The sequence below is a fragment of the Amycolatopsis bullii genome (genome assembly GCF_014654205.1).
GTDB lineage: Bacteria > Actinomycetota > Actinomycetes > Mycobacteriales > Pseudonocardiaceae > Amycolatopsis > Amycolatopsis plumensis.
Genome location: NZ_BNAW01000003.1, coordinates 1 through 55,168 on the forward strand (window position 1 = coordinate 1; position 55,168 = coordinate 55,168).

The following is a 55,168-nucleotide window of genomic DNA, read 5'->3' on the forward strand; positions in this document are numbered from 1 at the left end:
CCGCCGTTGGTGGATCAGCGGGTCGATCGGGTGCAGGTCAGTGCGGACTCCCGGACACTGCTCGACCTGTCGCGGCGGCGCGCTCTGGCGCTGGACGCGGGTGGGCGGCGGCGGGCTGCCGTGCTCGGCGCGCGGCGCGGCGGCGTCCCGCCAGGACCTGGCCTGGGCCGCGCCCGGCTCCGGCGTCCAGCGCCGCTTGGACTTCCGGCCGCGCTGCTGCGAGCCGGAGCCGTCGGAGCGGGAGCCGAAGAGTGCCACGTGTCAATCCTGCCTTACCGGGGGCCGGTTCCGCCTGCTCATCCGTGCTTTCACGCCGGAGCCGGGACGAACCTCACGCGGAACGTGACCGGCCACTGCTTCCCGGTGAGCAGGAAGTCGCCGGTGCCCGGGACGGCGGCGATACCGTTGAGCACGTCCTCGGTGCCGGTCGCGTTCACCTTCGCACGCAGCTGACCTGCGTCGATCGTCCCGGTGATGCGTCCGGTCGCGGCCTCGACGCGCAGGATCGTGTCGGTGTGCCAAACGTTTGCGTAGACGTCCCCGCCGACGCATTCGAGCTCGTTGAGCTGGTCGCGGCCGACGTCGACGCCCCCGGTGACGGCGAAGGTCGCCGGATCCCGGAACGTCAGCCGCGCGGAGCCGTTGCTCATCACCAGGCGGCCGCCGTCCTGGTGGCACAGGCCCCAGCCTTCGCCCTGGAACGGGACGCGCCGCAGCTCGGCGAGGGTGGCGGCGTCGCGTTCGATGGCGAAGCCGTCCTGCCAGGTGAGCTGCCACAGCTTCGGCCCGAGGACGGTGACGCCCTCGCCGAACAGCGGCGACGGCAGCGTGGCCGTGACCCGGGGCGGGCCGCCCGCCGGGCCGGCGGTGAGCATCGACCGGCCGGCGAGCCCGGTGCTCTCGTAGAGCGTGTCACCGGCGAATTCGAGGCCTTCGGTGAAGGCGGCGGGGTCGTGCGGCAGGGTCGCCACGACCTGGACGGTGAGCCGTTCCGGGCCGGCGGGGTGTTCCGGTTGTTCCGGGGCGCCGGCGCAGCCGCCGAGCGCGGCGGCCATCAGCAGGGCGGTGACGATCGGCGTGCGCACGTTGAACAGCCTGGCACGGGCGCCGCGGATGCGTGCGGCACAATTGGCCGCATGACTCTGCTGCTGACCCTGGACGACGGTTCCGTGCAGCGCAAACTCGCCGATGCGGTGGAGTTCGCGCGAGCTGCGGTGCTGGAGGACGCACCCGAGGAGCAGCTCGGCGCGCACGTGGGGGTCACCCGCGAGGACGCGGTCACGGCGAGTCACCTGTTCGAGGCCCAGGTCCCGGGCTACGGAGGCTGGCGCTGGTCGGTCACGGTCGCGGCGGCGGGCGAAGACGAGCCGGTGACGGTCAGTGAGGTCGTGCTGGTGCCGGGCCCCTCGGCCCTGGTCGCGCCGGCGTGGGTGCCCTGGGAGCGCCGCGTCCGCGCGGGCGACCTCGGAGTCGGCGACATCTTCCCCACGGCGGACGACGACCCCCGCCTGGCCCCGGCGTACCTCCAGTCGGACGACCCGGCGGTGGAGGAGGTCGCCCGCGAGGTCGGCCTGGGCCGGGTCCACACGCTGTCCCGTTTCGGCCGCACGGAGGCGGCGGCCCGCTGGCACGCGGGCGAGTTCGGGCCCCGCTCGGACATGGCCCGCAGCGCGCCGGACGTGTGCGGGACGTGCGGGTTCTTCGTGCCGCTGGCGGGCTCGTTGCGCGGCGTGTTCGGCGTGTGCAGCAACGACATCGCCCCGGCGGACGGCCACGTGGTGGACGTGGAGTACGGGTGCGGAGCGCACTCGGAGGTGGAGGTCGAGCTGACCTCATCGGTCCCGGTGGCCGAGCTGGTGTACGACGACTCGTTGCTGGACTTCACGCCGGCGCCGGAGATCGTGGAGACGGCGGCGGCCGAGCCGGAGACGGGGATCGCGGAGTCGGACGTATCGCCGGCGGAGGTGGAGCCGGAAGCGGCTGCGGAGTCGGTGGGTTCGGAGACTGCGGAGGTTTCGGAGGTTTCGGCCGCCGAGCCGGAAGCTGCCGTGGAGCCCGAGCAGGCGGGGGAGCCGGTCGCGGAGGCGGTTGCGGCGGAGCCAGCATCGGCGGTGGCGCCGGACCTGGAGCAGGCGGGGCAGCCGGTTGCGGCGGAGGCCGAGCCGGTTGCGGCGGAAGCCGAGCCGGTGGCGGAGGCCGCGCCGGAAGCAGCATCGGCGGCCGAGCCGGAGGCATCGGTGGAGGCTCGCGAGGTCACTGAGCCGGGTGAAGCAGCGGAAGCCCTTGAGGCGGTGGCTCCCGAAGCCGCTGCTTCGGAGGCCGAGCCGGTCGCGACGGAGGCGGTTGCTTCGGTGTCGGCTGAGCCGGTTGCGGCGGAGGCCGGGCCGGAAGCAGCATCGGCGGCGGCCGCGGAGCCGGAGCAGGCGGTGCCGGTGGCTTCGGAGGCGGCCGATCCGGCGGGATCGGCTGGCGAGCCGGTCGTGGCGGAGGTGCCTGAGCCGGCGGAAGCCGAGCCGACGCAGGCCGAGGTGACCGATGCGGCCGAGGTGCGGACTGACCCGGACTCGCCCGAAGTGACGGCCGAGCCCGAGGCGGGCGAGATCCCGGTGGCTGCGGAGTCCGATGCTGCGGAGGTGGACCCCGTCCCGGCGGAGGTGGCCGATCTCGCTGCCGAGCCGGCGCCCGCCGAGGCGATCGAAGCGATGAGCGGGCCGCAGGAAGTGGTGGAGTCGGGCCCGGCCGAGGCGCAGGATGCCGTGGTGCCGGAGCCTGCCGAGGCTGAGCCAACTCAGGCCGAGGTGACGGATGCTGTTGCCACGCCGGAGGCTGCTGAGGGGGAGCCGACTCAGGCTGAGGTGACCGATGCCGCCGCGCCCGAGGCTGAACCGGCTCCGACTGATACCGGTGATGCTCAGGAAGGTGAGCTGCCCCGAGCCGCCCTCACCGGTGAGGTTGTGAGCGAGGCTCTCCCCGCCGATGAAGCGCAAGCCCAGGTCGACGACGCCTCCGAACGGTGATCGGCGACACCCCTGAGCCGGGCGATCCGTTCGGGACCGCGCGGCTCCGCGAGGCCACCCTGCGCTCCTGGCGGGACTCGCCCACCCGGCTCACCGAAGACACCAACGTCGAACGCGACCTCCGGGTCGGCGCCTACCGGGATCGGCTCTTCGTCGAACTCGCGCAGAACGCCGCCGATGCCGCCATGGCCGGGGGCTCGCCGGGGCGGGTGAAAGTGTCTCTAGTGGACTCCGAACTTCGGTTCGCCAACACCGGCGCGCCGCTCGATGCGCGGGGTGTTGCCTCGCTCGCGTCGCTGCGGGCTTCCGGCAAGACCGGTGGAACCGTCGGGCGCTTCGGGGTCGGGTTCGCCGCCGTGCGGACCGTTTCCGACGAACCTCGCGTTGTCTCGAGCACCGGCGGGGTCGCCTTCTCCGCCGAGCGCACCCGGGAAGCCGCCGGGATCGCGGGAGACGTTCCCGTCCTGCGGCTTCCCTGGCCCGTCCCGGCCGATGTGCCGCCCGGCTTCGACACCGAAGTCCGCCTTCCCCTCCGGGACGGCGTCGATGGGCGTGCTCTCCTCGACGACCTCGCCCAGGACGTGGCCGATCTGCTGCTTGCCCTGCCCTGGCTGCGCGAATTCGATGTGGACGGTCGTGTTTGGACACGGCAGGACGACGGCGACTTCGTCGAAATTCGGGGCCCGCAAAGAGAAACGCGCTGGCTGACCCACCGCGATGACGTCGTGTGGGCCGTCCCCGTCGATGCCGATGGCGCACCTCTCCCGCTCGACGAGGACGTTCTGCACGCTCCCACCCCCACCGACGACGCGCTGTCGCTGCCCGCCCGGCTGCTCGCCTCCGTTCCGGTCGAACCGTCGCGGCGCCGTGCGCTGCCTGGCCCCGAGCTGGCGCAGGCGCTCGAGGCGGCGGCGAAGGAGTACGTCGGACTCGTAAGGCTGCTTCCGGCCGAACAACGGTTCGCGCTCGTTCCGGCACCCGGGTTTCCCAAGTCTACTGTGGACAACAAGCTTCGCGACGAAGTCCTGGCGTCCCTCAGTGTGGAACCTTGGCTGTCCACGAAGGACGGCAACGAGGTTTCCGGTCGGCAGGCGCGGGTGCTCGACGTCGACGCTCCCGGGCTGGCCGTGCTCCTGAAAGACCTCGTGCCGGGGCTGATCGAAGGGCCCGCGCAACTCCTCAAAGTCGTTGCCGTGCAAGTGATCGGCATCGAAGAGGTGCTGGAGACGCTGACCGGCGTCACTCGGGACCCCGGCTGGTGGCGAGACCTCTACGCGGCCCTGGCGATCGCCGTCGAGTCGCACGTGCTCGCCGCGGAACGGCTCGACGGCCTGCCCGTTCCCCTGTCCGATGGCCGGACGTTGCCGGGAGCTCGAGGCTGTCTGCTCGTCGAAGGCTCGGCCGAGCTGCTCGATCTCTTGTCCGATGTGGACATCCCGGGACTGCGGCTGGTGCACCCCGCCGCGTCGCACCCGCTCCTGGAACGCTTGGGCGCCAAGCACGCCGACGCCCGCGAGCTGCTCAACGCCGACCAGCTGCGGGACGCCGTCGAGCGCAGTGTCGAGGACGTCCGGTCCGGTTTGGACGGTACGACGCTCGCCGGGGCCGTGCTGCGGCTGATCGCCGACTGCGGCGACGACGCCCCGCGCTGGGCCGGTGCGCTCGCCCTGCCCGGCACCGATACCTGGCGCCGGGCCGACGAACTCGTCCTGCCGACGTCGCCGCTGCTCGACATCTTCGACGAAGAGGTCTTCGAGGAAGACGGCGCGATGGATGTCCTGGACGAGGACTTCGCCGGGGACTGGCCACAAAGCACACTCGAAGCCGCCGGCGTGCTCGACTCCTTCGCCGTGGTCGTCGACGACGAACCGCACGAGCCCGACCACGACCTGCCCGGCGAAGAAGCCTGGTGGGACTCGCTGCCGGAGCCGCCGTCGACGCTCGTTGCGATCCGGGACCTCGACCTCGTCGGCGATGACGCCTGGCCCGCGGCCATCAGGCTGCTCGCCGCGCGGCCCGAGACGTGGCACGCCCTGCGCGCGCCGAACGGCCACGCCGCCTGGTGGATCGCGCAGTACGCCGTGCTGGAAGGCGCCGCGCCGAACGAGTGGCGGCTCCCGGCCGCCGATCTGGCCGGGCTCTTCGACGAGGTCCCCGAGGTCGGCCTGAGCGAAGACCTGCTCGAAATCGCCGGGGTGCGGAAGAACCTCGCCTTGTCCAGCGTGGACGAAGCCGGCGACCTCCTCGACCGGCTCGCCGACCCGGACCGCGTGGTCTCGCCCGGGCTGACCACGCGCGCCTACGACGCCGTCGTCGAGTCGGGACTGGAACCGGCAGCGCCGCGCGCCGTGCGAGCCGCCGACGGGTCCGTTGTGGACGACGCGCTGGTCCTGGACGTGCCGTGGGTCGCCGGAGCGCTCGAGCCCGACCGGTACGTGGTCGCCCCCGAGGATCCGGAGCGGCTCGCGGACCTGCTCGACCTGCCGCTCGCGAGCACCGAGGAAGCCCGGGTCGTCAGCGAAGGCGAGTACGCGCCCTGGGCCGAGCTTCCCGCGCTGAAACTCGTCGCGGACCAGCTCGGCACCCGGCTCCCGGACGGGGGTGTCCTGGTGCACGACCCGCTCACCGTGCGCATCCAGGAGGCCGAGCACGACGTCCAGTGGTGGTCCGATGACCGGCTGCACGCGGCCGACACCTCGGAAGGGCTGGCCCGGGCGTTCGCCTGGGCGGCCGGGCGCTGGCCCGACCGGCACCTGATCACGGCGCTGCTCGACGACCCGTCGCCGCGGACGCTGCTGGCGTAACGCTCAAAGCCGCTGGGCCGACTTCGAACCGCGGCGGGCAGCCGCGCGCTGCCAGGCGATGATCGCCAGGCCGACGAAGCCGAGCGCGAACCCGGACAGCGCCGTCTGCACCCACAGCGCCGAAGTCGTGAAGAAGAGCACCACCAGCGCGACAGCCCAGATCGAGGTGCCTACGATCACCACCGGCGTCAGGTCGGTCAGCTTCTTGGGCAGCTCCGGCGTGTGCCGCAACGAGCCCGTAACCTCCGGTGGATTGATCGGTTCACTCACGAGGTGCAGGGTACTCCGCAGCAGCGAGAGAATGGGCAGGCGAATGGCGGAGCAGGAGACGACCCGCACCGGGACGTCCACACTGGACCGGTTCTTCAAGATCACCGAGCGGGGGTCGACCGTGCCGCGCGAGCTGCGCGGCGGCCTGGTCACCTTCGTGACGATGGCCTACATCGTGGTGCTGAACCCGCTCATCATCGGCAGTTTCTCGGCCGACGACGCCGGCGCGCACAAGGACGTCCTCGGCGGCATCCTCCCGGTGCCGCAGGTCGCGGCGGTGACCGCGCTGGTCGCCGGCGTCATGACCATCCTCATGGGCCTGATCGCGAACTACCCGTTCGCCATCGCGACCGGCCTGGGCATCAACAGCCTGGTCGCGGTCACCATCGCCCCGCAGATGACCTGGCCCGAGGCGATGGGCCTGGTGGTCATCGAGGGCGTGATCATCGTGCTGCTCGTGCTCACCGGCTTCCGCACCGCGGTGTTCCGGGCCGTGCCGGCCGCGCTGAAGTCCGCGATCGCCGTCGGCATCGGCGTGTTCATCTGCCTGATCGGCCTGGTCGACGCCGGGTTCGTGCGACGGCTGCCGGACGCCGCGCACACCACCGTCCCGGTGGGCCTGGGCATCAACGGCTCGATCGCCTCCTGGCCGACCGCGGTGTTCGTCGTCGGCCTGCTGGTCACCGGCATCCTGGTCGTCCGCAAGGTCAAGGGCGCGATCCTGATCGGCGTGCTGACCTCGACCGTGCTGGCCATCGTCGTCGAGGCGATCGTCAAAGCCGGGCCGTCGCAGGGCACCAACCCGAAGGGCTGGAACCTCGGCTACCCGGCGCTGCCGGACCAGGTGCTCGGCCTGCCGAACCTCTCGCTCGTCGGCGACGTCTCGTTCGGCGCCTGGACGCGGCTGCCGATCATCACCGTCTGCCTGCTGGTGTTCACCCTGGTCCTCGCCGACTTCTTCGACGCGATGGGCACCATGACCGGCCTCGCGAAGGAGGCTGACCTGCTCCCGGAGGACGGCCAGCTGCCCAACGTCGGCAAGGCGCTGTTCGTCGAAGGCCTCGCGGGCGCGGCCGGCGGGTTCGGCTCGGCCAGCTCGAACACGGTGTTCGTCGAGTCGGCTTCGGGCATCGCCGAAGGCGCGCGGACGGGCCTGGCGAACGTCGTCACCGGCGTACTGTTCATCGCCGCGATGTTCCTGACGCCGCTGTACCAGGTGGTGCCGGTCGAGGCGGCCGCCCCGGCGCTGGTCGTGGTCGGCGCGATGCTCATGTCGCAGGTCCGCGACATCGACTTCACCGACTACTCGATCGCGCTGCCGGCGTTCCTGACCATCGTCGTCATGCCGTTCACGTACTCGATCGCGAACGGCATCGGCGCCGGGTTCGTCAGCTACGTCGTCATCCGCGCGGCCACCGGCAAGGCCCGCCAGGTGCACCCGCTGATGTGGGTGATCGCGCTGGCCTTCGTGGCGTACTTCGCGGTCGGGCCGATCCAGGCGGCCTTCCGGTGATCAACCGGCGCCGGTGACCCGCAGCGCCGCGTCGAGGACGCCCCGGTTGCGCTCGAATTCGGCGGGCGGCGCCTCGAACCGGATCGTGATGAGGCGGTCGCCGACGCCGAGGCCGACCACGGTGATCCGGCGCGGGCTCCCGTCGCGGGTGTCGGTGTAGTCCCACTCCGCGGCGTCGTAGTCGGCGACCGGGGCGTGTTCGACCACCGAGCCGCCGTGGCCGGCGGCCTTGGCCACGGCGCGCAGGCCGCTCACCGGATCCTCCTGCTCGAGCGCCACCCGGTCGGTCTCGAGCAGGAGGTCGCCGTGGCGGTAGCTCGCGCGGTCCTTGTCTTCGGTGACGGCCCAGCCGGTCGGGACGGGGATCTCGACGTCGAAGCCACCGGTCCCGCGGCCGGCCTCGGCCGGGAAGTCGTAGATCTGCTTGGTCTCCCGGTACGGCAGCGTGGTGGCCGTGGGCATCGTCGTCGGCGGCGGTGCGGCCGCCGGGGCGTCGTCACCGCCGCCCGCGAACTGCGCCACCACGACGGTCAGGGCCGCCGCGCCGACCACGGCCGAGCCCACCAGCTTCTTGTTCATCCCGCTCCCCAGTTCTCTCTGCGGGGAGGACGCGTGAACCGCGGCCAGGTTGCCGAAGTCCGCGGTGGGCGCGATTCGATCTTGCTACGCTGCCGATCATGGAGGCCACGGGGGTGGCCTCGCTGGATGTCCAAGGGGGAACTGATGCGCAGTCGCGCTGTCTTCTCGGTCCGGAACCGCTCGGTTCAGCGGGTGCTCACCGCGGCGGTCGCGGCGACCGGGATCGCCTTCACGGTGCCCGCGGTGGCCGAAGCCGCCCCGGCCGGCGCGTGCTGGGCGGCCGGGTTCTACAAGACGGACCCGGCCGGGCGGCCGCACGAGGCGTTCTACTGCGAGAACGAGTCGCCGACGAAGGTCTACAGCAGTGCCGGCTACAGCGGCAGCTACGGCACCATGTACGGCACGCCGAGCTGGTACGCCTGCAAGACCGACAACCAGTTCAACGGCGGCGGGCCGCACCCGTACCGCTGGCTCTACACCCAGGCCGACTCGCCGTCCGGCTGGTGGGGATTCGTGCCGGACAACCACATCATCAGCGAAACCGACACGGTGCCCAACTGCATCTGGTGATCGCGCAGCGACGGCCCCGGCCCCTGGTGGACCGGGGCCGTCGTGCTGTCCGGGGTGCCGATGACCAACATCACCCGGTCGGCCGGATATTCGTAAGGTATGCTAACTATATGTCCGGCGACACGCACGAACGCTCGTTGGCGAGCCGTCTGCGTCTCGCGGTGGTCCGGCTCAACCGTCGGCTGCGGGCACAGCGCGTCGGGGACGACCTCACGCTGACACAGGTCGCCGCGCTGTCCACCCTGCACAAGTGCGGTGCGCTGACCCCGGGGCAGCTCGCCGCGAAGGAAGGCGTCCAGCCACCTTCGATGACGAGGGTGATCGCCGCGCTCGAGGAGCTGGGGTTCGTCGAGCGGCGCCCGCACCCGACCGATGGCAGGCAAGCGATCGTCGAGTTGTCCGAGAGCGGGCTGGCCTACGTTCGCAAGGCCATCTCCGTGCGGGAGGCGTGGCTGGACCGGCAATTGGCGGAACTCGGCGACGAAGAGCGTGAAGTGCTCTCCAAAGCCGCCGAAATCATAGACAGGATGGCGGGGAACTAACCACGGTGACGGCCACGGGTAGCGAAACCAAACGTTCGATCCAGACCACTGCTACCCGGGAATCGGCCGCACCGCCGTCCGCGTCACCACCTTCCGCCCCGAAGCGCGGCAGCATGTTCGCCTCGCTGCGCGTCCGCAACTACCGGCTGTTCTTCACCGGCCAGGTCATCTCGAACATCGGCACCTGGATGCAGCGCATCGCCCAGGACTGGCTGGTGTTCACCCTCAGCGGCAACAACCCGATCGCGCTCGGTGTCGCCGTCGCGCTGCAGTTCACGCCGACGCTGTTCCTCTCACTCTGGGCCGGCGTCCTCGCCGACCGCGTCGACAAGCGGCGCCTGCTCACCTGGATCCAGGGGGCGGCGTGCACGCAGGCCGCGATCCTCGGCGTGCTCGACCTGAGCGGGATCGCCGCGCTGTGGCACGTCTACGTCCTGTGCTTCACCCTCGGCGTGACGGCGGCGCTGGAAGTGCCGACGCGGCAGTCGTTCGTGGCCGAGATGGTGGGCCGCGACCAGGTCGCCAACGCCGTCGCGCTGAACTCGTCGATCTTCAACATGGCCCGGATCGTGGGCCCGGCGATCGCCGGGTTCGCGATCACCTGGATCGGCACCGGCTGGCTGTTCATCGCGAACGCGCTGAGCACGGTCGCGGTGATCACCGGGCTGGTCCTGATGAACCCGGACAAGCTGTTCCGCGTCGCGGCGGTGCCGCGCGAGAAGGGGCAGCTCGCCGAGGGCCTGCGGTACGTCCGGCGGCGGTCGGACCTGATGACGGTGATGGTCCTGGTGCTGTTCGTCAGCACGTTCGGCATCACGTACTTCAGCTCGCTCCCGATCGTCGCGGCGAACGTGTTCCACACCGCCGCCGACGGCTACGGCCTCCTCTCGACACTGGTCGCGGTCGGCACCTTCACCGGCGCGCTGATGTCCGCCCGCCGCGGCACCAAGGGGCGCCCGCGGGTCCGGCTGATGCTGGTTTCGGCCTTCTTCCTGGGCGTGTTCGAGCTGCTCACGGCGTTCATGCCGACGTACCTGACGTTCGGCCTCGGCCTGATCCCGCTCGGCTTCGCCACCATGACGTTCCTCAACACGGCGAACGCGCTGGTGCAGACGTCGGTCAGCCCGGAGATGCGCGGCCGGGTGATGGGCCTGTACGTGCTCGTGCTGATCGGGGGGAACCCGATCGGCGGGCCGATGGTCGGGTGGATGGCCCAGGAGTTCGGCGGGCGGTCTCCGTTCTACATCGGCGGGGCGGTCTCGGCCGTGGCCGCGGTGGTGTGCGCGGTGGTGCTGATCCGGCGGGGCGGGATTTCGTGGCCGGTGCGGCGGGGGCTGGGGTTGCGGGTGCTCAAGCGAGCCAAGGTCTGACGGGGAAGCGGTGATCTTGGCTGCTCGGGGAGAGGGCGGTATAGTGAGTCGGCACCCGCCAGTAGGCGGGCGAAGTGGACCCGGCAGCCTTCCGGACGGTGGGCGGGCCGGGTTTCGCGTTTTCGGCTCAAGCGAGGTTGACGGCCACGACGAAGTCCTTGGCGCGTGCCTTCCATGGCCCACCCCTTTGCCAGCACCAGGCGAAGGCATCCGGAATGGCCAGCAATGGCTCTTCGTTGCGCGCGCGATGGTGGCGGTAGCCCAGAGCCGTGGAACCGTGCGGGCGGGTCGCCCGATGAGGAGTCCGGCGGTCGAGTTCCGGTTCTGATTCGTCGGTTGTCGCCTCGTGTGTGCACTGCAACCAACCCTGGCCGGCGCGGCGGGGGCTGGGGTTGCGGGTGCTCAAGCGGGCCAAGGTCTGACGAGACGTATCGGTTCGTATCCATGGCGTGACCGTATCGGCGACCACCGACAAAAACCGGGGCCTGCGGCCCTGAGTGTCACCCGGAAGAGTGGGATCGGAGTCTCCGCAGCCGAAGTCTTGCCCGCAGAGATGAGGTTAGGCTAACCTCATACACGTCCGCTTCGTGGTGGGAGCGGCAGTCAGTTCGGGAACGGACGGAGCCCCGGCCCTGGGAAAACCCCAGGCCGGGGCTTCGTTCACGTCAAGGCAGTGTCGGGCTGGCTCGCGCCGGCCGTCAAGGGGCTCTCACCCGGCGATACCGGCAGGCGCGTCAACGTCATCCCGAAGTACACGCGGTACGCGAGGCGGATCGCTTCGGGTGAAGGCAGCAGGACCTCGTTGCGGACGCCGTCGACCGTCTCGATCAGCTTGGCGCCCGACAGCGTGACCCGGCCCTGGGCCGTCGGGCGGGAGCAGGTCAGCGACTGCGTGAAGTGCGACTCCGGCGACGTCGTCTGCCACCAGGCCATCGGGATGAAGTCGGCCAGCGGGCGCGGGCGGCGCTCGAGGCGGTACTGCGGCTTGCCGTCCAGCAGGACGTCGACGTCGCCGTGCGGGGCGTCCAGGATCAGGAACTCGCCGTCCGGGTCGCGCTGGGCGTCCACGGCGGACAGCTGGAGCGGGTGACGGGAGAACCGGCCGAAACCGACGTCCACCAGCCAATCCCCGGAGTCCGAGGAGACGACGATCGCCGCGTGGTCCAGGGGTGGGCCGAGGGTGCCGTCCGGGCGGAACACCTGGGCCGCGTGCAGCGAAGCTTCGTACCCCAGTGACCGCAACAGCGCCGCGAACAAGCCGTTCAGCTCGTAGCAGAACCCACCGCGGCGGCGGCCCACGATCTTGGCGAACAGCGCGTCCTCCTCGAGCACGACCGGCTCGCCGAGGTGGCTGCTCAGGTTCTCGAACGGCACCGCGGCCAGGTGGCGTTCCTGCAGGTGGCGCAGCGTCGCGAGGTCGGGCGCCGCCGGGCGGGCGACGCCGAGGCGGTCCAGGTACGCGTCGATGTCCATGCCGACCACTCAAACACCTCGACCGCGGTCGAGGTCAAGGCATTTTCACCCGGTGACGAAAACGGGGCCCTCCCGGAAGGGAGAGCCCCGTTCGACGGGAACAGGCTCAGCCGAGCAGCAGGCCGTTGCCGCCCGCGACGGCGTTGTCGAAGCGCTTGCTGATCTCGGCCCAGTTGAAGATGTTCCACAGGGCCTTGACGTAGTCCGGCTTCACGTTCTTGTAGTCCAGGTAGAACGCGTGCTCCCAGACGTCGACCAGCAGGATCGGCACGGTCGGCAGGATCAGGTTGTTGTGGTGGTCGCGCAGCTGCTGGGTGATCAGCGTCTTGCCGATCGGGTCCCAGGACAGCGCGCCCCAGCCGTTGCCCTGGATCGTGGTCGAGACGGCGGTGAACTGCGCCTTGAACTTGTCGAAGGAGCCGAACGCCTCGTCGATCGCCGCGGCCAGCTCGCCGGTCGGCTTGTCGCCGCCTTCCGGCGACAGGATCTTCCACCACACGACGTGGTTGGCGTGGCCGGCCAGGTTGAAGGCCAGGGTGGTCTCCAGGCCGACGATCGAGCCGAAGTCGTTCGCTTCGCGGGCGGCTTCGAGCTTCTCGAGCGTGTCGTTCGCGCCCTTGACGTAGGTCGCGTGGTGCTTGCTGTGGTGCAGCTCGTTGATCTCGCCGGAGATGTGCGGCGCGAGGGCGCCGTAGTCGTAGTCGAGATCGGGCAGCTCGTAGCGGGCCATTGGCCCTCCTTCTGTCTTCGACACAAGTTTCCGGTACCGAACCTAGTAGCACACGCCCCTCCGCGGCGAGCGGGGGCATGTCGTGATCACCGCCTGGGATGACCGGCTCGTGGGTGGCGTACCCGAGGGTCCGCCGCCCGAAACCGAGCCTGCAACCTGGACTTAACTGGAGGTCAACGGCCTGTGAGATCAGGCACGGAACTCGTCCAGTCGCGACGCCAGCTCGTCGAAGACGGCGACGTTGCACTCGAACGCCACCACCGTCTCGTCGATCACGCGGGCCCGCTCGGCCTCGTCCCACGGGGCGTTGTCCAGCTTCGCCCGGTAAGCATCCCGGAAGCGGGGCGCGCTGCCGATGCCGTCGAAGTGGTAGAAGAGCGTGCCCGCCTCGGCGACGTCGTACGTCTTCTCCAGCAGCCGCCGGATCGCCTGGCCGCCGGCGATGTCGCCCAGGTAGCGCGTGTAGTGGTGGGCGACGTACCCGCCGGCCCACGCGGACGCTTCCTCGATCCGCGCGGCGTAAGCCCGGGTGGAGGCCAGCGGCGTGATCGTCGAACGCCAGTCCGGCCCGACCAGGTGGGCCAGGTCGCGCTCCAGGTTCGGCAGCCGCCGCAGCTCGTCGAAGACGAACTCGCCGCCGACGCGGTCGCCCGCCATCCGGTCGCTCGCCGCCTCGATGGCGCCGTAGATGAAGTAGTACTGGATCGCGAGCCGGGTGTAGCCCTCCTGCGTCAGCTCGCCGCCGAGCAGGGCGCGCATGTACGTCGAGTAGTTCGCCTTTTCGTGGACTTCGAGGGTCGACGCGCGCAAGGTCGCCGAGAACGGGCGGGCGTCCGTGGTCACCGACATGGGCAGGCCTCCCGGCGATCGATCTGACACGCTGTCAGAAAGATCGTAGGGCATGCATCGGGCTTAGGCCACCCTAAACCGCGGCTCCGACCGCGCGCAGGACGAACCGCACCGCCGCCTCGACGACGTCTTCCAGCTGGTCGGCGGGCCCTTCGACCAGCGTCCGGTTGCCCAGCGCCGCGGTGATCATCGGGATCAGGACGTCCGGGTCCTCGGCCGGCCAGCGGCCCAGGTCCACCCCACCGCCGAGGATGGCGCGGAGGCGGTCGGTGATCGGGTCGGCGTGCGCGCTGATCCGCCGGTACGCCGCCGGGGCCAGTGCCGACGCCAGCGCCGTGCCCGGCGGTATGTGGTACTCGCTCAGCACGCGCAGCTGCAACCGGACGAACGTGGCCAGCTGGTCGACCGGGTCGGACTGGGCCTCGACGGCTTCGGTGAGCTGCGTGACGTACCGGGCCGCTTCGTCCTCGACGAACGCGACGAGCAGGCTCTCCTTGTCCGGGAAGTGGTTGTACAGCGCGGTCCGGCCCACGCCGGCCGCCGACGCCACGCCGGCGAGCGTGATCGCGTCGAAGCCGCGTTCGTAGAGCTGCGCGCGCAGGACGTCGAAGACCCGGGCCCGCACCTCGCGCCGGTGTGCCTCCAGCGACTCACCGAGAATCTTCGGCATCCGACCAGGCTAGCGTCAATCGGCCACCGGCCACGTGTGCACCGGTTCGCCCGCCTCGGACAGCTCCAGGTAGCGCCCCAGCATCAGGCTCAACGCCGCCTCGCGGTCCAGCCCGCGTTCCTGCGCGCGCAGGACGTAGTCGCGCTGCCAGGTCGCGCCCGTCCGCCGCGCCAGGCAGCGGCGCTCGATGATCCCGAGGTAGCGCTCGCGGGCCTCGTCGGAGACGTCCGAGGCGCGCAGACCCTCGTGGGCCAGCGGCAGCAGCACGCGCAGCGCCAGCTCGTCCGGCGGGATCCAGCCGATGCCCGGCCAGTACAGCTGCCCGTCGAAGCCCCGCCGCGCGCCCGCGTAAAGGTTTTCCTCGGCCGCCTGGAACGACATCTGGCTCCACACGGGGCGTTCGGCCTCGGCCAGCGCGCGCTGGGCGCCGTAGAAGAAGGCCGCGTTCGCCACCGTGTCGACCACCGTCGGCCCGGCCGGCAGCACACGGTTCTCCACGCGCAGGTGCGGCAGGCCGTCGACGACGTCGTACACCGGGCGGTTCCAGCGCCAGATCGTCCCGTTGTGCATGCGCAGCTCGGTGAGCTTCGGCGCCTGCCCCGCGTCGAGCGCCTCGATCGGGTCTTCGGCGTCGGTTTCCGGGAGCAGGCCGGGGAAGTAGCGGACGTTCTCCTCGAACAGGTCGAAGATCGACGTGATCCAGCGCTCACCGAACCACACCCGCGGCCGCACGCCCTGGTTCTTCAATTCCTCCGGCCGGGTGTCGGTCGCCTGCAGGAACAGCGGGATGCGCGTCTCGTGCCAGAGCGCCTTGCCGAGCAGGAACGGCGAATTCGACGCGAGCGCGATCTGCAGCCCGGCCAGGCACTGCGCGGCGTTCCAGTGCGCGGCGAACTCTTCGGGCGCGACCTGCAGGTGCAGCTGCACGCTGGTGCACGCGGCTTCGGGCAGGATCGACTCCGCGTAGCTGCGCAGGCGCTCGGGCTGCTGGCCCGGGAGCGCCGAGCCTTCCATCGCGAGCACCGTGCGCTCGCCTCGCGCGGCGAAGATCTGGTCGTTCAGCGTGGAGTACCGGGTCTTGTTGGTGAGCCACTTCTGGTCGAAGTGCTCGTGCTTCAGCGTCGGCAGGATGCCGATCATCGCCAGCGACGAGCCGGTGTCGCGCGCCTTCGTCGACGCGGTGTCGAGGTACGCGCGGAGGTCGTCTTCGAGCTGGAGCGCGGAATCGCCGGCCAGTGGCCGCGGCGGGACGTTCAGCTCGATGTTGTGCTGGCCCAGCTCGGTGGTGAACGAGGGGTCGTCGAGCGCCTCCAGCACCGCGGTGTTCGTCATCGACGGGCGCAGCTCGCGGTCGACGAGGTTCAGTTCCACTTCGAGGCCGATGTTCTTGCGGGGGAACGAAAAACTGCCGTCGGTGAGCATCCGGGCCAGCGTGTCCAGACAACGCTGCACCTTGCGGCGGTACCTCCCTCGGTCCAGCGTGTTGAACGACTGAGCCTCGAGGTCCATCCCCATGACCATCCCTGTTTCTGTCGGCGTGGACTAGGACGTGTTTCAGGCCCCGGCGGACAACCGTTACACAGGCGATGCAGCCGGGCTAGCGGCCAAACTGGTGCTCTCCGTCACGGGCGGTTAACCGAAAGCAAAATGGCCCCGTTCGTACCACCGGGCGGTGGACGTTCGGACCAGTCGGACGCCCGGCAAGCGGATGACAGACTGGGCGGATGGGCGTGATCCACATCGACCACTCCGGCGATCCCCGCGTCGACGATTTCCGCGACCTGTCCACTGCGGACCGTCGGCCCGACCGGCCCGGCGGGCGCGGGTTCGTCATCGCCGAAGGCACCGTCGTGGTGTCCCGGCTGCTCGCGTCCCGCTACCCGGTACGGGCGCTGCTGGGAGTGCAGCGGCGGTTCGGCGAGCTGGCCGGGGACCTGGCCGGGCTCGAGGTACCGCAGTACGTCACGTCCGCGGAGATCATGGCCGAAGTCGTCGGGTTCCACCTCAACCGCGGGATCCTCGCCGTCGCGGACCGGCCGGTGCCGCTGACGGTTCCCGAGGTCGTCGGCGGCACCGGTCCGATCGCCGTGCTGGAAGGCGTCGGCGACCACGAAAACCTCGGCGCGCTCTTCCGCAACGCCGCCGCGCTCGGCGTCGGCGGCGTGCTGCTCGGCCCGGGTTGCTCCGACCCGCTGTACCGGCGCAGCGTGCGCGTGTCGATGGGGCACGTGCTGCGCGTGCCCTTCGGACACCTGACGGACTGGCCGGGCGGGCTCGACGACCTGCGGGCGCGCGGGTTCGCCGTCGCGGCGTTCACCCCGCGACCGGGGTCGATCCCGCTGTCCGCGCTGCGCGAGCACGCGCCCGGGCGGGTGGCGTTGCTCTTCGGAGCCGAAGGTCCCGGGCTGACCGAGACGGCGCTCGCGGCGGCTGATCATGCCGTCCGGATACCCATGCCGGCCGGAGTCGATTCACTGAACATCGCCACGGCCGCCGCCGTTGCCTTCTACGAACTGGCCCGGGGCGGCTAAAGTTCTGTTCTCCGAGGCGGGAAGGGGCACCATGGAGCTGCGGATCCGCGGCGAGCGCGCCGTGCTGGCCGGCCCGGGCGGGGAGCACGCGCGCGAGGTGGACCCGCACAAGCTCGCGATCGGGGCCGACCTGGCCCAGGCCTTGCACGAGTGGGCGCGCGTGGCGTCCGCGGTCACCGCCGATCCGGGGGCGGAGGCGGGCGCGGTGGTCTCGCAGCGCGGCCGTCAGCTGGCCGGCCGGCTGGCCTCGGTGATGGGCACGGCCGTGCGGTTCGTGGATCCGGTGACCGGGGCGGACACGGTCGTCGAGCCGCCGCCACCGTCCACCGAACCCGGCCACCGGTTCGTCCGCGCGGTGCTCGGCCCGCCCGGCCCGCCGGGCGAGCCGACGCCGTGGCTGACCGGGCTGACCGTCTCGGCGTTCATCGCGGCCGTGGTCGTGGTGGCCATGCTGGCGCTGGCTTCGACGCTGGCCCGCGAAACCAGCGGCTGGCTCGCGCTGGTGGCCTCGGTGATCGTGACGGCCGGGATCACGCCGTCGCTGTGGCTGATCCGCCGCACCCCGATCCTGCGCTGGGCCGCCTACGGCGCGGCCGGCGGGGTCGTGATCGCGTGGATCGGCGTGCTGGTCATCGCGTTCTGAGGCAGCCGGGCGTACGTGACGAGCGCGCCCTGCGCCTGAGTTGCCGTCTGGCTGCGGAAGAAGTAGCCGTGGAAGGCGGCGATCTGGCGGACCAGTTCGGGGGAGACGTCGAACTGGCCGGAGAAGAACGTCACGCTGGCGCTTCCGTCGAACTCGCCGGCCAGCCAGCCGACGCGTGCCGAGCGGGGAAAGATCCGGAGCACCCACAACAGCGGCGGCACGCCGAGGGCGGTGAGGCCGAAGCCGATCGCGAAGATCCGCTGCTCGCCGGTGAACAACGCCGTGACGGCGCCGCCGCCGAAGCAGAGCACGGCCCACACCGCGGGGACGAGGAAGCCGGCGAACGACATCCGGAACTTCCGCGCCGGCACCGGCGAACGGCCGCGCAGCAGCAGGATCCGGTCGGTGCTGTCGGCGAACTCCGCGACGGGGTGCAGCCCCTCGCCGCCGGCGATCTCGGCGATCCGGGCCGGCGTCAGCTTCGCGTGGCGGACGCTCACCCACAGCTCGGCACGGCCGTCGAGGTGGTTGCGCAGCCACTGCTCCCGGTCCGGTGATCCCGGCTGGACCTCGAAGGGCGGCGGGACCTCGAAGGACGGCGGAACCCGGGGCGCCGGCGTGCCGAAAACCAGGCCGGGGCGGGTCTTCCGGAACAGCAGGTCGAGGTGGTTGCGGGTCGCGTCGCACGGACCGGCGGAGAAATAGCCGTACAGCGAAGCGACTTCGCCGAGCAGTTCGGGGGACACCGACGGCGGCGGCAGCACGATCACCTGGGGACTGCCGTCGAACGGCTCGTCGAGCCACGGCATCCGCGGTGACCGGCCGGCGATCGCGCGGACGAGGAACGGTGCCGCCACCGCGGTGATCAGGAAGACCGGGATCAGCAGGACCGGCCACTTCTGCTCGGCGGTGGCCGCGAACCAGGTGCCCACGGCGATCCCGGCGATGCCGAGAACCGCGGCCAGGCTCTGGACCGTGCTCAGGCCGAGCCGGCGTCCGGCCGTGCGGGGCCGCAGTTCCTCGTCGGGCAGCCCGGTGCGCCGCAGCAGCAGGAGCCGGTCGGTCGCGTCGGCGGCTTCGGCGACCACGGTCATCCCGGCCGCCGCCGCGGCGTTGCCGATGTCGTCGCGGCCGAGCCGCAGCCGCCGCGAACTCGCCCAGAACTGCTCCTGGCCGTGGAGCAGCTTCGCGAGCCGGCGGCGGTCCGCCTCCGTGCCCGGCCCGCGGTCGAACGGCGGCGGGAAGAGCCCGGGTGCGAACTCGAACCGCAGGGACCCCGCCCGGTCCGGCGCGGTTTCGCGGTAGCGGCGGGAGTGCGCGGCCTGCCGGACGGTCGTCGGATCGAGGCCCCACTGCGCGGGCACCACCTCGACCACCGGGGCGCCGCCGAACGGGCGGTACCTCAGCTCGGCGAAGCGGACGAGCCACGCCTGCTGGTCACCCTGCATGATCGATCCCTCCCTCAGCGTGACATCGTAGCCTGAGGGGATGCAGCAGCTGGACGCTTTGCGAAAAGTGTGCCTGGCCCTGCCGGAGGCGACGGAACGGCTGAGCCACGGGTCGCCGGCGTGGTTCGTGCGCGGCAAGAAGACCTTCGCGATGTTCGCCGACGACCACCACGGCGACGGCAGGCTCGCCTTCTGGTGCCCGGCGCCGCCGGGTGCGCAGGAGGAACTGGTGCGCACCGAGCCGGAGCGGTTCTTCCGGCCGGCGTACGTCGGGCACCGCGGGTGGCTGGGGGTGCGCCTGGACGTCGACGTCGACTGGGGCGAGGTCGACCGGATCGTGCGCGAGGCCTACCGGCTGGTGGCGCCGAAGACGCTCGCCGCGCTGGTGGATTAGCCGCGCTGCGAGCGGACCCCGAGCAGCACGTCCTCCCAGGACGGCACGATCGGGTGGTTCTTCTTGGCCTTCGGCCGCGGCTCCGGCACCGCCGCGTCCTCGTCCGGATCCGTCGGCACGCGGGGGATCTCGCGGGTGTCGTCGTCCGGGTCCGGCTCGGCCGACGGCAGCTGGGCGCGCTCCGGCTCCACCGAATCCAGCGTCGGCTGGAACTCCGTTTCGCGGGCCGGTGCGAGGGCGCGGACCGTGCGCGGGGCGCGGTAGGCGTTCGGGTCCAGCAGGACCTCGGCGTTCTCGTCCAGCGCCGTCACCGTGCCGCCGTGCGCGCCCGGCGAGAACGCCCAGTGCGCGCGGTTGTCCGACCGGCCGGCCTTCCAGCGGAGCACGACGACCCAGCGGCCGTCGTCGCCCTTCCAGGAGTCCCAGGTGGCCTGCGAGTAGTCGTGGCCGCGGACGCCGAAGCTGTGCGCGACGACCTCGCCGAGCGTCTGCACGTCGGGGCCGTCCTCGCGGACCGGGTGGGCGCTCTGCGCCAGCTCGGCGGTCCGGGACCGCTCGAGCAGCACCGGGTAGGCGTAGCGCTCGACGCGCTGCGTCGAGACACCGGCGCTCGCGGCGACCTGCTCGACGGACTCGCCGGCCCGGATGCGCTGCTGGATCTCGCGTGGCCGCATCTGGCTCTCCAACTCGATTTCGATCTGGCCGAGGCGGGTGATGTCACCCCGCGCCGCCGCGCGCAGTCGCTCATCAGCCGGGAGCAGGAAACGAGTACGGCTCGCCGGGTCTTCGAGCACGATGGACTTCCCGTCCTCGTGCAGTCCGACCACTCGCAGCGCCCGCATTGTTCTCGCCTCCCCGATCTTCTTCACCGTTGTGGGTGCCCACGTTAGAACGGCGCGTCGGCTTGACGTGCGAGGCGCGCCGAGTCCGCACGGAACTGCCCCACTGTTCATTTTGTGTTACAGGCATCGTCGCTCACGCTGGTCAGCGGCAAAGGGGTGACACGCCGGACACGCAAAGTCACGATCGAGTGGATCAAGCGGGCGGTCCGGTGCGGGTGGTGGGGTGGGGTGGTGGGCGCTCCGGGGGCGGCGGTGGCGGGCTGGAGCGGCTCGGCGACCGGGCTTGGCCGGGGCCGATCGCGACGGCCGTCCGGCTGAGCCTCCGATCAACGGCGGTGGCGCGCGCAGTCATGCGGCGGCCGGAACGCCAGCCGCGGATGAGCCCGGACTCACGCGGGCGGCAGGCGGACCATCACCGTGAGGCCGCGCCGGCCGGGCCGGTCGGCGGCGAGGCACGGCGGGAGTGGTCCGGGCGGGGTGGTGGGGCCCCGCAGGTGGTGGGTGGGAGCGCTGGGCGGACGGGGGCCGGTCGGGCCGCAGTGAATGACTCATTCCTGACGCCAGACGCCAGGAATGAGTCATTCACTGCGTCGAGGCGGGGGTGCGGATCAAGCGGGCGCCAGCCGGACCGTCACGGCCAGGCCGCCGCGCCGCCCCGGCTGGGCCTCGGCGCGGCCGCCGTGGGCCTGGGCCACCGAGCGGACGATCGACAACCCCAGCCCCGCGTTGCGCGTGTCGCCGGTCCGCTCCGCCCCGCCCAGCCGCCGGAACGGCTCGAACAGCGTCGGCACCGCCTCCGGCGGTACCACCGGCCCCGAGTTCCGCACCTCCAGCGCCGGGTCGCCGCGGACCTCGACGTACACCCAGCCGCCCGCGGTGTTGTACGTGATCGCGTTGACCACCAGGTTCGTCACCAGCCGCTCCAGCAGCACCGGGTCGCCCGCCACCGTCCGCGGCCGCAGCCGGGTCTCCACCGCCACCCCGGCCGCCTCGGCCTGGGCGGCGGTGGCCCGGACGACCGCCGCGGCGACCTCGTCGAGGCGCACCGGCGTGCGCGCGTGCAGCCCGCGGTCGCTGCGGGCCAGCACCAGCAGGCCCTCGATCATCCGCTCGCTGCGTTCGTTGGTGTGGAGCAGGTGCGTGCCGAGCTTCTTGAGCTCCGTCGGGACGTCGGGGTCGGCCATCGCCACCTCGATCAGCGTCCGCTGCACCGCCAGCGGGGTCCGGAGCTCGTGGGAGGCGTTCGCGACGAACCGCTTCTGGCTGTCGAACGACTCCGCGAGCCGGTCGAGCATGCCGTCGAAGGTGTCCGCCAGCTCCTTCAGCTCGTCCGGCGGCCCTTCGAGGTTGATCCGCCGGTCGAGCTTGCCCGCCTCCAGCCGTCGTGCGGCCGAGGTGATGTCGTGCAGCGGCCGCAGCGCGCGGCCCGCCATCAGCCAGCCGAACAGCACCGCCAGCGCCGCCGTGACGACCAGCGCGATCGCCGAGCCGACCACCAAGGTGGACAGCGTCGAGGAGCGGTACTCGTCGAGCGAGCCGCTGAGCAGCTGCACCGCGACGCCCGGGGACGGGAGAGCCGTGCGGGCCGCGACGCCGAAGGTGACGTCGGCGGAGCCGACCGTCGTCAGCGCGGCCCGGGTGGGGTCCGGCAGCGTGCTCTGCACGAGCAGGTAGTTGATGACGACCAGGACCAGCCCGGCGAGCAGGAAGAGCGCGCCGTACCAGGCCGTCAGCTTGGTCCGGACGGAAAACCCGGTCACGGCGTGCCGAACCGGTAGCCGGCGCCCGGCACGGTCTCGATCACCGGCGGGTCACCCAGCTTGCGCCGCAACGTCATCACCGCGACGCGCACGGCGTTGGTGAACGGGTCCGCGTGCTCGTCCCACGCCTTTTCCAGCAGGTCTTCGGCACTGACCACGGTGCCCTCCGCCCGCATGAGCACCTCCAGCACGGCGAACTCCTTCGGCGAGAGCAGCAGGAACCGGCCGTCGCGGGCGGCCTGGTGGCGCGGCAGGTCGAGCACGACTCCGTCGCGTTCCAGCACCGGCGGCAACGCCGGCCGCGCGCGCCGCGACAGCGCCTGAACACGGGCCACGAGCTCGGCGAACGCGAACGGCTTCGTCAGGTAGTCGTCGGCGCCGAGGCCGAGGCCGGCGACCCGGTCGGTGACGTCGGCGGCCGCGGTCAGCATCAGCACCCGCGCCTCGCCGCCCGCACGGACCACGGCCGCGCAGACGTCGTCGCCGTGCACCTTCGGCAGGTCGCGGTCGAGCACCACGACGTCGTAGCCGTGCACGCCGACGCGTTCCATGGCCTGCTCGCCGTCGTAGCAGACGTCGACGGCCATCGAGAAGCGCCGCAGCCCTTCCGCGACCGAGTCGGCCAGCAACCGCTCGTCCTCCACCACCAGCACCCGCACCGGCCCAGTCTGCGCAGGGAGGCCATAAGGACCGCATAAGCGACGTCGCTTAGCGCGCCCGAACCACCCGATCCGTAGACCTGGTTCCCCACCGGACGAAAGGAAGCGAGCCATGCGGACACGGATCGCCGTCGCGGCGCTGGGGACGGCCCTGCTGCTCGGCGGCTGCGGGGCGAAGCCCGACGACGGGTCGAAGGTCGCCTCGATCTCGACGCCGCCGAAGACGGGCGGCCCGGCAGCGGCCGACAACAGCGGCAAGAGCGACGAAGACAAGATGCGCGACTTCGCCAAGTGCATGCGCGAGCACGGCGTCGACATGCCCGATCCGAAGCCCGCCGGTGACGGCAAGGGGATGTCGATCGCGATCCAGGGCGAGGGTGCCGACAAGGGGAAGATCGACGCCGCGCAGAACGCGTGCAAGCACCTGATGCCCAACGGCGGCGAGATGAAGCAGCCGAGTCCCGAGGAACTGGACAAGATGCGGCAGCAGGCGAAGTGCATGCGGGAGCACGGCGTCGACATGCCCGACCCCGACCCGAGCGGCAAGAACACCATGCGGATCGGCGGGCCGGGCGACGACCCGAAGAAGTTCGAGGACGCCGCGAAGGCCTGCGGGCTCGGCATGAGCGTCCACTCCGAGGCGGGCAAGTGAACGACGTGACGCACCTGAAACCGCGCCGCCGGGGCCGGACGCGCTGGTTCATCGCCGGTGCCGTCCTGGTCGTGGTGCTGGGCACCAGCTCCGTCGTGATCCTGACGCGGGTGTCGAGCGCGACGCCGGTCAAGGAGGCCGCGCCGCCCGCGGTCGAGACCGCCGAAGTGGCCAAAACCGACCTGAGCGAAGAAGAAGAGGCCGACGGCACGCTCGGCTACGGCGACGAATCGGTCGTCCAGGGCCGCAAGCCCGGCACGATCACGTCGCTGCCGGCCGCCGGCGCCACCCTCACCCGCTGCCAGGCGGTGTACGGAGTGGACGCGAAACTGGTGCCGCTGTTCTACGGCACGCTGCCGTTCTACCGCGACCTCGCGCTCGGCGCGGACGACGGCGCCGACGTCAAGCAGCTGGAGGAGAACCTCAAGGCGTGCGGGTTCGGCGGGTTCGGCACGCCGGACAAGAAGTTCACCGCGGCGACGGCGGCCGCGCTGAAGAAGTGGCAGAAGTCGCTCGGCCTGGAGCAGACCGGTGCGTTCGGCCAAGGCGACGTCGTGCTGGCCGCGGGCGAGCTGCGGGTGTCGGCGCTGGCCGCCAAGCCGGGAGCGCCCGCCCAGGGCGAAATCCTCAAGACGACCGGCACCGTCCGGTCGGTGCAGGTGAAGCTCGACGCGGCCAAGCAGAGCCTCGCCCAGCAGGACGCGAAGGCGTCCGTGACGATCAACGGGAAGACGACGCAAGGCACGATCACCGACGTCGGGCGGACCGCGGTCGAGGGCAAGGACGCGGCCGGCCAGGACGACGGCAAGCCCAAGATCACCGTGACCGTCCGGCTCGACGACCCGGCCGTGGCCGGCAGCCTCGACTCGGCCCCGGCGACCGTCCGCTTCACCAAGGACGTCCGCCAAGGCGTACTCGCGGTCCCGGTCGGCGCGCTGCTCGCGCTCGCCGAAGGCGGGTACGCGGTCGAGGTCGACGACAACGGGCAACGACGGCTGATCGCCGTCCAGACCGGACTGTTCAGCGGCGGGAAGGTCGAGGTTTCCGGCACCGGCCTGGCCGCGGGCATGCGGGTGGTGACGACGTCGTGACACCCGTGCTGCGCGTGCACGAGGTCACGCGCACCTACCCCGGCGGGGTCGCCGCGCTCGACGGCGTCTCGCTCTCGCTGGACGACGGTGAGATGGTGGCGATCGTCGGGCCGTCCGGGTCCGGCAAGTCCACCCTGCTGCACCTGATGGGCACGCTCGACCGGCCGTCCTCCGGGCGGGTGGAGCTGCGCGGCCACGACGTCGCCGCGCTGCCCGACCGCAAGGTCTCGGCCCTGCGGTCGCGCTGGATCGGGTTCGTGTTCCAGCAGTTCTTCCTCGACGAAGGGATGAGTGCGGTGGACAACGTGTGCACCGGCCTGCTCTACGCCGGGGTGGCGCGGCGACGGCGGCGCGCGCGGGCGCTGGCCGCGCTCGACCGCGTCAGGCTCGGGCACCGGGCGTGGCACCGGCCCGGCGAGCTGTCGGGCGGCGAACGCCAGCGCGTCGCGATCGCCAGGGCCGTCGTCAACGACCCGGCGATCCTGCTGGCCGACGAGCCGACCGGCAACCTCGACACCGGCACCGGCGCGTCCGTGCTCGCGCTGCTCGGCGAGCTGTCGGCGGAGGGCACCACGATCGTCGTGATCACCCACGACCGCGAGATCGCCGCGGGCATGCCCCGCCGGATCGAGCTGCTCGACGGGCACCTGCGGCTCGACACCGGCCTGGTGGGGGCGCGATGACCCTGGTGACACTGCCGGAGCCGGCCCGTCTGAAGCCCCCGGACGTCGTCGCGCTGGGCGCCCACGGCATGCGCACGCGGCCGGTGCGGGCGGTGCTGTCCGCGCTGGGCATCGCGATCGGCGTCGCCGCGATGGTGGCGGTGCTGGCGATCCCGGCCTCCGGCGCGCAGGCCCTGCACGACCGGCTGGCCGCGCTCGGCCCCAACCTGCTCACCGCCGGGCCGGGCCAGACGCTGTTCGGGGACAACGCGACCCTGCCCGACGACGCCGTCCCGATGGCCAAGCGGATCGGGCCGGTGCAGGCGGCCGCGGGCACCGGGACGACGTCGGCGAGCGTGCGCCGCAGCGACAAGATCGCGCCGGACGACACGTCCGGGCTGGCCGTGTACGCCGCACGGCCGGATCTGCTCGCCGTGCTGGGCGGCAAGGTGCGGACCGGAGCCTTTCTGGCCACCGGGAACCAGAACTACCCGGTGACCGTGCTCGGCTCCCAGGCCGCGGCCCGGCTCGGCATCGACCACATCGACCCGGCCCGGCCGCCGCAGGTGCTGATCGGGACGCAGTGGTTCACCGTGGTGGGCATCCTCGCGCCGATGCCGCTGGCGCCGGAGGTCGAGCGGTCGGCGCTGGTCGGCTGGGACGTCGCCAAGCGGCTGCTCGGGTTCGACGGCCACCCGTCCACCGTGTACGTCCGGGCGGAGGAGTCCCAAGTGGACGGGGTGCGGTCGGTGCTGGCGGCGACGCTGAACCCGCAGGCGCCGAACGAGGTCCAGGTCCGGCGCCCGTCGGACGCCTTGGCGGCGCAGAAGCTGACGGACACGACCTACAGCGCGTTGTTCCTCGGGCTCGGCGGGGTGGCGCTGCTGGTCGGCGGGGTCGGCGTGGCGAACACGATGGTGATCTCGGTGCTGGAACGGCGGCGCGAGATCGGCCTGCGCCGGGCGCTGGGGGCGACGAAACGGCAGATCCGGGGGCAGTTCCTGGCGGAGTCGGTGCTGTTGTCCGGGCTCGGCGGGCTCGCGGGCGTGCTGGTCGGCGTCATGGTGACGGCGGGGTACGCGCTGAGCCAGGGCTGGCCCGCGGTGCTGCCGGCCGGGGCGCTGGTGGGCGGGGTCGGCGTGGCGGCGCTGGTCGGCGCGGTCGCCGGGGCCTACCCGGCGGTGCGGGCGGCCCGCCTGGCCCCCACCCGGGCGCTCGCCTGAGCCGGTTCGGGTGCAGTGAATGACTCATTCCTGGCGTCCGACGCCAGGAATGGGTCATTCAAGGCGCTTGAACGCCAGGTCAGCGGCGGGTGCTGGGGCCGCGCCGGGTAATCTCGGCCGGTCGAAGACCTGGTTGAGGGGGACGCGTGGCGCTGGCGGGGTGGTCCGGGCGGAAGCTCGCGGGAGCGCTGGTCGTCCTCGAGGTCGCCGCCGTCGTCCTGGTGCTCGTGCTGAAACGCTTCGACGGCCTCGACCTCGAGGTCTACCTGGGCGGCGCGAAAGCCCTGGCCGAACAGGGCTCGCCGTACGACGCCTGGGTGCCGACCACGCACCGGATCCTGTTGCCGTTCACCTACACGCCGTTCGCCGCGGCCGTGTTCCTGCCCGGCACGCTGCTGCCGTTCGCGGTGACGATGAAGCTGGTCAGCATCGCGTCGATCCTCGCCACCGGCGTCGTCGCGTACCTCTACGTCGCGACGCTCAACGGCTCGCTGACCGACGCCTCGAAGGTCCGCGGCCGGACGGTGGCCGCGCTGGTCGCCATCGGCGCGCAGCTCGCGGGCGCCCTGCTCGAGCCGGTGCGCTCGACACTGGGCTTCGGCCAGATCAACGCGCTGCTGATGGTGCTGGTGGTGCTCGACGTCCTGCTGCCCGGCGAGCGGAAGCGGACGAAGGGCCTGCTGATCGGCGTGGCCGCGGCGATCAAGCTGACCCCGGCCGTCTTCGTCGTCTACTTCCTGGTCCGCCGCGATTTCCGGTCCGCCGCGCGGGTGGCCGGCGGCTTCGTGGTGGCCGGCGCGCTGCTCTGGCTGATCCGGCCGTCGGCGTCCTTCACGTACTGGACGAAGCTGGTCTTCGACGCGGGCCGCATCGGCGGCGTCGACTACGTCGGCAACCAGTCGCTGCACGGCCTGACCGTGCGCGCCGGCCTGCCGGAGTTCGTCTGGGTGCTGGCCGCGCTGGCCGTGATGGCCGTGGTCGCGGTGATCATCGTGCGCGCCGCCGAGCCGGTGCTCGGGCTCACCGCCTGTGCGCTCGGCGGGCTGCTCGTGTCGCCGATCTCGTGGACCCACCACTGGACGTGGTGCGTGCCGGTCCTCGTCCTCGCCGGGTGGTACGCGTGGCGCTTCGACCGGGCGATCCGGTGGGTGGCGGCCGCGGTCGTGGTGGCCGGCCTGACGCTGTTCATCGTCAGCCCGATGTGGTTCGCCCCGCGCCCGGCGCCCTCGGCGGGCTGGTGGCTGGCGACGGAGTCCTACGAGCTGTTCGGCCTCGCGCTGCTGGTCCTCGCCGCGTTCGGCGCCCGCCGCCTGATCACGAAGAAGGGGACCCCCACCGCGGAAGCGGTGGCGGTCCCCTCCAAGGAGCCTCAGGTCAGCTGAGCCGCTCGACCACGTACTCGATGGCCTGCGTCAGCTTGGTGACGTCGTCCGGGTCGATCGCCGGGAACAGGCCGACGCGCAGCTGGTTGCGGCCCAGCTTGCGGTACGGCTCGGTGTCGACGATCCCGTTGGCGCGCAGCACCTTCGCGACCGCGGCGGCGTCGACGTCGTCGCTGAAGTCGACCGTGCCGACGACCTGCGAGCGCAGGTCCGGGTCCTTCACGAACGGCGTCGTGTAGCTGGTCTTCTCGGCCCACTCGTACAGCCGCGACGACGAGTCCTTCGTGCGCGAAGTCGTCCAGGCGAGGCCGCCCTGGCCGTTCATCCACTCGATCTGCTCGGCGAGCAGGAACAGCGTGGCCACGGCCGGGGTGTTGTACGTCTGGTCCTTGCGGGAGTTGTCCAGCGCGGTGGTCAGCGACAGGAACTCGGGGATCCAGCGGTCGCTCCCGCCGATCTCGCCGATCCGCTCGACCGCGGCCGGGGAGGCCAGCGCGATCCAGAGCCCGCCGTCGGCGGCGAACGACTTCTGCGGCGCGAAGTAGTAGACGTCGAAGTCCTCGGCCTTGACCGGCAGGCCGCCGGCGCCGGAGGTGGCGTCGATCGCGACCAGGGCGCCTTCGCTGCCCTCCGGGCGGCGGACCGGCACAGCCACGCCGGTGGACGTCTCGTTGTGCGCCCAGCCGACCAGGTCGGCGCCGGCTTCGTAGGCGATGTCCGGCGCGCTGCCCGGCTCGGCCTTGACGACGATCGGGTCGGCCAGGAACGGCGCACCCTTCGTCACGGTGGCGAACTTCGAGGAGAACTCGCCGTAGGTGAAGTGCTGCGCGCGCTCGCGGACCAGGCCGAAGGCGGCCGCGTCCCAGAACGCCGTGGTGCCGCCGTTGCCGAGGATCACCTCGTAGCCCTCGGGCAGGGAGAACAGCTCGGACAGGCCCGCCCGCACGCGCCCGACGAGGGACTTGACCGGCTTCTGCCGGTGCGACGTGCCGAGGTAGGTGGAGCCGGACTCCGCCAGCGCACTCAGCTGCTCGGCGCGGACCTTCGACGGGCCGCAGCCGAAGCGGCCGTCGGCCGGCTTGAGGTCGGCGGGGATGGTCAACTCAGCGTCGGTCATGTGGCCAGTCTCTCAGGTCGGGATGCGGCAGGTAACAGAGGTGGGGCGGTGTCCGACATGTGGAATCGATGAAGCCTCGTTGGTACTTTTTCGCCTGGTTCGCCGTGCTGGCCGCGGCGCACCTCGCGGTCGAAGGCTGGACGGACACCGCCGCGATCGGCCTGCCGGTCGGGTTCGCGGCGACGCTGGTGCTCGTCTTCGTCCCGCGGCTGCCCCGGTGGGCGACCGGCGAGGCGCGCCCCGGCTCGACGGCCCCTCGCGCGACCGAGCCGCCGCCGGAGTGGCCGTCGGAGCCGCTGCCGAAGCGGCCGTCGGGGCGGCGAGCGGTCCTGCTGCGCAAGTTCGCGTTCGCCACCGCGGCACTGTGGGCGGCCGTGGTCGTCCTCTTCGCGGCCGAGCTCGCGGCCGTCGTCGTGACCGGGGGCTGGCTGCCCTGGGTCCTGCCGGTGCCGAGCCTGGTCGTGGTGGTGGTGCTCGCTCTGTGGCGGTACGAACTGGCCGGCCCGGCGCGGTGCCTGGCGAGCGGCCGCTGGACGCCGGTCGCGGCCGCGGCGTTCGACGTGCGGGCGGGCGAGCCGGTCGACGGCTGGGCGGTGCTGCCCGGGGACGTGCGCATCCGCTTCCACCTGCCCGCGGCGCCGGCCGACGTCGCCGCCGAGCTGCGCGACCGGCGCCGGCTCTGGCTCGCCGGGTGGCCGTCGGAGGAACTGGTCGTGGGCCTTCCGGACGGCGACAGCTACGCCGTCGGACTCATCGGAGCCCGCCGCGGTGGGGGTAAAAACACGGTTACCCGCCCGCCCCGGCCGCCGGTAGCGTCCTCGCCGTGACAACTGTGCAGCAGAGTTTCCCGGTGCCGCCCGAAGTGCTGTGGAACGCGCTTCCGGCCGGCGTCGCGGCGATCGGCGGGCAGCAGCCGGTCTACGACGGGCCGCGGGGCTTCGCGACCTGCCGCACCGGGATGTCGATCCTGAGCTGGGGCCAGCACGTCAACGTGACGGTGTCGCCGTCCGAGGGCGGCTCGACGCTCACGATCATGACCGTGCTCAAGCTCGGCGTCTGGGACTGGGGCGAGGGCAAGCGCATCGCCAACCGGTTCGCCGCCGCCGTCGCGTACTCGGCGGGCACCGCCGCACTGAACTGAGGGTCCCGCTCGCCACCCTGGGGGTGCGAGCGGGGCCCGTTCTCCCCTCAGCGCCAGTCTTCGACGCCGCCGGGCACCGGCGCGGCCGGGTCGTACGGCGTGCGGGTGAAGACGAACGTCGCCAGGTCGAGGTGGGTGGCGACGCCGTCGGCGTTCCGGCCCACTTCGAGCGTCTCGCCGGCGTAGTAGGCGTCGAGACCGACGTAGGTGTCCTTGCCGGTGGCGCGGAAGCGCGAGCTGCGCCCGGCGCCCTCCACCGGCGCGAGCAGCAGCAGCCCGTCGCCCTGGATGCGCAGGTGGTACGGCGTCGGGCCCCAGTGCCAGAGCCCGGTCAGCGCGAGCAGCTCGGGGTCGGCCGGGGACGGCAGCCACTCTTCCGGCAGCCGCGGCTCCAGCTCGTCGGTCATGGTGATGAGGTCGAGGCAGAGCTGGGTGATGCCGACGCCGGACGTCGAGTTCGCGAGCACCAGCGCGCCGGTCTGCGCGGCCGGGTCGACCAGCGTCACGGCGAGGAAGCCGGGCATCGAGCCGGTGTGGCCGGCGAACCGGCGGCCCTGGTGGCGCACGAGCATCAGGCCGAGCCCGAACCCGGTCGTCCAGACGTCGGTGTCGTCGACGGTGATCATGGTCCGCATCTCGGCGACGGTCTCCGGCGCGAGCACGCCGCCGGTCTCGCCGCCGAGGAACGCCGTCCAGCGGCCGAGGTCCTGCGCCGTCGACCACAGCTGCCCGGCGGGGGCCATCGCGCCGGCGTCCGGGCTCGGTTCCGGCAGCAGGACGTCGGCGAAGGGGTGCACGGCGAAGCCCTCGGCGTGCGCGCCGACCGGGTGCGGGGTCGTGCGCGTCATCCCGAGCGGGCCGAGGACCTCCTCGTCGAGGACCGAGAGCCAGCCCTTGCCGCGGTGGCGGGCGAGGAGTTCGCCGAGGACGCCGTAGCCGACGTTGGAGTAGTGGAACCGCGCGCCCGGCCGGTGCTTGGTCGCTCCCTCGGCGAGGCTGCCGACCAGCGCGTCCCAGTCGGCGCCCGGCGTCCGCTCCCACCACAGGCCGGGCGACTCGGACGTCAAGCCGGAGGTGTGGGACAGCAGCTGGGCGACGGTGGCGGCGCCGAACGGCGTGCCCGGGACGTGCTTTTCGAGCGGGTCGTTGAGGTCGAGCAGGCCTTCGTCGCGCAGCCGCATGACGGCGGTGGCGACGAGGGTCTTGGTGATCGAGCCCAGCCGGTACTGCGTGTCGGTGGTCGGGGTTTCGCCGCCGACGCGTCCCCGGCCACCGGACCAGACGATCTCCCCGTCCCGCACCACGGCGGCGACCAGCGACGGAGCTCGGCAGGCCGCCTGCTCGTGGGCGATCCGGCGGAGCAGGGCGAGTTCGGTCGAGGCAAGCATGGGGGCATTCTGCCGCGCGCGGTCTCCCGAAGCAGGTCCCGGCCCGTGCGAAACGAGGCATCACGCGTGTCTGGAGGGGCATCACCCGTGATTGGCTGGGCATCATGCGTGACTGGCGGGGCATCACCGCGATGCCCGTGGAATCACGCGTGATGCCCCTGGGGACACGCGTGATGCCTGGTTCAGCTCAGGAGGTTCCTGGCCATCGCCGTCGTGACCGCGGCCGTGCGGTCCGAGACGCCGAGCTTGCCGAACACCCGCAGCAGGTGGGTCTTCACCGTGGCTTCGCTGATGTGGAGGGCGCGGCCGATGTCCGCGTTGGTCCCGCCCTTCGCGACCAGCCGGAGGACCTCCACCTCGCGGGCCGACAGCGGCTGCGGTTCCGGGTTGCGGACGCGGTTGACCAGCTTCCCGGCCACCGACGGCGCCAGCACCGTCTCCCCGCGGGCCGCCGCGCGGATCGCGTTCGCCAGCTCCGTGCGTGAGGCGTCCTTCAGCAGATAACCCGACGCGCCCGCCTCCACCGCGCGCAGGATGTCCGCGTCCGTCTCGTACGTCGTCAGCACGACGATCCGGCGCCCGGGCTGTTCGCGCAGGATGCGCCGGGTCGCGCCGACGCCGTCGAGGCCGGGCATCCGCAGGTCCATCAGCACGACGTCGGGCGCGGCGACCCGGTCGAGCGCGACGGCTTCGTCGCCGGAACCCGCTTCGCCGACGACCGTCAGGTCCGGTTCCGCTTCGAGCATGCCGCGGAGGCCTTCGCGGACGACCGGGTGGTCGTCGACGAGCATGACGCGGATCAAGCCGGCACCTCCAGGGTGAGTTCGGTGCCGCGAGGGCCACTCCGGACGCTCAGTCTGCCACCGACCTGCTCGGCCCGGGACCGCATCCCGCGCAACCCGAACCCCGTGGCGTGGTCGGGGTCGAAGCCGGCACCGTTGTCACGCACCGACAGCCGGACTGCACCGTCCACAGCGGACAACCGCACCGACACCGCCGACGCGGCCGCGTGCCGCCGGACGTTGTTCAGCGCTTCCTGCGCGCCCCGCAGCAGGACCACTTCGCTCGCCGTGCCGAGGGCGGGCAAGGGACCGTCCACTTCGTACTCGACCGGTACGCCCGTCTCGTCGGCCAGCCGGTCGGCCTGCCGCCGGACGGCGTCCACGAGCGAACCGGCGGCGAGGTCGGCCGGGGCCAGCGCGGCGACCATCGCGCGGGCCTCCGTCAGGTTCTCGCGCGCGGTGCGGGCGGCCAGCTCCGCGTGCCGCCGCGCCGCCGCCGGGTCGGTGTCCAATTCGGACTCGATGGCCTGTGCGAGGGTGACGATGCTGGTGAAGCCCTGCGCGAGCGTGTCGTGGATTTCCCGCGCCAGCCGCTCGCGCTCGGCCGCGGTGCCCGCCTCCCGGGAGAGCCGGGCGACTTCCGCCTGGCTCGCCTCGAGTTTCGCGATCAGGTCCGCGCGCCCCCGGCTCTCCTCGATGACGTGCCCGATGAACTTGCCGCACAGCACGCCGAAGACGACCAGGATCGCCGTCATCGGCAGCATGATGTGCAGTGTCGGCCCGGTGAACCCGTCGTTCACGACGGCCGCCGCGGGGTTGAGCAGGATGGCCACCGTGGTGAGGACCGCCGCCGGCCGGAATTCGAGCGTCGAGAACAGCAGCGGGCACGCCATGAAGAGGATGAAGCCGGACGTGCCCTCGGCCCACATGGCGATCCCGACCAGCGCCAGCACCAAAAGGGCGAACACCCACCGCTGCCGGATCGACGAGTCGTCGTCCCGGACCAGCCGTCGGCCCCACAGCAGGTAGCTCAGCGCCAACGCGGTGAGCGCCCCGGCCGCGACGGCCGTCCACACCGGGTCGGCGCCGTCGAGGAGCACCAGCGTGGTGGTGGCCAGGTACGCCACCGCGAAGAGGATTTCCCAGAGCCAGTTGAACCGGTCCCAGGCGTCCTTCACCTCGTGTCGGCCCACCGGAAGGTCAGCCGCGCCAGCACCGCCCCCGCCACGCACCAGATCCCCAGCACCAGCGCCACCCGCGGCAGTTCCCATGTCCCGGCCATCTCCATCCTCACGGCGCCGTCCGGCAGGAAGACCGACCGGAACCCCTGGCAGATCCACTTCAGCGGGAAGAACGACGCGATGTCCACCATAACTTTCGGCAAGTTCGTGATCGGCGAGACGAACACGCCGGAGATGAACTGCAGCACCAGGTACAGCATCTGCACGATGGCGACCGCGCCGTTGGTGGACTTCGCGAGCGAGCTGATCGCGATCCCGAGCAGCGTGCACGAGACGATGCCGAGCGCGAACACCCACAGCAGCGTCAGCCACTTCGCCGGATCGGACGGCATTCGCAGCCCGAACAGCAGCACGGCGACCGCGGCCATCAGCACCGTCTGGGCCAGGCTCGACACCGCGACCAGCACCATCTTGCCGATGAAGTACGACGCCGGCGGCATCGGCGTGCCGCGCAGGCGCTTGAGGGCCCCGGTTTCCCGGTCGGCCGAGACGCCGGTCGCGATGCTGTTGAACGACGTCGAGACGATGCCGGAACCGATCATCCCGGCCGCCAGCAGCTGCCCGGAGGTGACGCCGCCGAGCGCCGTGGGACCGTCCAGGATGGACCCGAGCAGGACCATCAGCACGGCGGGCAGGGAGAAGGTGAAGACCACCTGTTCCTTGTGCCGGAAGAACTGCCGGAGTTCCGTGCCGCCGCGGGCCAAGCCGAGCGACAATGGGCCGGGCAAAGTCAGGGTGGTCATGCCTTGCCTCCGATCAGATCCAGGTAGATGTCCTCCAGGCTCGGCCGGGTCACCGTCAGCCCGGCGAGCTCCCGACCCCCAGCCGAGAGCTCGGTGACGAGCTTGGTCGGGTACGCGGTGCGCTCGACGTGCTCGCCGCGTTCGTCGACCCACCGCACGGTGGCCTCGGCCGCGGCCCGCCCGCCCAGGTTCTGCGGTGTGTCCTGGGCGACGATCTCCCCGCGCGCGATGACCGCAACCCGGTCGGCGAGCGCTTCGGCTTCGTCGAGGTAGTGCGTGGTCAGCAGGATGGTGGTGCCCTCGGCGGCCAGGTCGCTGATCAGCGTCCAGAACTGCCGCCGCGCCTCGGGGTCGAAGCCGGTGGTCGGCTCGTCGAGGAAGAGCAGCTGGGGCCGGCCGATGATGCCGAGGGCGACGTCGACGCGCCGCCGCTGCCCGCCGGAGAGCGCCTTGACCCGCGCCCCGGCCTTCTCGGTGAGCCCGACCTTGTCGATCACCTCGTCGGGGTCGCGCGGGGCCGGGTAGTACTTCGCGAAGTGCCGGACGGTTTCGGCGACACTCAGCTCGGCGGCGTCGGTCGCCGTCTGCAGGACAATGCCGAGCCGGGCCCGCCAGGCGCGTCCGGCCGTGCCGGGGTCCTCGCCGAGCACGGTGACCTCGCCGGCCGTCCGCCGCCGGTGCCCTTCGAGGATCTCGACCGTCGTGGTCTTCCCGGCGCCGTTGGGGCCGAGCAGGGCGAAGACCTCGCCCTGGGCGATCTCCAGATCGAGCCCGGCCACCGCGAGGTGACCGGGGTACTGCTTGCGCAGGCCGCGCACGCTGACTGCTGTGGTCATGCCTCGAGCCTGGCCGGTCACGGCGGCGAATCCGACCAACGGCCAGTGGAATCCGGCTGTCCACCGATCGGTGGACAGCGGGGCTTGGTTTCCCGTGGAACCACGAAAACGCTGTCATACAAGCAAAATCCGAAGATCCGGGCCCGCGGAACCGCCGCGCGGGTGAACGCACTGTTGACATCTTGTCTAACATGACAGAATGTCTCACAAGTGGGTGACCGCCAGCGACGGTGTCCGCCTCTCCGTGACCATCGACGGCCGGAGCGACGGGCCCACGGTCGTGCTCGTGCACGGCTACCCGGACAACAGCTCGATGTGGGCGGGGGTAGCCGCCGGGCTGACCGCGAAACACCGCGTCGTCACCTACGACGTCCGCGGGGCGGGACGGTCGGACAAGCCGTCGGGACGCGCGTCCTACCGGCTGGACCAGCTGGCCGACGACCTGCGGGCCGTCGTCGAGGCGGTGCAGCCGGCCGGCAAGGTGCACCTGGTCGCCCACGACTGGGGCTCGATCCAGACCTGGCACGCCATCACCGGCGAGGGCCTGCGCGGGCGGGTCGCCTCCTACACGTCGCTGTCCGGCCCGAGCCTCGACCACGCCGGCGCGTGGTTCCGCGCCCAGCTGCGCCGCCCGACGCCGAAGCGGCTCAAGAACGCGCTGAACCAGTTCCTGCACTCGTGGTACATCCTGGCGTTCCAGGTCCCGGTCATCCCGGATCTGTTGTGGCGCACGGGTTTGCTGGGCAAGCAGATCCAGCGCATGGAACCCGACGCGGCGCCGCCGGAGAAGTCCGACGGCCTGCACGGCCTCCAGCTCTACCGCGCCAACATGTTCACCCGCCTTTCGCGGCCCGCCCCGCGCCCCGCCGACGTCCCGGTGCAGGTGCTGGCCCCGACCGGCGACGCCTACGTCACGACGCCGCTGCAGACCGAGGTCACCCGCTGGGTCTCCGACCTGCGGATCCGCCGGATCGTCGGGACGCACTGGGTGACGCGGGCGAAGCCGCAGGTGGTGGCGGCCGCGGCCGCCGAGCTGATCGAGTACGCCGAAACCGGGGTGGAAAGCCGCGCGCTGCGCCGCGCCCGGGTCGACGCCGGGCCGTTCGAGCACCGGCTCGTCGTGGTCACCGGGGCGAGCAGCGGGATCGGCCGGGCGACCGCGCTCGCCTTCGCCGAGCAGGGCGCCGACGTCATCGTCGCCGACACCTCCGGCGCCGCGGAGACGCTGAAGCTGCTGGAAGACCACGGCGTCGCCGAGTACACAGTGGACTCTTCGGACGGCGAGGCCGTGCGCCGCTTCGCCGAACGGGTGCGCGCCGAACACGGCGTCCCGGACATCGTCGTCGACGACGCGGGCCGCCACGGCGAGGGCGCGTTCGCGCCGATGCTCGCCGAGCGCGCCGAAGGCGGCCAGGTCGTCAACGTCGCGTCGGCGGCCGTGCTGCGGGAAATCCTGCGTGCCGCGGAAAAGGGCCTCACGCCGTGAGCCGGCCGCGGCGGATGTCACCGCAGGCCCGCCGCGACGACCTGATCCGCGCCGCGCTCGACCTGTTCGGCTCGCGGGCGCCCGAGCTGGTCACCGTGGACGACATCGTCGCGCGCGCCGAGGTGTCGCGGCCGCTGTTCTACCGGTACTTCTCCAGCCTGCGTGAACTGCAGGTCGAGGCGCTGCGGACGGTCACCGACGGGCTGATCGACGGCCTGGCCGGGCTCGAGGAGGGGCCGCCGGAAGTGCGGCTGCGCGCCGCCGTCCGCGGCCTGATCGACGTCGCCGACCACTACCGGGCGGGGTACATCGCCCTGCTGCGCAGCGGCTCGGTGATCGCGACGTCCGAGACCGACGCGGCGATCGACGAGGTCCGCAACCGCGCGGTGGCCCTGATCCTGGACGCCCTCGGCGTGTCAGAGCCGTCACCGCTGGTCTCGCTTACGCTGCGTTGCTGGACGGCCGTCGTCGAAGGCGCGTTGCTGAGCTGGCTGCAGGAGCGCACGGTGCCGCGGGAGGCCCTGGACACCTGGCTGGTCGACCAGCTCACGGCCATGCTCGGCACCACCGCCGCCCACGACAAGGCGGGCACTTTCCCGTGAAAGTGCCCGCCTGGTCGTGACCCCCGGGGGCACTTTCACGTGAAAGTGCCCCTTCGGGCGTAGCGTCAGTGCTTGGTGACGAGCTCCCAGCCCTCGACGTCCTCGGGGCTGCGCGGCGCCGGGCCGACGTACTTGGCCGACGGCCGCACCAGGCGTCCGGTGCGCTTCTGCTCGAGGATGTGCGCGGCCCAGCCGGCGGTGCGGGCCGAGCTGAACATCGCGGGCATCATGTGCGGCGGGACCTGCGCGAAGTCCAGGATGACCGCGGCCCAGAACTCGACGTTGGTCTCGATCGGGTGATCCGGGCGCCGCTCGCGCAGCTCCTTCAGCGCGGCCTGCTCCAGCGCGGCGGCCGCCTCGTAGCGGGTCGCGCCGAGCTCCTGGCAGGTCCGCCGCAGCACCCGCGCCCGCGGGTCCTCGGCCCGGTAGACGCGGTGGCCGAAGCCCATCAGGCGTTCCTTGCGGTCGAGGATGCCCTTGACCAGGCCCTCGGGGTCACCGGTGCGCTCGACCTCTTCGATCATCGGCAGCACGCGCGCCGGGGCGCCACCGTGCAGCGGGCCCGACATCGCGCCGATGGCGCCGGACATGGCCGCCGCCACGTCGGCGCCGGTGGAGGCGATGACGCGGGCGGTGAAGGTCGAGGCGTTGAGGCCGTGCTCGGCGGCCGACACCCAGTAGGCGTCCAGGGCCTTGACGTGCGCCGGGTCCGGCTCGCCGCGCCAGCGGATCAGGAACCGCTCGGTGATCGAGTGGGCCTCGTCGACGCGGGCCTGCGGGACGGCGGGCTGGCCGATGCCGCGCGCCGACTGGGCGACGTAGGACAGCGCCATCACCGAGGCGCGGGCCAGCTGCTCGCGGGCCTCTTCGTCGGTGATGTCGAGCAGCGGGCGGTACCCCCAGATCGGGGCGAGCATGGCCAGCGCGGCCTGGACGTCCACCCGGACGTCACCGGTGTGCACCGGCAGCGGGAACGGCTCGGCGGGCGGGAGGCCGTGACCGAACCGGCCGTCCACGAGGAGGCCCCAGACGTCGCCGAAGGTCACCTTGCCGGCGAGGTCCTCGATGTCGACGCCGCGGTAGCGCAGGGCACCGCCGTCCCGGTCGGGTTCGGCGATTTCGGTGTGGAAGGCGACGACGCCCTCCAGGCCCGGTCGGAAGCCGTCGTCGGGTTGGCCGGACGGCTGTGGCTTGCTGATCGTGGAGGTAGTCACTGTTTCGCGGAACCTTTCGGTGCGCTTTTCCCCGGCTGGTTGCTGCTGGTCGCGCGGTTGGAGGAAGCGCACTGAATGCGCGCCACATCGCACGGATGGATAGACCTTGCTCTCTTGACCGGCCACTGGCAATCGAAAGATGCGGTGGTTTCGGTCACGATTACGAGAACGATTCAGTCACCGAGCCCTCCGGTCAGGAGAATTTTCACCACGCAGTGTGACGAAGCCCAGGTAAATCCTGTGTTTCCGAACCCGGCGCCCCCGCGTTTCGGGTGATAGACCTAGCGCATGCACCTCAGCCCGCAGGAGCGCGACAAGCTGCTCATCCACGTGGCGGCCGACGTCGCGCGGAAGCGGCTGGACCGCGGCGTCAAGCTCAACTACCCCGAGGCGGTCGCGCTGATCACCGACCACGTCCTCGAAGGCGCCCGCGACGGCCGCACGGTCAGCGAGCTGGTGGCCAGCGGCCGGACCGTGCTGTCCCGGGCGCAGGTGCTCGACGGCGTGCCCGAGATGGTCGACTCCGTGCAGGTCGAGGCCACCTTCCCGGACGGCACCAAGCTCGTCACCGTGCATGACCCGATCGTGTGAGGAGTGGCTGGATGCGCCCTGGTGAGATCGTTCCCGGCGAGGAGCCGGTGGAGCTGAACCCGGGCCGCGCGCGCGTCCGGCTGCTGGTGCGGAACCTCGGCGACCGGCCGGTGCAGGTCGGCTCGCACTACCACTTCGCGGCCGTGAACCCCGGCCTCGAGTTCGACCGCGAGGCCGCCCGCGGTCACCGGCTCGACGTCCCGGCGGGGACGTCGGTGCGCTTCGAACCCGGCGTCGAACGGGAAGTCGATCTCGTTCCCCTGGCCGGCGCGCGGCGCGTCCCGGGCCTGCGGTCCGAATTCGCGGGGGACTTTTGATGCCGCAGATCGATCGTGAGCGCTACGCCGAGCTGTTCGGCCCGACCACCGGCGACCGCATCCGGCTCGCCGACACCGACCTGCTGATCGAGGTCACCGAAGACCGCTCGATGGGCCCCGGCGGCTCCGGCGACGAGGTGCTCTTCGGCGGCGGCAAGGTCATCCGCGAGTCCATGGGCCAGGGCACGGCGACCCGCGCCGAGGGCGCGCCCGACCTGATCATCACCGGCGCGGTGATCCTCGACCACTGGGGTGTCGTCAAGGCCGACGTCGGGGTCCGCGACGGCCGGATCGTCGGCATCGGCAAGGCGGGCAACCCGGACACGATGGACGGCGTCGACCCGGCCCTGGTCATCGGGCCGTCGACCGAAGTGCTGTCCGGCAACGGCAAGATCCTCACCGCGGGCGGCATCGACTGCCACGTCCACTTCATCTGCCCGCAGCTCGTCGACACGGCACTGGCCGCCGGGCTGACCACTTTGGTCGGTGGCGGCACCGGGCCGAACGAGGGCACGAAGGCCACCACCGTCACGCCCGGCGCGTGGAACCTCGGCCGGATGCTGTCCGCCATGGACGGTTACCCGGTCAACGTCCTGTTGCTGGGCAAGGGCAACACCGTCCGGCACGAGGCGCTGCGCGAACAGCTGGCGGCCGGTGCGGGCGGGTTCAAGCTGCACGAGGACTGGGGCACCACGCCGGCCGCCATCGACGCGTGCCTGACCGTCGCCGACGAAGCCGGTGTCCAGGTGGCCATCCACACGGACACGCTGAACGAAGCCGGATTCCTCGAATCCACTGTGGACGCCATCGGTGGCCGCTCGATCAACGCCTACCACACCGAAGGGGCCGGCGGCGGGCACGCGCCGGACATCATCCAGGTCGTCTCGCTGCCGAACGTGCTGCCGTCGTCGACCAACCCGACCCGCCCGCACACGGCCAACACCCTCGACGAACACCTCGACATGCTGGTGGTCTGCCACCACCTCAACCCGTCGGTGCCCGAGGACCTGGCCTTCGCCGAGAGTCGCATCCGGCCGACGACGATCGCCGCCGAGGACGTCCTGCACGACATGGGCGCGATCTCGATGATGAGCTCGGACTCGCAGGCGATGGGCCGGATCGGCGAGGTGATCATCCGAACCTGGCAGACCGCGCACGTGATGAAACGCCGCCGCGGCGCCCTGCCCGGCGACGGAGCGGCCGACAACCTGCGCGCGCGTCGCTATGTCGCCAAATACACGATCAACCCGGCCATCGCGCACGGCATGGAGACCGAAATCGGCTCGGTCGAGGTCGGCAAGCTCGCCGACCTGGTGTTGTGGGAGCCGAAATTCTTCGGCGTTCGCCCGCACGTGGTGCTCAAGGGCGGCTTCCCGGCGTGGGCGGCGATGGGCGACGCGAACGCGTCCATCCCGACGCCCCAGCCGGTCATGGCGCGGCCGATGTTCGGCGCGGCCATCGGGGCCGCGTTGAGTCTGCACTTCGTCGCGCCGTCCGCATTGGACAGTGCGTTGCGCGAGCAGTTCGGGATCACGCGGCCGCTGGTCGCCGTGTCGGACATGCGGGCGCGGACCAAAGCGGACATGGTGCTCAACGACGCGACACCGGACGTGCGCGTCGAGCCGGACAGCTTCGCGGTGCACGTCGACGGCGAGCTGATCGAGCCGCAGCCGGTGACGGAACTGCCAATGGCGCAAAGGTACTTCCTCTTCTGATGGACCTTTCGGCGCTGATTCTCGCGGACTCCCGGTTTCCCGGCGGTGGTCACGTCCACAGCGGCGGGCTAGAGGAAGTCGTCTCGCGGAAACTGGTGGATTCCGTGCGCGACCTCCCGGGGTTCCTTTCCGGACGGTTGCGGACGGCGGGATTTCTCGCGGCGGTTTTCGCTGCTGCTTCCGCGCACGCGGCTGTCGACGGGGGAAATTGGTCGCTTTTGGACAGTGAGCTGGACGCGCGCACGCCTTCGCTCGCCCAGCGCGAGGCATCCCGGGCGCAAGGCCGCGGGACCGCGCGGGCCGGGCGGATCGCGTGGCCGTCACCGGTGCTCGAAGCGCTGCTCGCCGAAACTCCGCGGCCGCACCACTCGATCGTGCTGGGCGCGCTGGTCGGCGTCGCGGGTGGCTCACCGCACGACGCCGCCATGGCGGCCGCCTACTTGTCGGTGAGCGGCCCGGCGAGTGCCGCGGTCCGGCTGCTGGGGCTCGACCCCTTTGCCGTGAACGCCGTCGTGGCGCGGTTGGACCTGGCTTCCGTTTGTGCGGAAGCAGCCGCCGTGGCGGGCGACGACCCGGCTTCCCTGCCGTCGCCGGGGTCGCCGGCGTTGGATCTGTTCGCCGAGGCCCACGCCCGGCACCACCAGGAAGAGGTGCGTCTCTTTGCCAGCTGAAGGCCACGGCCACGGACACTTCCACGAGGTCAACTTCGACCCGACGGCGGCGGAACCCGACCACTACGACGCGGCGCCCACCGCCGGCCGCGCTTACCGGATCGGCATCGGCGGCCCGGTCGGCTCCGGCAAGACGGCGCTGACCGCGGCGCTGTGCCGCGCGCTGGGCGACGAGATCAACCTCGCCGTCGTCACGAACGACATCTACACGACCGAGGACGCGGACTTCCTGCGTCGCGCGGGTGTCCTGGACCCGGAGCGGATCGAGGCGGTGCAGACGGGCGCCTGCCCGCACACGGCGATCCGCGACGACATCACCGCGAACCTCGACGCGGTCGAGCGGCTCGAGGAGAAGTTCCCCGGCCTCGACCTGGTGATCATCGAGAGCGGCGGCGACAACCTGACGGCGGTGTTCAGCCGCGGCCTGGCGGACAGCCAGATCTTCGTGGTCGACGTCGCGGGCGGCGACAAGGTGCCGCGCAAGGGCGGTCCCGGCGTCACGACGGCGGACCTGCTGGTGATCAACAAGATCGACATCGCGCACCTGGTCGGCGCGGACATGGCCGTGATGACCTCGGACGCGCACCGGATGCGGGGCTCGCTGCCGGTGATCACGCAGTCCCTCGTGGACACCCCGGACGCGCCCGCGGTCGCCGGCTGGGTCCGCTCGCTGCTGTGAAGGCCCACGCGCGGCTGACGGCGTGCTTCGACGGCTCGCGCACGGTGCTGCGGGAGCTGCGTTCGATGGCGCCGCTGACGCTGTTCCCCCGCCGGGGCCGTGGTTCGACGGCGGTGGTGCACCTGGTGAACTCGGCCACTTCGCCGCTGGGCGGGGACGATCTCACGCTTTCGATCCACGTCGGACCCGGGGCTTCGCTCCGGCTCTCCGGGGTGGCGGCGACCCTGGCTCTGCCTGGCCTGCACGGTGAAGGTTCATTGTCCACAGTGGAGGTGGTCGTCGAACCGGGTGGGTCGCTGGAGTACCTCCCGGAGCCGACGGTGGTGACCGCTCGGGCGCGGCACAACGCGGTCTTCCGGGCTTCGCTGGCTTCGGATGCCTACCTGCACACGCGCGAGGTGCTGGTGCTGGGCCGGGCCGGGGAGAGGCCGGGTTCTCTGGTGAGCACCCTGGACGTGGTGCGGGCTGGGACGCCAGTGGTGCGTCAGACGCTTCCGGTGGGGGATGCGGGTTTGGACGGGAGCTTGGCCGTGCTGGCGGGCCGCCGGGTGCTGGTCACGGACCTGGAGGTCGGCGGCCCCGAGCTCCCGGCGGCGTCCGGTGAGTGGTGGTCCCGCAGCCCCCTCGCTGCGGGCGGCACCCTCACCACTTCTCTCGCCCCGGACGCGGTCACCGCGCTCCGCCCGTTCTGAGCAGCCCCCGTTTTCCACGCTACCGGGGGCCACCGACAGTTCTCAGAACTTCGTGCCCAGCCAGGTCATTGCCACCGGGCCGCCGATCGAGACCCCGCCGATGTGCTCCAGCAGCGGGAACTCCTGCCACGTCACCTTCGCGCCCAGGGCCTGCCAGCGGTCGCGCAACGCCGTTCCGACGCTGAACGGGATCAGCTCGTCCAACGTCCCGTGGTACAGGTACACCGGCGGCTTCGGGGCCGTCGTGCCCAGGTGGTTCTCCGTCAGGCGGGCCTGCCAGCGCGGGTCGTGGATCGGGTCCGGCACCGTCACGAAGTCCTGCAGGTGCGCGAACGGCGCCGCCGCGCCCAGCTCCACCGTGCACGCCTTCGACACCCGGGCCACCGCTTCGCGGCCGCGGTCGTTCAGGATCGACGCGAACGGCACGTCCGGGTACGCCGCCGCGAAGCCCGTTGCCGCGCCCAGGACCAAGCCGAACGCCACGCCGCCGTCGTTGGACGCGAACACCGCGTTCAGGTCCGCCGGGACGCCGCCGGCCGCCACCCCCACCACGTTCAGCGAAGGCGCGTACGTCGCTTGCAACTCGGCCGCCCACGCCGCGGCCTGGCCGCCCTGCGAGTAGCCGAACACGCCCACCGGCCCGGACGGGGACAGCCCCGCGCCGGTCACCCGGGAAGCGGCCCGCGCCGCATCGAGCACCGCCCGGCCTTCGGACTGCCCGACCGCGTACGTGTGCGTGCCCGGTGTGCCGAGTCCTTCGTAGTCGGTGACGACGACGGCCCAGCCCTGCGTCAGCGCCTGCGCGAGCAACGCGCTTTCGTTCTCGATGCCGTGCGCCAGGAGGTTCGAAGGCGCGCACTGGTCGCCGAGGCCGTGCGTCCCGACCGCGTACGTGATCAGGGGGCGCGGACCGCCGCGCACCCACGGTGTCGGCGGCACCAGCAGCGTGCCGGAGACGGCGTTCGGTTCGCCGGTCGCCGACGTCGAGCGGTACAGGAGGTGCCAGGCTTTGACGGGCGCCGGGAACGGGCCGACGAACACCGTCGTCGGCCGCTGTTCCAAGAGGACGCCCGGGTCCGCGTGCGCCGCGGGGGCGGCTGTCACGAAAAGGAGCGCGACGGCGACCAGTAACCGACGAAGCATCGTTGCCTCCGGTTTGGGGGTACTCGAAGCGGAGTGGTAATCGAGGTTTTCACAATTTAGCCAGACCGGTAGGATCCGGCAATCCCTCAGAAGGAGGAGACAACCGTTGGCTCGCACGTACGGCGGCGTCGCACCCGAACAACGTCGCGCGGACCGGCGCGAGCGGCTGCTCACGGCCGGTCTCGAGCTGTTCACGAGCACCGGCTTCCGGCAGACGAAGATCACCGAGGTGTGCGCCCGCGCCGGCGTCTCGACGCGGAACTTCTACGAGGAGTTCACCGGCAAGGAGGACGTGCTGCGCACCCTCCACGACCGGATCAACAGCCTCGCGCTGCAGCACGTCACCGCCGCGCTCGACAAGGTCGCCGAAGCCGACGCCGTCACCCGCATCGCCACGCTGCTCGACGTCTTCATCGACACGGTCACCGTGGACCCCCGGCTCCCGCGGCTCAACTACGTCGAAGCCGTCGGCGTCAGCGCGGAGCTGGAGGAGCAGCACCAGGTGTGGGTCGACCGCTGGGCGACGTTCATCGAGACCGAAGCGCGGCGCGCCGCCGAGCACGGTGCGGCGCCCGACCGCGACTACCGGCTGACGGCGATCGCCCTGGTCGGCGCGGCCACCGGGCTGCTGCGGGAGTGGCAGGCGCACGAGCCGCCGCTGCCCGTGCAGGACGTCGGCGCGGAGCTGCGCGCGCTGATGCTGGCCGCCATCATGCGGCCCGGAAAAATCATGGAAATCCCGGGCAACCCCGGCGCGCCCTCCGGCGTGGAACAGTCGAGCCGGGAGGGGGAACCGGGGGGAGGCCGGCTCGCGTGAGGGCCCTTTCCCGGCTGCGGACGCCGGGAAAGGGTCCTCACGACTCTACGGCGTCCGGACCGTCGGCAGGCCGAGCGCGACCGGGCCGGTCGTCTGGCACACGTCGTGGCAGGTGTTGTCGAGCGTGCAGCACAGCGAGCAGATCGGGCCGTCCTGCTTCGCGCAGTCGGCGACGTCCGGCAGTTCGTACGGGTCGCCGCAGGCCGAGCAGGTGTGCGTCGCGCGCAGATCCGCGTCCGGGCCGGCGACGGTGTTCTCCCGCGCCAGGTAGTACTTCCCCTTCGTCGCGACGGCGAGGGTGGGGACTCCCGCGATCGCGATGACCAGCGCGAGCAGCGGGCTGAAGGCCGCGAGGAACGGCCCGAACGCGCCGAAGTAGGCCACGATCGACACCGCCGACGCGACGAGCATCGAGCCGAACCCGACCGGGTTGATCTTGTGCAGGTAGGCCCGCTTGAACTCGATGTACCGCGGGGACAGGCCCAGCGGCTTGGCGATCACCAGGTCGGCGCAGACGGCGCCGATCCACGCGATGGCGACGTTCGAGTAGAAGCCGAGGATCTTGTTCAGGAAGCCGAACGCGCCGAACTCCATCAGCGCGAGCGCGATCCCGCAGTTGACCAGCACGTACCAGACCCGTCCCGGGTGCTTGTGCAGCACGCGGGAGAAGAAGTTCGCGAACGACAGCGAGCCGGAGTAGGCGTTCGTCGTGTTGATCTTGATCTGCGAGACGACGACGAACAGCGCGGCGAACGTCAGCGCCACCGGCCCGAGGGCGGGCTTCACCGCTTCGAGGTAGGGCGCGATCGGCTCCAGCGCGTGCGCCTTCCCGACGACGCCGAGCGCGAGGAAAGCCAGCAGCGCGCCGCCGATCTGCTTCGCGGCGCCGAGGATCACCCAGCCCGGGCCGGCCGCGAGCACCGCGGCCCACCACGACCGCTTGTTCTCCGCGGTCTTTTCGGGCATGAACCGCAGGTAGTCGGCCTGCTCGCCAATCTGCCCGATTAGCGACAGCGCGACCCCCATGCCGAAGCCGAACCCGATGGCGGAGAACCCGGCGCCGGCGCCCTCGGTACCCCCGAAGTGGGTGAACTCGGCGAACTTGCCGGGCTCCCGCACCAGCACGACGACGAACGGCAGCACCAGGCCGGCGATCCACAGCGGCTGCGTCCAGGTCTGCATCTTCGCCACCGCGCCCATGCCGTAGAGGGCGAAGGGCAGCACGATGAGCGTCGCGAGCAGGTAGCCGACGGGCAGCGGGATGCCGAGGGCGAGCTCGAAGGCCTGGCCCATGATCGAGCCTTCGAGCGAGAAGAAGATGACGGTGAAGCTCGCGTAGACGAGCGACGTCAGCGTCGACCCGAAGTAGCCGAAGCCGGCTCCGCGGGTCAGCAGGTCCATGTCCACTCCGGACTTCGCGCAGGCGGCTGCGATGGGCACGCCGGTCACGAAGATGACGACGGCCGCGGCGAGGATCGCCAGGACGCCGGAGGTGAAGCCGTAGGAGAGGACGATGCTGGCGCCGATCGCGAAGTCGGCGAGGTAGGCGATGCCGCCCAGCGCCGTCGTCGCGACCACGAACGGGGACCATTTCCGGAACGAATGAGCGGCGAAGCGCAGCGAGTAGTCTTCGCGGTTCTCGTTCGCCGCGAGCGGGGCGTAGCGGCGTTTCGGCGGGGCACTCTTTTCGGCACTGGACAGGGTCTCGGTCATGCCTGCCTCCGGGGGTGGTGGGGAACGGGCCGAAGGTAGGTGCGTCCTGTATCGATCCTGGTCCGGCGGGTAACGCGGGGGTTACGGCTTGTTGTCCAGCGGTTACGGCCGGGTGGCGGGAAAGGGGTGTCGGTTGTCACCGTTAGGTGGGTTCCGCTGCCGGTCGCGAGGCCCTAACGTGCCTAGAGCCGAAGTCGACTGATGCCCCGACCGGGCGTGGAGGTTTGGCGATGATGCCGGAGATCGAGGACCAGGTGGAAGACGCCGTGGTACGGCTTCCCGGAATGCGCGTGGCCTACGACGGCGCCGCGTTCGACGAATCCGCGCTCGCCGCCACCTGGACCGATCAGCTGCAGGGCTGGCTGAACCAGGCGGTCGCGGCGGGCATCGCGGAGCCGAACGCGATGGTGCTCGCGACGGCGGACGCCGAAGGCCGCCCCTCGTCCCGCACGGTCCTGTGCAAGGGCCTCGACGACCGCGGCGTGGTGTTCTACACGAACTACACGTCGTCGAAGAGCCACGACCTGACGGCCACCCGGTACGCGTCGGTGACGTTCCCCTGGTACGCGCTGCACCGCCAGGTCCACGTCCGCGGCGAGGTCGAGAAGGTCGGCGTCAAGGAGACGGCGGAGTACTGGGCCCAGCGGCCGCGTGGATCGCAGCTGGGGGCGTGGGCTTCGCCGCAGTCCCGCGTGGTCGACGGCCGCCGGGCATTGGACAACGCACTGCACGGGATCGAGCGCCGCTTCGCCGACGTCGAGCACATCCCGGCACCCCCGCACTGGGGCGGCTGGCGGATCCGGCCGGACCTGGTGGAGTTCTGGCAGGGTCGGGAAGACCGGATGCACGACCGGCTTCGGTACGTGCGGAACGACGACGGGTGGCACATCGAGCGCGTCGCGCCTTGATCGTGCCGGCTTTCCACATGTCGGTAGGGGTGTGGACAGCCTCCGCGGTGGGGCGGCCTTTCGGGGTTTTTGCCGGTGGTCGCCGATAGACTGGACCTGGGGACGCCCCCCTGGGAGCGGCGGGGGATGTCTGGGGACTCCGGGGCTTGCCCCGGCGACCTAAATCACGCGACTCCAGATAGTTAGCCCCGCTAAGCTGATGTGTCGTGACTGGTGAACCGGGGACCCTGCCGCCCCGCTCGGGCATCCGCAAGCTCCTCGGCCGCATCATCGTCGACACCCGGCCGCTCAAGATTCCGGCCTTCCGGCGGCTCTGGCTGTCCACTGTGGTCACCGCCGTCGGCACTCAGCTCACCGCCGTCGCCGTGCCCAAGCAGGTCTTCGACCTCACCGGGTCCTCCGCCTACGTGGGCCTCACCGGGCTCGTCGCCCTCGTCCCGCTGCTGATCTTCGGGCTCTGGGGCGGCGCCGTCGCCGATGCCGTCGATCGGCGGAAGCTGCTGTTCGTCACCAACGTCGGCGTCGCGATCACCTCCGCCCTCCTCTGGCTGCAGGCCTTCGCGAACTTCGGCTCCGTCTGGCTCGTCCTCGGCCTGCTGGCCGTCAACCAGGCCTTCTTCGCCATCAACATGCCCACCCGCGGCGCGGTCGTCGCCCGGCTCGTGCCCGCCGAGCTGCTGCCCTCGGCGAACGCGCTCAACAGCACCATGTCGACCTTCGGCGCCGTCTTCGGCCCGCTGCTGGCCGGCGCGCTGATCCCCGTCCTCGGCCTCTCGACGCTCTACCTGATCGACGTCGTCGCCCTCACGATCACGCTCTTCGCGGTCTGGCGGCTGCCGTCGATCCCGCCGCTCAACGGGCCGTCGCGCCGCGCGGGCCTCGGCGACGTCGTCGACGGCTTCAGGTACCTCGCCAAGCAGAAGATCCTCCTGGCCTCCTTCGTCGCCGACATCATCGCGATGGTCTTCGGCATGCCGCGCGCGCTGATCCCCGAGATGGCCGAACGCACCTTCGGCGACCCGCCCGGCGGCGGCCCCGCCCTCGGCTGGCTCTACGCCGCCCTGCCGCTGGGCGCGATGCTGATCGGGCTCTTCTCCGGATGGCTGACGCGCATCCACCGCCAAGGTGTCGCCGTGGTCGTGTCGATCTGCGCGTGGGGCGCGGCGGTGGCCGGCTTCGGGCTCGCGCACTCGCTCTGGCTCGCCGTCGTCTTCATGGCGCTGGCCGGGGCCGCGGACATGGTCAGCGCCGTCTACCGGATGGCGATCCTGCAGGTCGCGACCACCGACGAGATGCGCGGCCGGCTCCAGGGCGTCTTCACGGTCGTGGTCGCCGGCGGTCCGCGGATCGCCGACCTCACCCACGGCTGGGGTGCCGCCGCCTTCGGCACCACGGCCGCCGCGACCGGCGGTGGCCTGCTGGTCATCGTGCTCGTCTGCGCGTCGATGTTCCTGCTCCCGGCCTTCTGGCGATACCGGGCGCCCACGACCTAGGTAGGGTGCGGATATGCGTACCCTAGTTGTCGCTTTTGTCGCTTTCGCTGCGTTGACTGCCTGCTCTTCCGGGGACGAGCCGTCGAAGGCCCCTTCGTCGTCCGCGGCCCCGAAGCCGGCGCCGAGCACGAACGCCGCCGCCGCGTCGCTCGACCCGTGCAAGCTGCTGCCCGCGGAGGCCGTCTCGAAGGCGCTGTTCCTCGACAACCTCCAGGCGGTGCCGGGCCCGGTCCAAGACAACGCGGCCAACGGCGGCAAGGCGCGCAACTGCGAGTACCAGCACGACGGCAAAGCCGCGGGCAAGCTCGCGGTGACCCGCTACGAGGGCAAGCAGGGCAAGCCCGCCGAGATGGTCGCGGCGATCAAGAAGGCGAAGCCGGGCGCGCAGGACGTCCCGGGCTTCCCGGACGGCGCCGTCTACTACGTCGAGGGCCAGAAGGCGGCGACCCTCGTCGCGGGCGAGCTGGTGGCGGGCACGCCGGTGCTGGTCAACTACACCGGCCCGGCGAGGATGACGCCGGAGCAGCTCGCCCCGCTGGTCAAGCAGGCCCTCGCGGCCGGCTGATCACGCCCAGCCGACGAGCTGCCGCTCCGACAGCGTCCCGGCGGGCGGCAGCTGCGGGAACGCGGGCCGCGCGACGGCACCCGGCGTGACCGGCGAGGAGAACCACTCGCCCTGCGCGGTCTGGTAGAGCACCGTCGTCCGGTCCGGCGCGGCGACCGCCTTGGCGATCCGCGGCTCGGACGGCCCGACGAGCTTGGTCGCCTGCGGCGTGTCGCCGTCGAGGTGCACGCGCAGCAGCACGCCGTGCTCGTCGGTCCCGGTAACGGCGGACAACAGCACCGTCGTCGCGTCGAGCGCGGCGACGAAGTTGTAGGTGGCGCCCGGTTCTTCGTAGACGGCGTAGGCGATCACGCCGGACCGGTCGGTCAGGTAGGCCAGGCCGTCGCCCGCGTGCCGGGTGTCCCGCCAGGTCAACACCTCGTCGTCCGGGCCGAGCCACCAGTCCCGGACGTGCTGGTCGGCGTGGCCGTTCGGCACGATGGCCGCTTCCTTCGCCGGCGCTCCCGGCTGCCGGTGGTCGACGGAGTACACCGCCTCGCCGTCGTCGAAGAACAGCTTCGACCCGGCGGGGCCGAACCTCGGATTCCGGAACTGCGTCGCCTTTTCGCTCATCGTCCGCTCCGGGGCGGCGACGACGCCGGTGCGCTCGTAACGCCGGTCGGCGGTGTTGAGCCGGAACACTTCGACGCCTTCGCCGGTCTCGAGCGTGGCGTACTGGCCGTCCGGCGAGACGACGTCGAGTTTCGACGTCGGCGTGCTGAAGCGGTGCAGCGACGTGTCGCGGCCGGGTAGCGGGAGAGCGGTCTTGACCGCGCCGGTGGCCGGGTCGGCGAACGCGATTTCGTCGAGGCCGGTCTCGCCGCGGTGCTGCAGCAGCACGACGCCGGAGAGGTCGAGCGGTGCCGGTTCCGGTGTCGCGGCCGCGGCCGGGTGCGGCGCCGGGTCGCTCCCGCACGCCGTCGTCAGCGCAGCCACTACCCCGAGCACGGCCGCACGCATGCGGATCCTCGCCACCATCTGATCCTCCCAGTTCGTCCGGAGGTTCAGATGGCGCGGAAGATCATTCGGTTCCGGGGATCACCGGCTTGTCATTCAGCGGCTTGTCATTCAGCGACGCAGTGCGGCCAGCTCGACCGGGCTGTGCGCCGAGAACACCGTGACCTCGTCCTGGTGGGACCGCGCCAGCTCGTGCAGCCGCGCCAGGTTCTCCAGCCGCGGCCCGCGCAGCGTCTGGACGATGGTCTGGAACGCCGTCAGGCCCGGCGGGCAGTCCGGGGCCACCGGGTCCAGCTGGCCGTGGAAGAAGTACGCGTCGCCGGCGTGCAGGAGCCAGCCGTGGCCGGTGTCGACCGCGACGCCGGTGTGGCCGCGCGTGTGGCCGGTCAGCGGGATGAGCAGGATCTCCTCGGGCAGGCCCTTGAGCGAGCGGACCGCCTCGAAGCCGAACCACGGCTCGCCCGTCTCGTCGTAGGTGCTCCACAGCGGTCGGTGCGCGAACTGCGCCGCCCGGTAGCGGTTCTTCTCCGCCGCGTTCGCCGGGGACGTCGCCGCGCGGTGCTCCTCCGACCGGACGTGGACGACGGCGTTGGGGAAGTCGGCCAGCCCGCCCGCGTGGTCGACGTCGAGGTGGGTCATCACGATGTGCCGGACGTCGGCCGGGTCGAGGTCGAGCGCCCTGATCTGCGCGACGGCCGTCTCGGCCGCCTCGACCCGGGCACCGACCATCGCCATGAACGGGCGGCCGAGCCACTCGCCGGGACGGGCCACGGCCTGGCTGCCGAACCCGGTGTCGACGAGCACCAGGCCGTCGCCGGTCTCGATCAGCAGGCAGTGGGCGACCAGCTCCGCCCGCCGCAGCAGGCCGGGCTCGCCGTCGAGCAGCTTGCCACCCGCCGGGCGCATCGATCCGCAGTTCAGGTGGTGCACCTTCATACGCTGCTCCTGGTGCTCAGCCGGAGGAATTGGGTCTCGTCGTGCGCGGCGAAGACGGTGACTTCGTCGCCGTGCTCCTGAACAAGCTGGCGCAGGCGGCGGTGATTGTCCAGCCGGGCACCCTTCACCGTCTCCATGCGTCCTTCGAACCACTTCAAGCCCGGCGGGCAGTTCGGATCGGCGGCGACCTGGCCGTGGAAGAAGTACGAGTCACCGGCGTTCAGCAGCCAGCCGTGGCCGGTGTCGACGGCGACCCCGGCGTGGCCGCGGGTGTGCCCGGAGAGCGGGATCAGCAGGATCTCCGGCGGCAGGCCGTCGAGCGGCCGGACGGCGCCGAAACCGAACCACGATTCGCCGGTGTCCGCATAGGACATCCACTGTGGACCATGGGCGAACTGGATCCGGCGGTACCGGCCGCGTTCGTCGGCGCGTGGGTCGGTGAACGCGCGCAGCTCCTCGGCGTAGACGTGCACCCGGGCCCACGGGAAGTCGATGAGCCCGCCCGCGTGATCGAGGTCGAGGTGGGTCAGCACGATGTCGCGGACGTCCGCCGGGTCGAAGCCGAGCGCGCGGATCTGGGCGATCGCCGTCTGCGCCGGGTCGGGGACCGGGTTGGATTGGCGGACGAACCCCGCGCCGAGCCAGGCGTTGCGGTCGACGGCGGCCGGCGTGCCCATGCCGGTTTCGACGAGCACGAGCCCGGTGCCGGTTTCCACCAGCAGGCAGTGGCAGACCATGGTGGCGCGCCGGAACAGGCCCGGCCGTCCGTCGACCAGCCTTCCGCCCAGCGGGCGCATGGTTCCGCAGTTCAAGTGGTGGACGCGCATCAGGAGAACTCCCGTTCGAGGGTGGTGTGCAGGTGGGCGGCGACGGCGCGCAGCGGCGCGAGGTCGCGGCGGGTGCGGGCCAGCAGCAGCCCGCCTTCGATCGAAGCGAGCACGACGGTGGCGAGCTCGTCGGCGCGCTCGGCGGAAAGGCCCTGTGCGGCGAAGTATCCACTGAGGACGCCGTGCCAGGACGCGTAGCCGTCCGCGCAGGCGGCCCGGATGGGTTCACTCGCCCCGGCGGCGTCCAGCGCCACCGTCGCGAGTGGACAGCCGCGCTGGAAGTCCGATCCGGTGAGGAAACCCGCGAGCGCGTCGACCGCGCGGTCGACCCCGGTTGCGGGATCGGGGGCGTCGTCGAGGATGGCGGCCAGGAGCGCGCCGGTGCGCTCGCTGGACAGCTGGACGGCCTCGGCGGCGAGTTGTTCCTTGCCGCCGGGGAAGTGGAAGTAGAGCGACCCCTTCGGTGCGCCGCCGGCCGTCGTCAGCTGGGTGAGGCCGGTGGCGTGGTAGCCCTGCGTCTGGAACAGGTCGGCGGCGGTGTCGAGCATCCGCTGCCGCGTGTCGGTGCGGCGAACCATGACTCGACCGTACCGCAAACTATGACGACCGGTCTAGTGACTTCGCGGCTGGGTAAGGTTTGCGCATGGGCAACCCGACCGGTCAGCAGTTCGAGATCACCCGCGGCAACGCCCGCGCCGTCGTCACCGAAATCGGTGCCGGCCTGCGCGCGTTCGAAGTCGGCGGCGTGCCGTACGTCGAAGAGTTCCCCGAAGACGCCAAGCCGCCGCTGGGCGCGGGGCAGATGCTGCTGCCCTGGCCGAACCGGACCAAGGGCGGCCAGTGGACGTTCCAGGGGGAGACCCAGCAGCTCGAGATCACCGAGGAGGCCCGGGGCAACGCCATCCACGGCCTGACCCGCCACCTCGAGTGGGAGCTGCTGGAGCACGCCGAATCGTCGGTCACCCTGGCCGTCGACGTCGCGGTGCAGCCCGGCTGGCCGGTGCCGCTGCGCGCGACGGTGACCTACGAGCTCGCGCCGCGCGAGCTGACCGTCACGCACGAGATCCGCAACGAAGGCGAGCAGCCGATCGGCGTCGGCGTCGGCACGCACCCGTACTTCCGGATCGGCGACGTCCCGACCGACGAGCTGACGCTGACGCTGCCCGCCAGCCGCGTCCGGCCGTCCTTGCCCGACGAGCAGATGCCCTACGCCGAGGAGCAGGACGTCGAGGGCACCGAGTACGACTTCCGCGCCGGCCGCGTGCTGGCGGGCGTCAACCTGGACACGGCGTTCGGCGGCCTCGCGGCGGCCGAGGACGGCCGGCACCACATCGTCCTGAGCCACGACGGCCAGGAGCTGCTGGTCTGGACCGGCCCGGACTTCCACTGGGCGCAGGTGTTCACCCCGGACGACCTGATCGGCCGCGGCCGCGCCGTGGCGATCGAGCCGATGACCTGCCCGGCCGACGCCCTCAACACGGGCACCGACCTGATCGAGCTGGAGCCGTCGGCGTCGTGGTCGGGCAGCTGGGGCATCCGGGTCCGGTGACGCCGCTTCGCCTGGGCGTCGCCGACGCGGGCGAAGTCCTGACGCTGCAGCGGGCCGCGTACGTCACCGAAGCGCGGGCGCACGGCGATCTGGACCTGCCGCCGTTGCTGGAGACACTGGAGGAGACGCGGGCGGCCCTTGCCGGCTTGTCCTGGGGCGTGCGCGAGTCGGGTCGCCTGGTGGCGTCGGTGCGGCTGACGGTGACCGGGCCGGTGGCGGTGATCGGGCGCCTGGTCGTGGCGCCGGATCGGCAGGGCTTCGGGCTGGGTGGGGCGCTCCTGCGGTTCGCCGAGTCGGCGGCGCCGGCGGAGGTGGCGGTGTTCCGGCTGTTCACCGGCTCGAAGAGCGCAGGGCCGTTGCACCTGTACGCCAAGCACGGGTACCGGGAAACGCACCGGACGCCCGAGAACAACCACGAGCTGGTGCACCTGGAGAAGGCCCGGGCCTCCTAGGCCGGCCACCGGTTTCCCCGGTGGCCGGCCGCTTTCCTCATGCGCCGGTGCGGCGCTGCCGCAGAACCGGCTTTCCTTGCCGCCCTTGCGTTTTCACGCCGTTCCGGTGCAGCAGGGAGCGCTCGTTCCGGGCGTGGCGTCCGCCGGAGCCGGTGGTGGCGATGGGGTACGTCGGCTTTCGCAACAGGGAACTCCTTCTTTCCGAGGGGTGTTCAGTTGTGGTCGGCCCACTGGACGAACTGGACGATCACGCCGTTGGGGTCGGTCACCTGGAACAGGCGTTCGCCCCAGGGTTCTTCGCGCAGCGGCATGGTGATCGGCACACCCGCGGCCCGCAGCCGCGCTTCTTCCTCGTCGAGGCCGTCGGCCACGGTGTAGGCGAGGATCAGGCCGCCGGCGCGCTGATCACGCTGCTCCGGCGGCAGCACCTCGATCCCGCGGGTGAGCAGGACGACGTCGAAGGCATCGGCGCGGCTCAGGGACGCGAAGCCCTCAGCGGCCTGCTGCACGGTGTAACCGAGGTGCGTGGTGAAGAACTCCTGCGATGCGGCGACGTCATCGATGGTCAGCGACACGGTGGAGGCGGTGAACTGCACAGGTCTCCTCGGGTGAAGCGTCGTAAACTTGCTATCGACGTAAGTTTATTCAGGGGTAATCCGGCGTGTCAACATAAACTTGCTACGAGGGTAAGATTGCCTCATGACGACTGAGACCACCGGACTTCGCGAGGCGAAGAAGCAGGAGACCCGACAACTCATCTCCGACCACGCGACGCGGCTGTTCATCGCCCAGGGCTTCGAGCAGACGACGATCGCCGAGATCGCCGACGCCGCCCGCGTCGCCAAGAAGACCGTGACCAACTACTTCCCGCGCAAGGAAG

The 55,168-nt window shown here is 71.6% G+C and carries 56 protein-coding genes and 2 pseudogenes (1 of these 58 cut by a window edge); 31 read left to right on the top strand and 27 right to left on the bottom strand.

Translation table 11 applies throughout. The features are described 5' to 3' along the window. Nucleotides 1-258: pseudogene (locus IE317_RS04760) on the bottom strand (hypothetical protein); the annotation flags it as partial. A gap of 50 nt (nucleotides 259-308) precedes the next feature. Beyond that, entirely contained in the window at nucleotides 309-1,085 is a 777-nt protein-coding gene (locus IE317_RS04765) for a glutaminyl-peptide cyclotransferase (RefSeq protein ID WP_191306821.1), read from the bottom strand. On the opposite strand from IE317_RS04765, the gene IE317_RS45060 reads away from it, so the two are divergent. Beyond that, the gene (locus IE317_RS45060) at nucleotides 1,014-3,017 is read left to right on the top strand and encodes a DUF3027 domain-containing protein (protein WP_268246853.1); all 2,004 of its coding nucleotides are present in this window, start codon (nucleotides 1,014-1,016) and stop codon (nucleotides 3,015-3,017) included. The two genes, IE317_RS04765 and IE317_RS45060, sit on opposite strands and share 72 nt — an antisense overlap. Further along, nucleotides 3,014-5,821 (top strand): sacsin N-terminal ATP-binding-like domain-containing protein, encoded by a 2,808-nt coding sequence (locus tag IE317_RS04775; RefSeq protein WP_191306822.1) that lies wholly within the window; start codon nucleotides 3,014-3,016, stop codon nucleotides 5,819-5,821. The genes IE317_RS45060 and IE317_RS04775 overlap by 4 nt, the downstream gene beginning before the upstream one ends. A gap of 3 nt (nucleotides 5,822-5,824) precedes the next feature. Here the strand turns inward: IE317_RS04775 and IE317_RS04780 are convergent, their stop codons facing one another. Next, nucleotides 5,825-6,052 (bottom strand): DUF2530 domain-containing protein, encoded by a 228-nt coding sequence (locus IE317_RS04780; protein ID WP_191307271.1) that lies wholly within the window; start codon nucleotides 6,050-6,052, stop codon nucleotides 5,825-5,827. An 82-nt stretch (nucleotides 6,053-6,134) separates the two neighbouring features. Here IE317_RS04780 and IE317_RS04785 point away from each other — a divergent pair, with 82 nt between their 5' ends. Continuing rightward, a complete protein-coding gene (locus tag IE317_RS04785; RefSeq protein WP_191307273.1) occupies nucleotides 6,135-7,604 on the top strand; it encodes an NCS2 family permease in 1,470 nt (489 codons plus the stop codon). Here IE317_RS04785 and IE317_RS04790 read toward each other — a convergent pair whose 3' ends face one another. Continuing rightward, nucleotides 7,605-8,183: a hypothetical protein gene (locus IE317_RS04790; protein WP_191306823.1), complete on the bottom strand. Its 579-nt coding sequence runs from the start codon at nucleotides 8,181-8,183 to the stop codon at nucleotides 7,605-7,607. It lies immediately after the preceding gene. Nucleotides 8,184-8,327: 144 nt separating this feature from the next. On the opposite strand from IE317_RS04790, the gene IE317_RS04795 reads away from it, so the two are divergent. From IE317_RS04795 to IE317_RS04805, 3 genes are all read left to right on the top strand, one after another. Further along, nucleotides 8,328-8,753: a hypothetical protein gene (locus tag IE317_RS04795; protein ID WP_191306824.1), complete on the top strand. Its 426-nt coding sequence runs from the start codon at nucleotides 8,328-8,330 to the stop codon at nucleotides 8,751-8,753. A gap of 110 nt (nucleotides 8,754-8,863) precedes the next feature. Continuing rightward, nucleotides 8,864-9,295: a MarR family winged helix-turn-helix transcriptional regulator gene (locus tag IE317_RS04800; RefSeq protein ID WP_191306825.1), complete on the top strand. Its 432-nt coding sequence runs from the start codon at nucleotides 8,864-8,866 to the stop codon at nucleotides 9,293-9,295. A gap of 113 nt (nucleotides 9,296-9,408) precedes the next feature. Next, nucleotides 9,409-10,665 (top strand): MFS transporter, encoded by a 1,257-nt coding sequence (locus IE317_RS04805; RefSeq protein ID WP_191306826.1) that lies wholly within the window; start codon nucleotides 9,409-9,411, stop codon nucleotides 10,663-10,665. A gap of 660 nt (nucleotides 10,666-11,325) precedes the next feature. Here IE317_RS04805 and IE317_RS04810 read toward each other — a convergent pair. The 5 genes from IE317_RS04810 to IE317_RS04830 form a co-directional block, all read right to left on the bottom strand. Further along, nucleotides 11,326-12,138, bottom strand: a complete 813-nt coding sequence (locus IE317_RS04810) for an arylamine N-acetyltransferase family protein (protein ID WP_191306827.1) — start codon at nucleotides 12,136-12,138, stop codon at nucleotides 11,326-11,328. Between the two features lie 106 nt (nucleotides 12,139-12,244). Then, on the bottom strand, nucleotides 12,245-12,868 hold the full coding sequence (locus IE317_RS04815) for a superoxide dismutase (RefSeq protein WP_072476063.1): 624 nt from the start codon (nucleotides 12,866-12,868) through the stop codon (nucleotides 12,245-12,247). Between the two features lie 189 nt (nucleotides 12,869-13,057). Further along, nucleotides 13,058-13,717: a biliverdin-producing heme oxygenase gene (locus IE317_RS04820; protein WP_191306828.1), complete on the bottom strand. Its 660-nt coding sequence runs from the start codon at nucleotides 13,715-13,717 to the stop codon at nucleotides 13,058-13,060. Between the two features lie 73 nt (nucleotides 13,718-13,790). Continuing rightward, nucleotides 13,791-14,387: a TetR/AcrR family transcriptional regulator gene (locus tag IE317_RS04825; protein ID WP_191306829.1), complete on the bottom strand. Its 597-nt coding sequence runs from the start codon at nucleotides 14,385-14,387 to the stop codon at nucleotides 13,791-13,793. Between the two features lie 15 nt (nucleotides 14,388-14,402). Next, on the bottom strand, nucleotides 14,403-15,902 hold the full coding sequence (locus IE317_RS04830; protein ID WP_229902476.1) for a glutamate-cysteine ligase family protein: 1,500 nt from the start codon (nucleotides 15,900-15,902) through the stop codon (nucleotides 14,403-14,405). Between the two features lie 209 nt (nucleotides 15,903-16,111). Between IE317_RS04830 and IE317_RS04835 the strand changes: the two genes are divergently transcribed. Both IE317_RS04835 and IE317_RS04840 read left to right on the top strand, forming a co-directional pair. Beyond that, nucleotides 16,112-16,918, top strand: a complete 807-nt coding sequence (locus IE317_RS04835) for a TrmH family RNA methyltransferase (RefSeq protein WP_191306831.1) — start codon at nucleotides 16,112-16,114, stop codon at nucleotides 16,916-16,918. A gap of 31 nt (nucleotides 16,919-16,949) precedes the next feature. After that, nucleotides 16,950-17,561, top strand: coding sequence for a DUF2537 domain-containing protein (locus tag IE317_RS04840; protein WP_191306832.1), 612 nt, complete (start codon nucleotides 16,950-16,952; stop codon nucleotides 17,559-17,561). Here IE317_RS04840 and IE317_RS04845 read toward each other — a convergent pair. Beyond that, entirely contained in the window at nucleotides 17,501-19,009 is a 1,509-nt protein-coding gene (locus tag IE317_RS04845) for a hypothetical protein (RefSeq protein WP_229902477.1), read from the bottom strand. The two genes, IE317_RS04840 and IE317_RS04845, sit on opposite strands and share 61 nt — an antisense overlap. Before the next feature lie 40 nt (nucleotides 19,010-19,049). Between IE317_RS04845 and IE317_RS04850 the strand changes: the two genes are divergently transcribed. After that, nucleotides 19,050-19,403: an MmcQ/YjbR family DNA-binding protein gene (locus tag IE317_RS04850; RefSeq protein ID WP_191306833.1), complete on the top strand. Its 354-nt coding sequence runs from the start codon at nucleotides 19,050-19,052 to the stop codon at nucleotides 19,401-19,403. On the opposite strand, the gene sepH is transcribed toward IE317_RS04850, so the two are convergent. From sepH to IE317_RS04865, 3 genes are all read right to left on the bottom strand, one after another. After that, nucleotides 19,400-20,245, bottom strand: a complete 846-nt coding sequence (gene sepH, locus IE317_RS04855) for a septation protein SepH (RefSeq protein WP_191306834.1) — start codon at nucleotides 20,243-20,245, stop codon at nucleotides 19,400-19,402. The genes IE317_RS04850 and sepH overlap by 4 nt on opposite strands. 608 nt (nucleotides 20,246-20,853) lie before the next feature. After that, a complete protein-coding gene (locus IE317_RS04860) occupies nucleotides 20,854-22,005 on the bottom strand; it encodes an ATP-binding protein (RefSeq protein ID WP_191306835.1) in 1,152 nt (383 codons plus the stop codon). Then, nucleotides 22,002-22,664: a response regulator transcription factor gene (locus IE317_RS04865; protein ID WP_013230194.1), complete on the bottom strand. Its 663-nt coding sequence runs from the start codon at nucleotides 22,662-22,664 to the stop codon at nucleotides 22,002-22,004. The genes IE317_RS04860 and IE317_RS04865 overlap by 4 nt, the downstream gene beginning before the upstream one ends. 112 nt (nucleotides 22,665-22,776) lie before the next feature. Here IE317_RS04865 and IE317_RS04870 point away from each other — a divergent pair, with 112 nt between their 5' ends. The 5 genes from IE317_RS04870 to IE317_RS04890 all read left to right on the top strand — a co-directional run bounded on the left by IE317_RS04870 (nucleotide 22,777) and on the right by IE317_RS04890 (nucleotide 27,674). Next, nucleotides 22,777-23,316 (top strand): hypothetical protein, encoded by a 540-nt coding sequence (locus tag IE317_RS04870; protein ID WP_191306836.1) that lies wholly within the window; start codon nucleotides 22,777-22,779, stop codon nucleotides 23,314-23,316. Beyond that, entirely contained in the window at nucleotides 23,313-24,407 is a 1,095-nt protein-coding gene (locus tag IE317_RS04875) for a peptidoglycan-binding protein (RefSeq protein WP_191306837.1), read from the top strand. The genes IE317_RS04870 and IE317_RS04875 overlap by 4 nt, the downstream gene beginning before the upstream one ends. After that, complete coding sequence (locus tag IE317_RS04880; RefSeq protein ID WP_191306838.1) at nucleotides 24,404-25,090, top strand: ABC transporter ATP-binding protein; 687 nt, start codon at nucleotides 24,404-24,406, stop codon at nucleotides 25,088-25,090. The genes IE317_RS04875 and IE317_RS04880 overlap by 4 nt, the downstream gene beginning before the upstream one ends. Next, nucleotides 25,087-26,292 (top strand): ABC transporter permease, encoded by a 1,206-nt coding sequence (locus tag IE317_RS04885; protein ID WP_191306839.1) that lies wholly within the window; start codon nucleotides 25,087-25,089, stop codon nucleotides 26,290-26,292. Before IE317_RS04880 ends, IE317_RS04885 begins: the two co-directional genes overlap by 4 nt. Nucleotides 26,293-26,438: 146 nt before the next feature. Continuing rightward, nucleotides 26,439-27,674, top strand: a complete 1,236-nt coding sequence (locus tag IE317_RS04890; protein WP_229902478.1) for a glycosyltransferase 87 family protein — start codon at nucleotides 26,439-26,441, stop codon at nucleotides 27,672-27,674. Here the strand turns inward: IE317_RS04890 and serC are convergent. Next, on the bottom strand, nucleotides 27,667-28,791 hold the full coding sequence (serC, locus tag IE317_RS04895) for a phosphoserine transaminase (RefSeq protein ID WP_191306840.1): 1,125 nt from the start codon (nucleotides 28,789-28,791) through the stop codon (nucleotides 27,667-27,669). The two genes, IE317_RS04890 and serC, sit on opposite strands and share 8 nt — an antisense overlap. A 68-nt stretch (nucleotides 28,792-28,859) precedes the next feature. Between serC and IE317_RS04900 the strand changes: the two genes are divergently transcribed. Beyond that, the gene (locus IE317_RS04900) at nucleotides 28,860-29,618 is read left to right on the top strand and encodes a hypothetical protein (protein ID WP_229902479.1); all 759 of its coding nucleotides are present in this window, start codon (nucleotides 28,860-28,862) and stop codon (nucleotides 29,616-29,618) included. Then, entirely contained in the window at nucleotides 29,615-29,932 is a 318-nt protein-coding gene (locus IE317_RS04905; protein ID WP_229902480.1) for a hypothetical protein, read from the top strand. The genes IE317_RS04900 and IE317_RS04905 overlap by 4 nt, the downstream gene beginning before the upstream one ends. Before the next feature lie 47 nt (nucleotides 29,933-29,979). Here IE317_RS04905 and IE317_RS04910 read toward each other — a convergent pair whose 3' ends face one another. From IE317_RS04910 to IE317_RS04930, 5 genes are all read right to left on the bottom strand, one after another. Further along, nucleotides 29,980-31,320 carry a serine hydrolase domain-containing protein gene (locus IE317_RS04910; protein WP_191306841.1) on the bottom strand — a complete coding sequence of 447 codons (1,341 nt, stop codon included), beginning with the start codon at nucleotides 31,318-31,320 and terminating at the stop codon, nucleotides 29,980-29,982. A 182-nt stretch (nucleotides 31,321-31,502) separates the two neighbouring features. Continuing rightward, nucleotides 31,503-32,123, bottom strand: a complete 621-nt coding sequence (locus IE317_RS04915; protein WP_191306842.1) for a response regulator — start codon at nucleotides 32,121-32,123, stop codon at nucleotides 31,503-31,505. Beyond that, a complete protein-coding gene (locus IE317_RS04920) occupies nucleotides 32,120-33,280 on the bottom strand; it encodes a sensor histidine kinase (RefSeq protein WP_191307279.1) in 1,161 nt (386 codons plus the stop codon). The genes IE317_RS04915 and IE317_RS04920 overlap by 4 nt, the downstream gene beginning before the upstream one ends. Then, on the bottom strand, nucleotides 33,277-34,086 hold the full coding sequence (locus IE317_RS04925) for an ABC transporter permease (protein ID WP_191306843.1): 810 nt from the start codon (nucleotides 34,084-34,086) through the stop codon (nucleotides 33,277-33,279). Before IE317_RS04925 ends, IE317_RS04920 begins: the two co-directional genes overlap by 4 nt. Beyond that, nucleotides 34,083-34,922 (bottom strand): ABC transporter ATP-binding protein, encoded by an 840-nt coding sequence (locus IE317_RS04930; RefSeq protein WP_191306844.1) that lies wholly within the window; start codon nucleotides 34,920-34,922, stop codon nucleotides 34,083-34,085. The genes IE317_RS04925 and IE317_RS04930 overlap by 4 nt, the downstream gene beginning before the upstream one ends. A gap of 214 nt (nucleotides 34,923-35,136) precedes the next feature. Here IE317_RS04930 and IE317_RS04935 point away from each other — a divergent pair. Both IE317_RS04935 and IE317_RS04940 read left to right on the top strand, forming a co-directional pair. Beyond that, nucleotides 35,137-36,360: pseudogene (locus tag IE317_RS04935) on the top strand (SDR family oxidoreductase); the annotation flags it as partial. 62 nt (nucleotides 36,361-36,422) lie between these two features. Then, nucleotides 36,423-37,010, top strand: a complete 588-nt coding sequence (locus tag IE317_RS04940) for a TetR/AcrR family transcriptional regulator (RefSeq protein ID WP_191307284.1) — start codon at nucleotides 36,423-36,425, stop codon at nucleotides 37,008-37,010. 65 nt (nucleotides 37,011-37,075) lie between these two features. On the opposite strand, the gene IE317_RS04945 is transcribed toward IE317_RS04940, so the two are convergent. Then, entirely contained in the window at nucleotides 37,076-38,224 is a 1,149-nt protein-coding gene (locus IE317_RS04945) for a citrate synthase 2 (protein ID WP_191306845.1), read from the bottom strand. A 288-nt stretch (nucleotides 38,225-38,512) separates the two neighbouring features. Between IE317_RS04945 and IE317_RS04950 the strand changes: the two genes are divergently transcribed. Genes IE317_RS04950 through IE317_RS04975 form a run of 6 tightly spaced genes read left to right on the top strand, consistent with a single transcriptional unit; the run spans nucleotide 38,513 to nucleotide 42,889 of the window. After that, the gene (locus tag IE317_RS04950) at nucleotides 38,513-38,815 is read left to right on the top strand and encodes an urease subunit gamma (RefSeq protein WP_191306846.1); all 303 of its coding nucleotides are present in this window, start codon (nucleotides 38,513-38,515) and stop codon (nucleotides 38,813-38,815) included. 11 nt (nucleotides 38,816-38,826) lie between these two features. After that, the gene (locus IE317_RS04955) at nucleotides 38,827-39,132 is read left to right on the top strand and encodes an urease subunit beta (RefSeq protein WP_191306847.1); all 306 of its coding nucleotides are present in this window, start codon (nucleotides 38,827-38,829) and stop codon (nucleotides 39,130-39,132) included. After that, on the top strand, nucleotides 39,132-40,847 hold the full coding sequence (locus IE317_RS04960; protein ID WP_191306848.1) for an urease subunit alpha: 1,716 nt from the start codon (nucleotides 39,132-39,134) through the stop codon (nucleotides 40,845-40,847). The genes IE317_RS04955 and IE317_RS04960 overlap by 1 nt, the downstream gene beginning before the upstream one ends. Further along, nucleotides 40,847-41,518, top strand: a complete 672-nt coding sequence (locus IE317_RS04965) for an urease accessory protein UreF (RefSeq protein ID WP_191306849.1) — start codon at nucleotides 40,847-40,849, stop codon at nucleotides 41,516-41,518. The genes IE317_RS04960 and IE317_RS04965 overlap by 1 nt, the downstream gene beginning before the upstream one ends. Beyond that, a complete protein-coding gene (gene ureG / locus IE317_RS04970) occupies nucleotides 41,508-42,197 on the top strand; it encodes an urease accessory protein UreG (RefSeq protein ID WP_191306850.1) in 690 nt (229 codons plus the stop codon). Before IE317_RS04965 ends, ureG begins: the two co-directional genes overlap by 11 nt. Next, nucleotides 42,194-42,889 (top strand): urease accessory protein UreD, encoded by a 696-nt coding sequence (locus IE317_RS04975; RefSeq protein ID WP_191306851.1) that lies wholly within the window; start codon nucleotides 42,194-42,196, stop codon nucleotides 42,887-42,889. The genes ureG and IE317_RS04975 overlap by 4 nt, the downstream gene beginning before the upstream one ends. 42 nt (nucleotides 42,890-42,931) lie before the next feature. Here IE317_RS04975 and IE317_RS04980 read toward each other — a convergent pair whose 3' ends face one another. Then, nucleotides 42,932-44,032: a lipase family protein gene (locus IE317_RS04980; RefSeq protein ID WP_191306852.1), complete on the bottom strand. Its 1,101-nt coding sequence runs from the start codon at nucleotides 44,030-44,032 to the stop codon at nucleotides 42,932-42,934. Between the two features lie 106 nt (nucleotides 44,033-44,138). Here IE317_RS04980 and IE317_RS04985 point away from each other — a divergent pair, with 106 nt between their 5' ends. Next, on the top strand, nucleotides 44,139-44,849 hold the full coding sequence (locus IE317_RS04985; RefSeq protein WP_191306853.1) for a TetR/AcrR family transcriptional regulator: 711 nt from the start codon (nucleotides 44,139-44,141) through the stop codon (nucleotides 44,847-44,849). Nucleotides 44,850-44,894: 45 nt separating this feature from the next. Here the strand turns inward: IE317_RS04985 and IE317_RS04990 are convergent, their stop codons facing one another. Beyond that, nucleotides 44,895-46,562 (bottom strand): purine-cytosine permease family protein, encoded by a 1,668-nt coding sequence (locus tag IE317_RS04990; RefSeq protein ID WP_191306854.1) that lies wholly within the window; start codon nucleotides 46,560-46,562, stop codon nucleotides 44,895-44,897. A gap of 230 nt (nucleotides 46,563-46,792) precedes the next feature. Here IE317_RS04990 and pdxH point away from each other — a divergent pair, with 230 nt between their 5' ends. From pdxH to IE317_RS05005, 3 genes are all read left to right on the top strand, one after another. After that, nucleotides 46,793-47,470, top strand: a complete 678-nt coding sequence (gene pdxH, locus IE317_RS04995) for a pyridoxamine 5'-phosphate oxidase (protein ID WP_191306855.1) — start codon at nucleotides 46,793-46,795, stop codon at nucleotides 47,468-47,470. 227 nt (nucleotides 47,471-47,697) lie between these two features. Beyond that, nucleotides 47,698-48,963 carry an MFS transporter gene (locus tag IE317_RS05000; RefSeq protein ID WP_373308975.1) on the top strand — a complete coding sequence of 422 codons (1,266 nt, stop codon included), beginning with the start codon at nucleotides 47,698-47,700 and terminating at the stop codon, nucleotides 48,961-48,963. Between the two features lie 52 nt (nucleotides 48,964-49,015). Then, nucleotides 49,016-49,528 carry a DUF3558 family protein gene (locus IE317_RS05005; protein ID WP_373308963.1) on the top strand — a complete coding sequence of 171 codons (513 nt, stop codon included), beginning with the start codon at nucleotides 49,016-49,018 and terminating at the stop codon, nucleotides 49,526-49,528. Here IE317_RS05005 and IE317_RS05010 read toward each other — a convergent pair whose 3' ends face one another. From IE317_RS05010 to IE317_RS05025, 4 genes are all read right to left on the bottom strand, one after another. Beyond that, a complete protein-coding gene (locus IE317_RS05010) occupies nucleotides 49,529-50,545 on the bottom strand; it encodes a hypothetical protein (protein WP_191306858.1) in 1,017 nt (338 codons plus the stop codon). A gap of 90 nt (nucleotides 50,546-50,635) precedes the next feature. After that, a complete protein-coding gene (locus tag IE317_RS05015; RefSeq protein WP_191306859.1) occupies nucleotides 50,636-51,460 on the bottom strand; it encodes an MBL fold metallo-hydrolase in 825 nt (274 codons plus the stop codon). Continuing rightward, on the bottom strand, nucleotides 51,457-52,287 hold the full coding sequence (locus IE317_RS05020) for an MBL fold metallo-hydrolase (protein ID WP_191306860.1): 831 nt from the start codon (nucleotides 52,285-52,287) through the stop codon (nucleotides 51,457-51,459). Before IE317_RS05020 ends, IE317_RS05015 begins: the two co-directional genes overlap by 4 nt. After that, a complete protein-coding gene (locus IE317_RS05025; protein ID WP_191306861.1) occupies nucleotides 52,287-52,865 on the bottom strand; it encodes a TetR/AcrR family transcriptional regulator in 579 nt (192 codons plus the stop codon). Before IE317_RS05025 ends, IE317_RS05020 begins: the two co-directional genes overlap by 1 nt. Nucleotides 52,866-52,930: 65 nt before the next feature. On the opposite strand from IE317_RS05025, the gene IE317_RS05030 reads away from it, so the two are divergent. Beyond that, nucleotides 52,931-53,836: an aldose 1-epimerase family protein gene (locus IE317_RS05030; RefSeq protein ID WP_191306862.1), complete on the top strand. Its 906-nt coding sequence runs from the start codon at nucleotides 52,931-52,933 to the stop codon at nucleotides 53,834-53,836. Further along, nucleotides 53,803-54,288 carry a GNAT family N-acetyltransferase gene (locus IE317_RS05035; protein WP_191306863.1) on the top strand — a complete coding sequence of 162 codons (486 nt, stop codon included), beginning with the start codon at nucleotides 53,803-53,805 and terminating at the stop codon, nucleotides 54,286-54,288. Before IE317_RS05030 ends, IE317_RS05035 begins: the two co-directional genes overlap by 34 nt. 212 nt (nucleotides 54,289-54,500) lie before the next feature. Here IE317_RS05035 and IE317_RS05040 read toward each other — a convergent pair whose 3' ends face one another. Beyond that, entirely contained in the window at nucleotides 54,501-54,884 is a 384-nt protein-coding gene (locus tag IE317_RS05040) for a VOC family protein (protein ID WP_191306864.1), read from the bottom strand. A gap of 103 nt (nucleotides 54,885-54,987) precedes the next feature. Here IE317_RS05040 and IE317_RS05045 point away from each other — a divergent pair, with 103 nt between their 5' ends. Continuing rightward, nucleotides 54,988-55,168, top strand: partial view of a TetR/AcrR family transcriptional regulator gene (locus IE317_RS05045; protein ID WP_191306865.1) — the 5' end (the start) only. It continues 473 nt past the right edge of the window; only the first 181 of its 654 coding nucleotides appear in the window; its start codon is at nucleotides 54,988-54,990; its stop codon lies off the right edge, out of view.

Bases quoted from the DNA above. Each gene is read 5' to 3' on its own strand.
- IE317_RS04785 (WP_191307273.1), top strand. From the start codon at position 6,135: ATGGCGGAGCAGGAGACGACCCGCACCGGGACGTCCACACTGGACCGG.
- IE317_RS04790 (WP_191306823.1), bottom strand. From the start codon at position 8,183: ATGAACAAGAAGCTGGTGGGCTCGGCCGTGGTCGGCGCGGCGGCCCTG.
- IE317_RS04795 (WP_191306824.1), top strand. From the start codon at position 8,328: ATGCGCAGTCGCGCTGTCTTCTCGGTCCGGAACCGCTCGGTTCAGCGG.
- IE317_RS04800 (WP_191306825.1), top strand. From the start codon at position 8,864: ATGTCCGGCGACACGCACGAACGCTCGTTGGCGAGCCGTCTGCGTCTC.
- IE317_RS04805 (WP_191306826.1), top strand. From the start codon at position 9,409: ATGTTCGCCTCGCTGCGCGTCCGCAACTACCGGCTGTTCTTCACCGGC.
- IE317_RS04810 (WP_191306827.1), bottom strand. From the start codon at position 12,138: ATGGACATCGACGCGTACCTGGACCGCCTCGGCGTCGCCCGCCCGGCG.
- IE317_RS04815 (WP_072476063.1), bottom strand. From the start codon at position 12,868: ATGGCCCGCTACGAGCTGCCCGATCTCGACTACGACTACGGCGCCCTC.
- IE317_RS04820 (WP_191306828.1), bottom strand. From the start codon at position 13,717: ATGTCGGTGACCACGGACGCCCGCCCGTTCTCGGCGACCTTGCGCGCG.
- IE317_RS04825 (WP_191306829.1), bottom strand. From the start codon at position 14,387: ATGCCGAAGATTCTCGGTGAGTCGCTGGAGGCACACCGGCGCGAGGTG.
- IE317_RS04830 (WP_229902476.1), bottom strand. From the start codon at position 15,902: ATGGGGATGGACCTCGAGGCTCAGTCGTTCAACACGCTGGACCGAGGG.
- IE317_RS04835 (WP_191306831.1), top strand. From the start codon at position 16,112: ATGGGCGTGATCCACATCGACCACTCCGGCGATCCCCGCGTCGACGAT.
- IE317_RS04840 (WP_191306832.1), top strand. From the start codon at position 16,950: ATGGAGCTGCGGATCCGCGGCGAGCGCGCCGTGCTGGCCGGCCCGGGC.
- IE317_RS04845 (WP_229902477.1), bottom strand. From the start codon at position 19,009: ATGCAGGGTGACCAGCAGGCGTGGCTCGTCCGCTTCGCCGAGCTGAGG.
- IE317_RS04850 (WP_191306833.1), top strand. From the start codon at position 19,050: ATGCAGCAGCTGGACGCTTTGCGAAAAGTGTGCCTGGCCCTGCCGGAG.
- sepH (WP_191306834.1), bottom strand. From the start codon at position 20,245: ATGCGGGCGCTGCGAGTGGTCGGACTGCACGAGGACGGGAAGTCCATC.
- IE317_RS04870 (WP_191306836.1), top strand. From the start codon at position 22,777: ATGCGGACACGGATCGCCGTCGCGGCGCTGGGGACGGCCCTGCTGCTC.
- IE317_RS04885 (WP_191306839.1), top strand. From the start codon at position 25,087: ATGACCCTGGTGACACTGCCGGAGCCGGCCCGTCTGAAGCCCCCGGAC.
- serC (WP_191306840.1), bottom strand. From the start codon at position 28,791: ATGACCGACGCTGAGTTGACCATCCCCGCCGACCTCAAGCCGGCCGAC.
- IE317_RS04900 (WP_229902479.1), top strand. From the start codon at position 28,860: ATGAAGCCTCGTTGGTACTTTTTCGCCTGGTTCGCCGTGCTGGCCGCG.
- IE317_RS04910 (WP_191306841.1), bottom strand. From the start codon at position 31,320: ATGCTTGCCTCGACCGAACTCGCCCTGCTCCGCCGGATCGCCCACGAG.
- IE317_RS04925 (WP_191306843.1), bottom strand. From the start codon at position 34,086: ATGACCACCCTGACTTTGCCCGGCCCATTGTCGCTCGGCTTGGCCCGC.
- IE317_RS04930 (WP_191306844.1), bottom strand. From the start codon at position 34,922: ATGACCACAGCAGTCAGCGTGCGCGGCCTGCGCAAGCAGTACCCCGGT.
- IE317_RS04940 (WP_191307284.1), top strand. From the start codon at position 36,423: ATGTCACCGCAGGCCCGCCGCGACGACCTGATCCGCGCCGCGCTCGAC.
- IE317_RS04950 (WP_191306846.1), top strand. From the start codon at position 38,513: ATGCACCTCAGCCCGCAGGAGCGCGACAAGCTGCTCATCCACGTGGCG.
- IE317_RS04955 (WP_191306847.1), top strand. From the start codon at position 38,827: ATGCGCCCTGGTGAGATCGTTCCCGGCGAGGAGCCGGTGGAGCTGAAC.
- IE317_RS04960 (WP_191306848.1), top strand. From the start codon at position 39,132: ATGCCGCAGATCGATCGTGAGCGCTACGCCGAGCTGTTCGGCCCGACC.
- IE317_RS04965 (WP_191306849.1), top strand. From the start codon at position 40,847: ATGGACCTTTCGGCGCTGATTCTCGCGGACTCCCGGTTTCCCGGCGGT.
- IE317_RS04980 (WP_191306852.1), bottom strand. From the start codon at position 44,032: ATGCTTCGTCGGTTACTGGTCGCCGTCGCGCTCCTTTTCGTGACAGCC.
- IE317_RS04990 (WP_191306854.1), bottom strand. From the start codon at position 46,562: ATGACCGAGACCCTGTCCAGTGCCGAAAAGAGTGCCCCGCCGAAACGC.
- pdxH (WP_191306855.1), top strand. From the start codon at position 46,793: ATGATGCCGGAGATCGAGGACCAGGTGGAAGACGCCGTGGTACGGCTT.
- IE317_RS05010 (WP_191306858.1), bottom strand. From the start codon at position 50,545: ATGGTGGCGAGGATCCGCATGCGTGCGGCCGTGCTCGGGGTAGTGGCT.
- IE317_RS05015 (WP_191306859.1), bottom strand. From the start codon at position 51,460: ATGAAGGTGCACCACCTGAACTGCGGATCGATGCGCCCGGCGGGTGGC.
- IE317_RS05020 (WP_191306860.1), bottom strand. From the start codon at position 52,287: ATGCGCGTCCACCACTTGAACTGCGGAACCATGCGCCCGCTGGGCGGA.
- IE317_RS05025 (WP_191306861.1), bottom strand. From the start codon at position 52,865: ATGGTTCGCCGCACCGACACGCGGCAGCGGATGCTCGACACCGCCGCC.
- IE317_RS05030 (WP_191306862.1), top strand. From the start codon at position 52,931: ATGGGCAACCCGACCGGTCAGCAGTTCGAGATCACCCGCGGCAACGCC.